This is a genomic window from Pinibacter aurantiacus, assembly GCF_019130065.1.
GTDB lineage: Bacteria > Bacteroidota > Bacteroidia > Chitinophagales > Chitinophagaceae > Pinibacter > Pinibacter aurantiacus.
The window spans coordinates 115,343-173,013 of record NZ_JAHSPG010000018.1 but is presented as its reverse complement, the minus strand read 5'-3'; the positions used below and the strand labels follow the sequence as shown (position 1 = coordinate 173,013).

The 57,671-nt window shown below is 41.5% G+C and carries 45 protein-coding genes and 1 tRNA gene (2 of these 46 running past the window's edge); 16 read left to right on the top strand and 30 right to left on the bottom strand.

The window, feature by feature from the left end; translation table 11 throughout:
* The 5 genes from KTO63_RS24490 to KTO63_RS24470 all read right to left on the bottom strand — a co-directional run.
* Positions 1-285 carry the 5' portion of an SMI1/KNR4 family protein gene (locus tag KTO63_RS24490; protein WP_217794636.1) on the bottom strand. The gene continues 156 nt to the left of window position 1, outside the view, so 285 of the gene's 441 nt are visible here — the first part of the coding sequence; it begins with the start codon at positions 283-285; its stop codon lies beyond the left edge, outside the window.
* Between the two features lie 160 nt (positions 286-445).
* Positions 446-667, bottom strand: coding sequence for a hypothetical protein (locus tag KTO63_RS24485; RefSeq protein WP_217794634.1), 222 nt, complete (start codon positions 665-667; stop codon positions 446-448).
* Positions 668-879: 212 nt separating this feature from the next.
* Positions 880-1,494 carry a hypothetical protein gene (locus tag KTO63_RS24480; RefSeq protein WP_217794632.1) on the bottom strand — a complete coding sequence of 205 codons (615 nt, stop codon included), beginning with the start codon at positions 1,492-1,494 and terminating at the stop codon, positions 880-882.
* A gap of 720 nt (positions 1,495-2,214) precedes the next feature.
* Positions 2,215-2,583: a hypothetical protein gene (locus KTO63_RS24475; protein ID WP_217794630.1), complete on the bottom strand. Its 369-nt coding sequence runs from the start codon at positions 2,581-2,583 to the stop codon at positions 2,215-2,217.
* Between the two features lie 172 nt (positions 2,584-2,755).
* A tRNA-Pro gene (locus tag KTO63_RS24470) sits at positions 2,756-2,829 on the bottom strand.
* Positions 2,830-2,936: 107 nt separating this feature from the next.
* Between KTO63_RS24470 and KTO63_RS24465 the strand changes: the two genes are divergently transcribed.
* On the top strand, positions 2,937-3,593 hold the full coding sequence (locus tag KTO63_RS24465) for a DUF4136 domain-containing protein (RefSeq protein WP_217794628.1): 657 nt from the start codon (positions 2,937-2,939) through the stop codon (positions 3,591-3,593).
* A 146-nt stretch (positions 3,594-3,739) separates the two neighbouring features.
* On the opposite strand, the gene KTO63_RS24460 is transcribed toward KTO63_RS24465, so the two are convergent.
* The 5 genes from KTO63_RS24460 to KTO63_RS24440 all read right to left on the bottom strand — a co-directional run bounded on the left by KTO63_RS24460 (position 3,740) and on the right by KTO63_RS24440 (position 9,068).
* Positions 3,740-4,387, bottom strand: coding sequence for a class I SAM-dependent methyltransferase (locus KTO63_RS24460; protein ID WP_217794626.1), 648 nt, complete (start codon positions 4,385-4,387; stop codon positions 3,740-3,742).
* Between the two features lie 259 nt (positions 4,388-4,646).
* Positions 4,647-6,434: a translation elongation factor 4 gene (gene lepA / locus KTO63_RS24455; protein WP_217794624.1), complete on the bottom strand. Its 1,788-nt coding sequence runs from the start codon at positions 6,432-6,434 to the stop codon at positions 4,647-4,649.
* 323 nt (positions 6,435-6,757) lie between these two features.
* Entirely contained in the window at positions 6,758-7,837 is a 1,080-nt protein-coding gene (locus KTO63_RS24450) for a DNA topoisomerase IB (protein WP_217794622.1), read from the bottom strand.
* A gap of 111 nt (positions 7,838-7,948) precedes the next feature.
* Entirely contained in the window at positions 7,949-8,533 is a 585-nt protein-coding gene (locus tag KTO63_RS24445; protein WP_217794620.1) for a YciE/YciF ferroxidase family protein, read from the bottom strand.
* A gap of 112 nt (positions 8,534-8,645) precedes the next feature.
* Positions 8,646-9,068, bottom strand: a complete 423-nt coding sequence (locus tag KTO63_RS24440; RefSeq protein ID WP_217794618.1) for a hypothetical protein — start codon at positions 9,066-9,068, stop codon at positions 8,646-8,648.
* Positions 9,069-9,191: 123 nt separating this feature from the next.
* Between KTO63_RS24440 and KTO63_RS24435 the strand changes: the two genes are divergently transcribed.
* From KTO63_RS24435 to KTO63_RS24425, 3 genes are all read left to right on the top strand, one after another.
* Positions 9,192-9,515 (top strand): DUF6496 domain-containing protein, encoded by a 324-nt coding sequence (locus KTO63_RS24435; protein ID WP_217794616.1) that lies wholly within the window; start codon positions 9,192-9,194, stop codon positions 9,513-9,515.
* 211 nt (positions 9,516-9,726) lie between these two features.
* On the top strand, positions 9,727-10,284 hold the full coding sequence (locus tag KTO63_RS24430; RefSeq protein WP_217794614.1) for a hypothetical protein: 558 nt from the start codon (positions 9,727-9,729) through the stop codon (positions 10,282-10,284).
* A 92-nt stretch (positions 10,285-10,376) separates the two neighbouring features.
* Entirely contained in the window at positions 10,377-12,077 is a 1,701-nt protein-coding gene (locus KTO63_RS24425; RefSeq protein WP_217794612.1) for a hypothetical protein, read from the top strand.
* Between the two features lie 152 nt (positions 12,078-12,229).
* On the opposite strand, the gene KTO63_RS24420 is transcribed toward KTO63_RS24425, so the two are convergent.
* Positions 12,230-12,814, bottom strand: a complete 585-nt coding sequence (locus KTO63_RS24420; protein WP_217794610.1) for a hypothetical protein — start codon at positions 12,812-12,814, stop codon at positions 12,230-12,232.
* A 311-nt stretch (positions 12,815-13,125) separates the two neighbouring features.
* A complete protein-coding gene (locus KTO63_RS24415) occupies positions 13,126-14,391 on the bottom strand; it encodes an MFS transporter (protein WP_217794608.1) in 1,266 nt (421 codons plus the stop codon).
* 141 nt (positions 14,392-14,532) lie between these two features.
* Here KTO63_RS24415 and KTO63_RS24410 point away from each other — a divergent pair, with 141 nt between their 5' ends.
* A complete protein-coding gene (locus KTO63_RS24410) occupies positions 14,533-15,405 on the top strand; it encodes a LysR substrate-binding domain-containing protein (protein ID WP_217794606.1) in 873 nt (290 codons plus the stop codon).
* A 152-nt stretch (positions 15,406-15,557) separates the two neighbouring features.
* Here the strand turns inward: KTO63_RS24410 and KTO63_RS24405 are convergent, their stop codons facing one another.
* The 3 genes from KTO63_RS24405 to KTO63_RS24395 all read right to left on the bottom strand — a co-directional run bounded on the left by KTO63_RS24405 (position 15,558) and on the right by KTO63_RS24395 (position 19,887).
* Positions 15,558-16,670, bottom strand: coding sequence for a glycoside hydrolase family 18 protein (locus KTO63_RS24405; protein WP_217794604.1), 1,113 nt, complete (start codon positions 16,668-16,670; stop codon positions 15,558-15,560).
* A 138-nt stretch (positions 16,671-16,808) separates the two neighbouring features.
* A complete protein-coding gene (locus KTO63_RS24400) occupies positions 16,809-18,587 on the bottom strand; it encodes a glycoside hydrolase family 9 protein (protein ID WP_217794602.1) in 1,779 nt (592 codons plus the stop codon).
* 127 nt (positions 18,588-18,714) lie between these two features.
* Complete coding sequence (locus KTO63_RS24395) at positions 18,715-19,887, bottom strand: heparan-alpha-glucosaminide N-acetyltransferase domain-containing protein (protein ID WP_217794600.1); 1,173 nt, start codon at positions 19,885-19,887, stop codon at positions 18,715-18,717.
* A 436-nt stretch (positions 19,888-20,323) separates the two neighbouring features.
* On the opposite strand from KTO63_RS24395, the gene KTO63_RS24390 reads away from it, so the two are divergent.
* From KTO63_RS24390 to KTO63_RS24380, 3 genes are all read left to right on the top strand, one after another.
* Complete coding sequence (locus KTO63_RS24390; protein ID WP_217794597.1) at positions 20,324-21,775, top strand: glycoside hydrolase family 30 protein; 1,452 nt, start codon at positions 20,324-20,326, stop codon at positions 21,773-21,775.
* A gap of 207 nt (positions 21,776-21,982) precedes the next feature.
* The gene (locus KTO63_RS24385) at positions 21,983-22,342 is read left to right on the top strand and encodes a DUF1304 domain-containing protein (protein ID WP_217794595.1); all 360 of its coding nucleotides are present in this window, start codon (positions 21,983-21,985) and stop codon (positions 22,340-22,342) included.
* Positions 22,343-22,427: 85 nt separating this feature from the next.
* Entirely contained in the window at positions 22,428-23,291 is an 864-nt protein-coding gene (locus KTO63_RS24380; RefSeq protein WP_232373328.1) for an SMP-30/gluconolactonase/LRE family protein, read from the top strand.
* A 250-nt stretch (positions 23,292-23,541) separates the two neighbouring features.
* Here KTO63_RS24380 and KTO63_RS24375 read toward each other — a convergent pair whose 3' ends face one another.
* Positions 23,542-26,232, bottom strand: a complete 2,691-nt coding sequence (locus KTO63_RS24375) for a 4-alpha-glucanotransferase (protein ID WP_217794591.1) — start codon at positions 26,230-26,232, stop codon at positions 23,542-23,544.
* Positions 26,233-26,567: 335 nt separating this feature from the next.
* Here KTO63_RS24375 and KTO63_RS24370 point away from each other — a divergent pair, with 335 nt between their 5' ends.
* A complete protein-coding gene (locus KTO63_RS24370) occupies positions 26,568-26,717 on the top strand; it encodes a hypothetical protein (RefSeq protein WP_217794589.1) in 150 nt (49 codons plus the stop codon).
* Between the two features lie 168 nt (positions 26,718-26,885).
* On the top strand, positions 26,886-27,203 hold the full coding sequence (locus KTO63_RS24365; protein WP_217794587.1) for a GIY-YIG nuclease family protein: 318 nt from the start codon (positions 26,886-26,888) through the stop codon (positions 27,201-27,203).
* Between the two features lie 202 nt (positions 27,204-27,405).
* On the opposite strand, the gene KTO63_RS24360 is transcribed toward KTO63_RS24365, so the two are convergent.
* The 8 genes from KTO63_RS24360 to KTO63_RS24325 form a co-directional block, all read right to left on the bottom strand.
* Entirely contained in the window at positions 27,406-29,634 is a 2,229-nt protein-coding gene (locus KTO63_RS24360) for a hypothetical protein (protein ID WP_217794585.1), read from the bottom strand.
* 192 nt (positions 29,635-29,826) lie between these two features.
* Positions 29,827-30,900, bottom strand: a complete 1,074-nt coding sequence (locus KTO63_RS24355; protein WP_217794583.1) for an endo-1,4-beta-xylanase — start codon at positions 30,898-30,900, stop codon at positions 29,827-29,829.
* A gap of 145 nt (positions 30,901-31,045) precedes the next feature.
* Positions 31,046-33,526 (bottom strand): glycosyl hydrolase 115 family protein, encoded by a 2,481-nt coding sequence (locus tag KTO63_RS24350; protein ID WP_217794581.1) that lies wholly within the window; start codon positions 33,524-33,526, stop codon positions 31,046-31,048.
* 142 nt (positions 33,527-33,668) lie between these two features.
* Positions 33,669-34,421: an SDR family NAD(P)-dependent oxidoreductase gene (locus tag KTO63_RS24345; RefSeq protein WP_217794580.1), complete on the bottom strand. Its 753-nt coding sequence runs from the start codon at positions 34,419-34,421 to the stop codon at positions 33,669-33,671.
* A 153-nt stretch (positions 34,422-34,574) separates the two neighbouring features.
* Complete coding sequence (locus KTO63_RS24340; protein WP_217794579.1) at positions 34,575-36,176, bottom strand: endo-1,4-beta-xylanase; 1,602 nt, start codon at positions 36,174-36,176, stop codon at positions 34,575-34,577.
* Positions 36,177-36,199: 23 nt separating this feature from the next.
* Positions 36,200-38,074 carry a RagB/SusD family nutrient uptake outer membrane protein gene (locus KTO63_RS24335; protein ID WP_217794578.1) on the bottom strand — a complete coding sequence of 625 codons (1,875 nt, stop codon included), beginning with the start codon at positions 38,072-38,074 and terminating at the stop codon, positions 36,200-36,202.
* Positions 38,075-38,094: 20 nt separating this feature from the next.
* Entirely contained in the window at positions 38,095-41,328 is a 3,234-nt protein-coding gene (locus KTO63_RS24330; RefSeq protein ID WP_217794577.1) for a SusC/RagA family TonB-linked outer membrane protein, read from the bottom strand.
* A 205-nt stretch (positions 41,329-41,533) separates the two neighbouring features.
* Positions 41,534-43,726: a glycoside hydrolase family 3 C-terminal domain-containing protein gene (locus tag KTO63_RS24325; RefSeq protein ID WP_217794576.1), complete on the bottom strand. Its 2,193-nt coding sequence runs from the start codon at positions 43,724-43,726 to the stop codon at positions 41,534-41,536.
* A gap of 258 nt (positions 43,727-43,984) precedes the next feature.
* Here KTO63_RS24325 and KTO63_RS24320 point away from each other — a divergent pair, with 258 nt between their 5' ends.
* Both KTO63_RS24320 and uxuA read left to right on the top strand, forming a co-directional pair.
* Positions 43,985-45,019, top strand: a complete 1,035-nt coding sequence (locus tag KTO63_RS24320; protein WP_217794575.1) for a LacI family DNA-binding transcriptional regulator — start codon at positions 43,985-43,987, stop codon at positions 45,017-45,019.
* Between the two features lie 443 nt (positions 45,020-45,462).
* On the top strand, positions 45,463-46,629 hold the full coding sequence (gene uxuA, locus KTO63_RS24315) for a mannonate dehydratase (RefSeq protein WP_232373327.1): 1,167 nt from the start codon (positions 45,463-45,465) through the stop codon (positions 46,627-46,629).
* Between the two features lie 400 nt (positions 46,630-47,029).
* Here uxuA and KTO63_RS24310 read toward each other — a convergent pair whose 3' ends face one another.
* The 4 genes from KTO63_RS24310 to KTO63_RS24295 form a co-directional block, all read right to left on the bottom strand.
* The gene (locus tag KTO63_RS24310; protein WP_217794574.1) at positions 47,030-48,817 is read right to left on the bottom strand and encodes a chloride channel protein; all 1,788 of its coding nucleotides are present in this window, start codon (positions 48,815-48,817) and stop codon (positions 47,030-47,032) included.
* 143 nt (positions 48,818-48,960) lie between these two features.
* The gene (locus KTO63_RS24305; protein WP_217794573.1) at positions 48,961-49,641 is read right to left on the bottom strand and encodes an SDR family NAD(P)-dependent oxidoreductase; all 681 of its coding nucleotides are present in this window, start codon (positions 49,639-49,641) and stop codon (positions 48,961-48,963) included.
* A gap of 321 nt (positions 49,642-49,962) precedes the next feature.
* The gene (locus KTO63_RS24300; protein ID WP_217794572.1) at positions 49,963-50,211 is read right to left on the bottom strand and encodes a type B 50S ribosomal protein L31; all 249 of its coding nucleotides are present in this window, start codon (positions 50,209-50,211) and stop codon (positions 49,963-49,965) included.
* Positions 50,212-50,468: 257 nt separating this feature from the next.
* Positions 50,469-52,193 carry a phospho-sugar mutase gene (locus KTO63_RS24295; protein WP_217794571.1) on the bottom strand — a complete coding sequence of 575 codons (1,725 nt, stop codon included), beginning with the start codon at positions 52,191-52,193 and terminating at the stop codon, positions 50,469-50,471.
* Positions 52,194-52,376: 183 nt separating this feature from the next.
* On the opposite strand from KTO63_RS24295, the gene KTO63_RS24290 reads away from it, so the two are divergent.
* Complete coding sequence (locus KTO63_RS24290; protein ID WP_217794570.1) at positions 52,377-53,333, top strand: DUF2279 domain-containing protein; 957 nt, start codon at positions 52,377-52,379, stop codon at positions 53,331-53,333.
* A gap of 219 nt (positions 53,334-53,552) precedes the next feature.
* Here the strand turns inward: KTO63_RS24290 and KTO63_RS24285 are convergent, their stop codons facing one another.
* Together KTO63_RS24285 and KTO63_RS24280 are read right to left on the bottom strand one after the other, a co-directional pair.
* A complete protein-coding gene (locus KTO63_RS24285) occupies positions 53,553-54,230 on the bottom strand; it encodes an NUMOD4 domain-containing protein (RefSeq protein ID WP_217794569.1) in 678 nt (225 codons plus the stop codon).
* Positions 54,231-54,478: 248 nt separating this feature from the next.
* Entirely contained in the window at positions 54,479-55,507 is a 1,029-nt protein-coding gene (locus tag KTO63_RS24280; RefSeq protein ID WP_217794568.1) for a DUF481 domain-containing protein, read from the bottom strand.
* A gap of 566 nt (positions 55,508-56,073) precedes the next feature.
* On the opposite strand from KTO63_RS24280, the gene KTO63_RS24275 reads away from it, so the two are divergent.
* The 3 genes from KTO63_RS24275 to KTO63_RS24265 form a co-directional block, all read left to right on the top strand.
* Positions 56,074-56,649: a DUF4136 domain-containing protein gene (locus tag KTO63_RS24275; RefSeq protein WP_232373326.1), complete on the top strand. Its 576-nt coding sequence runs from the start codon at positions 56,074-56,076 to the stop codon at positions 56,647-56,649.
* A 154-nt stretch (positions 56,650-56,803) separates the two neighbouring features.
* Positions 56,804-57,106 (top strand): transposase, encoded by a 303-nt coding sequence (locus tag KTO63_RS24270; RefSeq protein ID WP_217794567.1) that lies wholly within the window; start codon positions 56,804-56,806, stop codon positions 57,104-57,106.
* A gap of 135 nt (positions 57,107-57,241) precedes the next feature.
* Positions 57,242-57,671, top strand: the start of a protein-coding gene (locus KTO63_RS24265) for an HAD family hydrolase (RefSeq protein WP_217794566.1). It continues 545 nt past the right edge of the window; 430 of the gene's 975 nt are visible here — the first part of the coding sequence; the start codon lies at positions 57,242-57,244; the stop codon falls past the right edge of the window.

The following is a 57,671-nucleotide window of genomic DNA, read 5'->3' as shown; positions in this document are numbered from 1 at the left end:
AAAAGAGTCTGTTGCAATCGGGAAAGTGCTCAAAGGTAACCGATGCTTAAACATATCAATATGCTTATACAAGCTCGTGTAATATTCACCATTGTGCATCCCCAAAACATAAGTAACGACCGTCTCAGGATTTTGATTCCTATTAGGACTAGGACTGCCTCCATTAAACTCTAACAAAAAAACTTTGTAATCTTTAGGCAATGAAATACTATTCTTTGCCTCAAAATCATTCAATTCATTTTGCTGAAGTCTACCAAATCCATTTCCATTTTTAAATGTAATCATAGTAATTTAAAAATACACTTTCGTTTGTTTTGCCTTCTTAAAGCTAGATAATTCCAGACTGAACCGAACTTTCCTCAGTCGACCTCACTGGACAGTTTTCGAACCGGTTTGTGGATGACTTGGAAAGGATCGCGAGGATCCACGTATAAACACTTCATCATTAAAGAAGTTTATTCGGATCAAGATCTCTAATAGATAGGTCACTAAATGACACATCAAAAATTCGACAACATTCAACAATATAGTCCGCGACTTCATGGTATGCCATTGACTTGCCAGCTTCAAAATCATTTGGTGCACTAGAGATTGGCGTTAATTCATCCGTCCTTTCTTTAATTAGCTGAACGAAGTGTTGCAAAAACAACTTCATCTTTTCATTCATATCTTATCTTTTTTGTTTCAAGAAAATCTGCTCACCGAACGTCCCAGCCGACCTCACTGGACAGTTTTCGAACCGGTTTATTGATGATTTGGGAAGAATAGCGAGAATATTAATAGCTTAATATTTAGTCATTTACAAACCCTATAAATGTACTTGCTAATACGAAAATTCAAATTAAATCGATTCCATTTAGCAGGTTGATTCGCAATTGGCTAAATGGAGCCTGACATTTGAGGAATCTTCACTTTGAAAAAGAACTCCGATAAAATTAATATGCTGTTGCTATATTCAACCACTATAGACTCTCCATTTATATATACATCAATGTATTTATAATCCTGTCGATAAGGAATTAAATAGAAATTGTCTTTGATTCTTAAATTTAAATCACCGCTTTTCAATTTGGAACATGGTATTCTAGTGGAGCCTGCAAAAGCAATAGACAGATCTGAATTAAGAGTAAGAGCATCATAAAACTCTTGACCAAAATAAATCTCCACTCTGGTTTTAGAAAACCCTCCTAGGAATCTTAAGCCAATGCTGTCAATAAGAAGATTTGATTTGTCCAATAATTTGACATTATTGCCTTCGTTATCATTACTAGTTTGTTGACGTTCGGTAGAGTACAAGTATTTAATATTATTAGAATATTTTTTCTGCTTGCATGAGATAAGCGCTATCAACATTAGCAGCCAAATACAATTCTTAGACATTTTTTGTAAATTTCGAATAATTTCTATTTTAACCACGCTATTTGACATGGTCCGAAAAGCAATATCGACTAGAAGGTAACCATGGTTTTTTAAATACTTAAATAAATCGCTCATCTGTGCAAAACACTATTGACAACCTAATTTAAGAAAACTCCTAAAGATTTTTGCAAAATCAAAAAGTCCGGTGACAATTACTTGCCAGACTTCCCCAGTCGACCTCACTGGACAGTTTTCGAACCTGTTTATTGATGATTTGGAAAGGATAGTGAAAATAATGTAGTCAGCCGCAATTGCGAAAAGGTAAAATCCTTGCCGACTATGGATAACCAGGTTTTCTTTCAATAATAAGAGGTTCAGAAAAAAAATCTCAAGCTTGTTTTTGATTTCTAAAATTTGACTTTCGGTCACCGAATGAAATAGAATAAAATCGGAGTTTTTAATCTTCAAAAACAAGTTCCCACTTGCATTTACTAAAGGATCGCCTAAATACTCATATAACAAAATCCGTTTATTCTCATTAGCATCAAAAACAGAATTATCATTAAAGTACAAAGAGGTTCCCTTCCGATAAATTCTAATGGTAACAACCTTTAATCTTTTTTGATTCAATAAAAACTGTATCAGGAAGTAAATTGCACTTACTAACACATAATATTTCCCTTCAAATTTTATATCTCCGAAATAATAAAACAATGGAATTGGTGAATATAAAGTCAATGAAAAACATATGAATAAAGCCCAATTTCCAATTGTAAGGAATTTATCTTTTTTAATACAAAAAAAGGAAGGCTCCGATATTATGGTTATATGGTTACTCATTGAAGTGATTCATTTTTACTTTCTGTTCAGTTTGGCTAATGTGATAATTGCAACAGTCCACAATACGTAACCAAGCGATACATAAAGCCAAAAGTCCTTCCATTTCTTTCGTTCATTATTAGCTAAGTATCTCCCAGCAATTAATACTTGAATTGTGAAAAATGCCGGAACAAAAATTAGAAAAGCTTTATTATAAGAACTAAGTCCTTCGTCGTTATCCGGTTTAAAGAGAAGATCATGTTGTTTCACTATCTCTTTGATTTGATCTACCGTAAGTTTTCTATTTTCAAATTCAGTATTGGCAGGCTCTCTAATGGATGCATCCAGCTTATTGTTTTGGATAAGCGAATAGAGTTGATAGTTCGATAATTCTGTCAGCTTCATAGATTAGGGGTAATGCCTCTCAAATTAAGTAAAATAGAACGATGATTGCTTGTTTATCCAATGAAACTTCACCGGATTCGAATCTCTACGACTTTGAATACTAATACATTAAAATGAGGTTGCTTTTTTAAAAAATGCAAAACCCGCTATGGTAGCGGGTTTCAAAACCAAGTCGGGATGACTGGATTCGAACCAGCGACTTCCACGTCCCGAACGTGATGCGCTACCGGGCTGCGCTACATCCCGAAATTATTACCAAATTAAGTTTTTGAAATAACTGATCAAAATTATTGATCGAACAAAGGGGGAGGTTTTCTTGTTTCTATTATTAATCAGAAACAGAAAACACTCTTATGCGCAAACTTTTCCTTTTTACCCTTGTAGCAAGCGTTATTATTTGCTCATGCTCATCGAAGCAGGCCATTCAGTTTTCCAACGAGAAAATGCAAAATGTAGATTTCAAGAAATACAAGACCTATGCTTTTCTGCCTACTACCGATACCCAATATGCGAAACTGGTTAATCGCACCGTACTTGTTCCTTTAATGGTAACAGAGGTTAAGGAGCAATTGGACGCAAAAGGCTTGAAGCTGGACACGCTAAATCCGGATTGCCTTTTTACCTATGAGCTGGTAATGAAGTACGATTACCAGGTATCGCAGGACAAAGTGGTCGACTACAGCCCGCAAACGCTCACACGTGCAGACATGCCTTCATATAACAGCTATAGTGGACTTTCCGGCGGCAGCTATGTTCGCGCTAACACGGATCCTTTTTCCAATGTCTACTATTACAGCAGCGACAACAGGCCCGTTACCTATCACGGCAAAATGCAGATCGATACATTGCGGGAAGGCTCGCTGGTGATTGACATGATCGATGCAAAATCAAAAGAAATCGTCTGGAGGAGTATGGTTAAGGGACAACGCGCCGAGGCCGTTAAAATGACGCCTGAAGATGCGACCAAATACTACATCCCAAAAATGCTGAAAAAACTCCCCCGGAAATAGCACTTCGTGCTTTGTTTCACGCAAAGGCGCAAAGAAGCAAAGTACGCAAAGGGAAGTTTTACAGTCTATGCCCAAGAAGAACGCAAAGAGTTCACTACTTAGCAACCCTTTGCGTTCTTTGTTTTACTTTGCGCCTTTGCGTGAAACTAATCGTGAAGGGATAACCTACCTGTTTTTTTGAAAACGATGCTCAAAATTCTTGGCAATGTTTGCACATCATTATCATCGAAATATTCATTCAGTGACAGAACTGAAAACCCATGCCTGGCAGCAGTTTGCGTAAACTCTGAAACATTGTGATTGAAACATTCTACTGTCTGTGTACCGTTCTCTGTTTCAAATCTTGCCTTAGAACCGCTGTATTGTTTAAATGGATGCAGCTCTCCCACATAGACATAGCCACCGTTTTTTAAAACTTTCGCAGCTTCACTAAAAATGTGATCAAGGTTTTGAATGTGTTCCAGCACAAGACTAAAACTTACCAGGTCATAATACCCATCTGCAAAATTCCACGGAGCAGTAATATCGGCTTGCCTGAAATTAACTTTAGCAGATCGAATCTTGTCCTTCGCCTTTGCAAGCATCTCTTCGGAAATATCAACGGACGTTACCTGATCGGCCTTTTCCACAAACCAGGTTGTATTCTTTCCTGTTCCGCAACCAATTTCAAGACATCTTTCAAATGCAATACCGGCGAGCATTTCCCGCAAAGCAACAGCCTCCAGATCGCGGGTCTTATTCTCATTGCTATCATATTGTTCCGACCAAAATTTGTAAGCTTCGATTGGTTTCATTTGAATTTATTTTTATTGTTTCTCGCAAACGCATTTTTCTCGCAGCGAACACAGCGGAGCAGCGAGGCAGCGGCTGTATGATGGGTCTACTTTGTTTGCGTTTGCAATAACAGCTGATAGGACTGTATAAATCCTAGAACTAACTGAAACCTTCAACCGTCCGCTGCTCCGCTGCGCTCGCCGCGTGAACCCTTTCCGTTCTTTGCGTGAAACAAAAAAGTCCGGCAATGCCGGACTTCAATTATAGAGAAATATATTTTTAATCATCCAGTTTCAACACTGCGAGGAACGCTTCCTGCGGAACCTCTACACTACCAATCTGGCGCATACGTTTTTTACCTTCTTTTTGTTTCTCCAACAGTTTACGTTTACGGCTAATGTCACCACCATAACATTTTGCAGTTACGTCTTTACGCATTGCGCTGATGGTCTCGCGTGCAACGATCTTCGCACCGATGGCCGCCTGAATCGCAATCATGAACTGTTGGCGAGGCAACAACTCTTTCAATTTTTCGCAAAGCTTGCGTCCGAAATCATGTGAACGGCTACGGTGAATCAACGCGCTCAGGGCATCCACTTTTTCAGCATTCAGCAGGATATCCATTCTCACGATATCGCTATCACGGTATCCGATTGGATGGTAATCGAAAGAAGCATAACCTCTCGTCTGGCTCTTCAATTTATCGTAGAAGTCAAACACGATCTCCGTCAATGGCATTTCAAATTGCAACTCAACACGTGTTTGTGTAAGATAGCTTTGACTTAAAAGAATACCACGTTTGCCAAGGCAAAGCGTCATGATATTACCAATATACTCGGGCTTGGTGATAATCTGCGCTTTGATGAAAGGCTCTTCAATCCTGTCAATGCGGGTAGGATCAGGCATTTCGGCAGGGTTGTTTACAATCACTTTTTCACCTTTCCCCGTGTAAGCAATAAAGCTTACGTTCGGTACAGTGGTAATTACTGTTTGGTTGAACTCTCTTTCCAAACGCTCCTGGATAATTTCCATGTGCAGCATTCCAAGGAATCCGCATCGGAAACCGAAACCAAGCGCTTGCGAAGTTTCAAGTTCGTATGTAAGAGACGCATCGTTCAGCTGCAGTTTGTCCATGCACTCACGAAGCTCTTCAAAATCGTCTGTTTCTACAGGGAAGATACCGGCAAATACCATCGGTTTTACGTCCTCAAATCCCTTGATGCCTTCGCCCGGATTTGCAGTCAAAGTAAGCGTATCGCCCACTTTCACCTCTTTAGCGTTTTTAATACCGGTGATAATATAGCCTACCGTACCACATTCCACTTCTTTGCGTTCTTCCATTTTTAGCTTAAGCACGCCCACTTCATCCGCTTCATATTCACTATCGTTAGACGTAAATCTAACTTTGTCGCCTTTTTTCAGCGTACCATTCATGATACGGTAGTACACGATGATACCGCGGAAACTGTTGAAAACGCTGTCAAAAACCAAAGCTTGCAAAGGAGCATTTGGGTCGCCCTTTGGAGCCGGAATCTTTTCAACGATCGCTTCCAATATTTTATCAACACCTAAACCGGTTCTTCCACTCGCCAAAAGAATATCTTCCGGTTTGCAGCCGATCAGGTCAATAATTTGATCTTTTACCTCGTCAATCATTGCACCGTCCATATCAATTTTATTGATTACGGGAATGATTTCCAGGTCGTTATCTATTGCTAAGTAAAGATTGGAGATAGTTTGCGCCTGGATACCCTGAGTGGCATCCACCAATAGCAAAGCGCCTTCGCAGGCTGCCAATGCACGGCTCACTTCGTAGCTAAAGTCAACGTGGCCGGGAGTATCGATAAGATTAAGTGTATATTTTTCGCCTTTGAATGGGTAGTTGATCTGAATTGCATGGCTCTTAATAGTAATACCTTTTTCTCTTTCCAGATCCATGTCATCCAATACCTGATCCATCATTTCTCTGTCGCTGATGGTACCTGTACTTTGTAGTAAACGGTCTGCCAGGGTGCTTTTTCCGTGGTCAATATGGGCTATAATACAAAAATTTCGAATATTCTTCATTCTCTGAAACGCACTTTTATGCGGTGCAAAAGTAAGGTAAACAATTGGATAATTTGGAAATTTGACGATTTGAAAATGGCTTTAGCTGTGGTTTTCGGAATTGATTATTAATTATTTATGTTTTTGGGGACAATTTGTTAACCGGCAGTGGAATAAACATGGACTTTAGTTGCGTCGCATTACGTTCGTCGGCGGGAATTCTGGTGGGCATTGGGTTTGTGTGCAACAGTCTTTTATATGGGGAAATTCTTCGTGTGCGCGAGGGCGAATGCGATTCGCCCCTACCGCAACCACAATTTTCAAATCTTCAAATCCTCAAATTTTCAAATTGTCTCTGCCAGCACTTTCATCAACACCTTCTCCTCTCCCGTCAAATCCGTCTTACTATCCGGCTCTTCGATTTTATCAAGGGCGGTTATGTATTTTTTCAGATTGTTTTCTTCGTACATTTTTATCAGGCCGGGATGGACATAATATTTCTTGCAAACGGCTCGCGTGTTACCCAACTTTTGGCTGACTTCATCCAATACTGTCACCACATTTTTCTTTCCTTCTGCTGAAGTCGCAGCTTCTCCAATCGACTTAAAAGCACGCAACGCATTCAAAGTGCCCGCCCAGGTTCGAAAATCCTTTGCGGTAAAGTCCGCTCCGGTGGCTTCTTTTATATAATTGTTCACCGCCCCTGAATCTATCGACTTGCAATTGTTTTCAGTATCATAAAATTGAAAAAGTTCCTTGCCGGGAATGTCGCGACACGCCTCAACAATTTTCGCAAGCCTTTTATTTTTGAGAGAGACATTATGATAAACGCCTTTTTTTCCTTTGAATGAAAAAGAAATCTTGTCTCCTTGTATCGAAACGTGTTTGTCTTTTAACGTAGTGAGGCCATAAGATCCGTACAACTTTTCATAACCTTCATTGCCGATGCGTATGTAAGTACGTTCCATCAGCGAGATAACAGTGGCTATAACTTTATCCGCATTCAACTCTTTGGAAACAATGTCCTGTTCAATCTTTGCACGTAGTGACGGAATCGTTTTCCCAAACTCCAGCATTCGATGGAATTTTGTTTCATTGCGCAACACATTCCAAAGAGGATGATAACGATACTGCTTGCGTCCGCGTGCATCAAGGCCCGCAGCCTGAATGTGACCTTCTGGCAAGGTGCATATCCATACACTTTTCCATGCCGGAGGGATGACCAATTTCTTAAATCGAAGCAAGTCATCTTTGCTCTTCACAAGTTTATCTTCAAGATAGTAACTAAATCCCTTTCCTTTCTTTACACGCACAATTCCCGGATCGCTCACCGACACATAAACCAAATGCGCCACTTTCGCAGACTCCTTGTAATCTGCCGCTATACGTAGAAATTGCGGGTGCGATAATTTGAGTGCTTCCATGTTTTTATACTTAAAGTTGAACGCCTGATGCTTAACGCTAATAGCAGAAACGCATAACACGCAACGCGGAGACTTCCTGCGTTAGGCGTTATGCGTTAAGCGTGAAGCATACTATTCTTCCTCATCCTCAGCAGCATTGTTAATATGCGCCTCGGCGATTTTTGTTAATAACTTATCTGTATTTTTTTCTTCCTGCAAAGTTTGTGCAAGCAAATCAGCTACATCATTCTTGCCCATTGTAGTAGCTAGTTGATGCAAACTGCCGTACGTGGTAATCTCATAGTGTTCTACTTTTTGCGCAGCCAGAATTAAACCAACATCGCGGGTGCTGGTACCTTCTTCAGTTTCTTCAATGATGCTTTCGCCTTCCTTAAGAATACCCTCCATAGCATCGCATTTTTTTGCTTTGGGAGATTCACCTAACAATTCAAAAACGCGTTCAAGACGAGTTACATGTCCTTCTGTTTGTTTAAGGTGTTCAGAAAACGCATTGGCAAGCTCATCTGAATTAGCTGCCTTTTGCATTTTTGGCAACGCTTTTACTATGTGCTTTTCAGCCCAATAAATGTCCTTTATCTCTTCCACAAAAAAATCAGCCAGCATTGATTTGACTGTTTTGTTTTTTGAAGAAGATGTTTTTCTTGTTGCGGTGGAAGTCGCCGCTTTTCCATTGGCACTTTTAGTTGTCTTTTCCATAAATGAAAATTTAATGATTGATTAAAATGTGTGGTATTTGAAAGTCAAAATTCAAAAGTTAAAATTCAAAAAGAGAAGTAGTCTCTAAGGACTTTTTACTTTTTACTTTACTCTATGCCATTGCAGACTTTTTATGAATGTCTTCAACTTGTTTTAAGAAACGTCCAATCATCATGTCTGCATAAACGCCGTAAGCATCTACCAGTGTTCCTTTCGAACCGTTTCCGGTTTCTATCACATACAATATTGCATTGTCATCCGGATCTGATGCACCTTCAAACCTGTAGAAATCTACTACTCTAACATCATCCGGTTTATACACCTGTTCTGTCTGAAGAGAAAGCAGGCCCTTTTCGTTCACTTTAAAATCCTGCGTGTAACCATTGTTTACCGCCTTGTTGATGCAGTAACGCATGTCACGCATTTCTTGTAAATGATATTCAGGTCGCATAAAAGTATTTTCAGGATGTGCAGTAAATACCTTGCCGTTTGCCATCCTTGTAAAGGCTTGAAAAATGTAGCCGGAAATCCCCATTTCCCGGCTTTTTGCTTTCAGACAGGAACGGTAGGGTTTTTAATGGATACACTATAGCTATGTGGCAAATAGTTCACGCTTGTGTTAACATAGCCTTATTTATTAATCGTTAAATTTCATGTTATGCCAAAATATTCAAAAGCAACCCAAAACATGGTTGAAGAAGATATGCACAGATTTAAAAAAGGCACATTGAAAAGCGGACCTGGCGGCAAAGGCGGCACTGTTAAAAATCCTAAACAGGCAATTGCCATTGCACTAAGTGAAGCAAGAGAAAAAGGAATGAAAGCGCCGAAAAATCCGGAGGAAAAAACAAAAACAACAAGTAAGAGAGCAACCGCAAAACGTGCTGCTCCAAGACGTGCAACAGCGAAGAAAGCTGCGCCGAAAAAAGCCGCTGCTAAGCGAGCTGCACCAAAGAAGGCTGTGCGCAGAATGGCGAAATAATTTGAAAATATGAAAATATGGGAATTTGAAAATGCATCTGGTCTATCATTCGTTCTTTATAATCATTATTCATTTAAGAGAGATTGATTAAGTAAAGGTTTAAGAGAGATTGATTAAGTAAAGGCCGACGCATTAAATGAATTTTCAAATTCCTATATTTTCAAATCTTCAAATTTTGCAAAACACTCTCTATCACACAAAACCCATCACTATGCAACTCAATCTGGTAAAGGAACTTCAAAAATACATGGGGACAAATATTAACAAGATTGACCCCAACACGCAGGATCTTAAAGAAGAAGATTTTGCACACAGATATGATAAACTGGCACAGGCAAGTGTTCCAACTGTTTTAACGGTATTGTACAAATACACACACACTCGTGATGGTGGCGCAAGACTGTTAAAGCGAGAACCAGCCGGCAATGTGCTGGCAGATATGCTTGGTTCAAACTATACGGAAGTGGTGAATAAGGTAGCAGACTATTCTGGTTTTTCAGAAGTCTATACAGCCGGTGTGCTGGATAACCTGGCACTACAGGCAGTGAAACTACTCCACGAGCAAGCGGGCAATGATCCTGCGAAAGCCCAGTCACTACTGGCAGATCAGCGTCATGAAATTCTCGCGCATTTGCCCGCCTCGATAGAATTAGGAAAGGCACTTGATGACACAACCATTGATGACAGAACAAATAAAATGGAAGGCCCTGTTTCAAATCTGTTACATACTATTGAAAACTTTTTTGCTTCATCACCTGTTAAAAAGTGATGTACTAACAATAAGAAAGTAAATGAATGTGAGCAGTTAAGTGGTGAAAATGAATTGCAGATCACAACTTTCTGCTCACCTTTTTTATACCTATGCGAAAGAATATATTACTCTACATCCTGATCGGAATATTGATACTGGGGCTAGGTACATACCTATTCCTTAAAAGCTATTTTAAATCCAGCAATGTTGAAAGGAGGCTTTCGCAGCGCATAGAGAAGACCGTACATGAGGCGACTGGCGGCCTTTACAAAATACATATCAGTAAAACAGACGTTGATATTGACAATTTAAGCATCACCCTCCACGACATACATTTTACAATCGATTCATCGATACTTAAGACGCTTCGGGCTGCTGACATCCCTGCCAATACAGTTGATATCCTCCTAAAAAAACTGGAGATAAAAAATGTAGATGCTTACAAACTTCTAACAGAGAAGGGCGTCGATCTCCGCAAGATATTGCTGGATGATGCCACAATCAAAATGTATCACTTTGACTCCGTAAAAAAGAAAACAGAAACTGATACTACGATAAAGATTACCACGCTGTATGACAAGATCAACAAGGACATTAGCTCTATAAGAATCGATACGCTTTCGCTTCACAATGCGTCCTTTGCGTACTATGGAACGAATCAACATTATAAGGAAACCGATGTAAATCGTATAAGTGCAGATCTTTTCAATGTGCTGATAGACTCTACTACGCGAGGCAATACCGATAGATTTCTATATTCCAATGATGCGAGAATTTATGTTGATAGTTTTTCAATGCCGCTGAGTAAGGATATGTACAAACTTTCATTGGCAAAGCTTTATGTTCAGATAAAAGGAAACACTATCACGACCATTAATGATCTTAAACTGCAGCCACTTTACAATGAAGATGGATTTGCCAAACATTTGGGTCATCAAATTGACAGGTTTGACATAAGGGCTCCGGAATTCGTTATGGGCAATTTTGACTACAGTGAATTTCTTAACAACCGCTCTATACTTGCAGATAAAATTCTTTTATCGGGTGCACACATTGAGGTATACCAGGACAGAACGGCGCCATCGAATAGCAAATCGAAAGTTGGAGGGTACCCGCACCAGCTGTTAAGCAAACTGGACTTACCTGTGCGTGTGCCATATATCAAAGTACAAAACGCGACAGTTGCCTATAAAGAAAAAAGTGCTGACACAAAGAAAGTAGGTGTAATAAGCTTTACAAAAGTCAATGGCGATATAAACAACCTGAGTAACATTGAAGGAAGCGGCGTAATGAATATTGCTATCACTGCAAAATTTATGGGCGAAGCGCCTCTTGATGCACACTTTGTTTTTCCTAACAATCCCGCTAACGGAGAATTTAAAGTGAGCGGAAAATTCGGCGCCTTTGATGGCAAAATTCTTAACCAGGTTACCATTCCTCTTGGCGAGGTTAAGATCAACAGTGCGAACATTAAACAGCTTTCATTCAACATGACTGCAAACAACTTACATTCAAATGGGAAGATTTCATTCTACTACGATGATGTTGACATTGAAATGTTGAAGCGCGACACGTCAAGTCCTACCGGTTTCAAAAAACGAGGATTCATCACATTTCTGGCGAACAAGATCTTATTGAAAAAGAAAAACAAAGCAAACGATAATCGCCCCGATGTTGTGAACGTTCAATACGAAAGAGACATTACAAAGTCAATGTTCAACCTCATCTGGAAAACCATATTCTACGGCATTAAAGAACAGGTTGGTGCAGGAGGAATGGGAAAGGATAAAGAAAGAGCGAAGGTGAAGTAATTAATAATTAATAATTAATAATTAAAAATTAATAGGGCGGCTTGCGAAACGGAATACAATATTCCTTTAAGCAAGAGTACCACATTCAACGATTTTAATCTCGTCTGGTTGCAGCACCTATTAATTCTTAATTATTAATTATTAATTGCTCTCTAAATCCCTGCTTTCACTTCCACCCCCGCCTCCTTCGCCACAGCGGCACGATGCAAAATGATTCTTTCGTTTTGGATGTCGAAGGATAATTCTATCCAGCCATAATAAGTTTTGTCGCCTTTAAGAATGCTTACCGGTTGATAGGCATGCGCAACTTGTTTCCAATTGCCCGACCATGATGTGCCATTCATTTCTATGATCTTTTGCGCAATCACTACATGTGAAGCATTATACCAATGGAAGCCTTCAAGTGGCGCAGATGCGATCTTATCACCCCTTTGCAATACAGGCGTTTCTTCGTTTTCATTTACCTGGCAGTTGGTGTAAAATTTCGAGCTGATGTAGTACTGTCTGTAATCCCTTTTTAAAATTGGATCACCAACAAGAAGAGTGGAGAAAGAAAAATCACTCTCGCCATCCTTGTCAAGATCGATCGAATAGCTTGAGTTAAACCCGACTGTCCTGTCTTTCAATTCTGTATACTCCATCTTAGGATCAGTGGGTTCGGGTAAAGTTTTGCAGGTGGTCTTTTTGCAACCTGTCGTAAGTAATAGAGCGGTCACCGCACACAAATACCATTGCATGGGAAAATGTTTAAGGTTAATGGGATCAATGCCAGACACAAAGCCGGCATCGAAACTTCTTTAAAAATGTTGTCGCTATTCTGACAACCATTCAATGGAAAACGTTACAGGAAATTGGGTCGATAAGAAAATTTTAACATTTTTTGTTCAATTAAGAATTAGGAATTAAGAATTAAGAATTGCTCATGTACAACAGCAAAAAATGAAAGCAAGCTCTCCTCTCCCATTTCGGGAGCGTTCCAAAAACGTAGGTACTCTTACCTTGTGAAGAATTCTTAATTCTTAATTCTTAATTCCTAATTCTTAATTGCCTAAGCAGCATTCTTAAAATACGCTTTCAGCCTCTCCACAGGCACCAACGACTTGATAGTAAATACTTTGCCAGCAACCTTATTTCTATAGACTACATAAACGATCGTTGCGATCAAACCAATGGCGCCTTCAATGAAAACGGTTCGCCTGGGGCCAATCGCACCCGCAAGAAGTCCCGCGAGCAAACTACCCACTGGCACCATTCCCTGGTAAGCCATTACATAGTAACTGATCGCTCTTGCGCGCATCGCGGGTACTGCGTGCGTTTGAATGTAGGTGTTGATCACAGAAGTTTGCGCCATCATTCCAACGCCAGTAAGTGTCATGAAAAGCAAAGCAACGGGTAAATGTTTTGAGTACGCGAGAAACATAACGCTGGCACCAAAAACAATTCCTGCAGCGATCATTATTTTGATCAGATTCTTGCCTTTTTTCAAATTCGCAAGGTAGATGGCACTAATGACAGAGCCCGCGCCAGCAGCGCTTTCAAACCAACTGAAAGTTTTTGCGGTTCCGCTAAAAAGATCTTTTGCGAAGATGGGCATCAATGTATTAAACGGAATTACAAACAAGCTGCTGATCGTAAGCATGATGATAAGGCTACTCAAATTTCTATTACCTGAAACATAGTGGAACCCTTCTTTTAATTCCGTCCAGATATCATTGGAAGATGGCTTAGCCGGTGTGTGCAGACGCATCATTGACAAACACATCAACACAGGAAGATAGCTGAAGAAATTGATGAAGAAACAAATGTCTTCACCCAGTGTGCTTAAGATGATTCCGGCAACTGCCGGTCCTGCGATACGGGCAAAATTGGTCATGGTGGAGTTCAGTGCAATGGCGTTTGGCAAATCATCTTTGTTGTCCACCATTTCTACCATCAGCGATTGGCGGCATGTAACGTCAAATGCGTTGATAATTCCCTGTACCAGACTTAAAAGTATAATGAGTGGAATATTATAATAACCAAAGAAAACCAATGCAGCCAATGCTCCCGCCTGGACCATTGAAATAACCTGCGTGACAACCAACAATCTAAACCGATTGTGCCTGTCGATGAAACTTCCCGCATAGGGAGAAAGAATAAGCGAAGGGATGAGACTTACAAACCCAACGACACCCAATAGCACCGCAGAACCTGTTAGTCTGTACACCAGCCAGCTAACGGCTGTTTTTTGCATCCATGTCCCTATTAATGAAACTGATTGCCCGTAAAAGAATAATTTAAAATTGCGGTATCGCAATGACCGAAAGATATTCATACCCGTATTGGTTATTAAGAATCAGGGTGTTCCCGGCAAGAAGGTCTTCTGAAATCGTTTTTACAAGTGCAAATGTCGCCAATAAAGATATATTTGTAAAATAGATTGTTCTTATGATATTGATTAGTAAAAACGATTAATATGGAATTCAGGCAACTCACCTATTTTGTTAAAGCAGCAGAAACCTTACACTTCACAGAAGCAGCGTCAGCGCTGTTTGTAACGCAATCTACGTTATCGCAACAGATCAAACAATTGGAGAATGAACTTGGCATGTTGCTATTTGACAGAATTGGAAAAACTGTTCGGCTTACGGAAGCAGGTAGTGTTTTTCTTGACCACGCAAGAAAGATTCTATTTGAAGTTGAAAAAGGCAGACAGTCCATCACAGACCTGAACACTTCTGTTACCGGCGAATTGAAAATTGGCATCACCTATGCATTCTCTTCCCTCATCCTGCCAGCGCTTTCTCCATTTTTAAAAAAATATCCAGGTATAAAAATCCAGATAGAATATGATGACCCTGAAGAATTAGAAAAACGTTTAAAATTGTCGGAGCTCGACTTCATGCTCTCATTTAAAAATGACGAGCCTGATGAAGACCTGGACATGCAGCCATTGTTTACTTCCAGCATTGTAATGGTGGTTGCTAAAAAACATCCGTTGGCTTCCTTAAAAAAAATTACACTTAAAGAGATCAATAACCTCGATCTTGTTTTGCCGGGCAAAGGCTTTATTTCCCGCAACTTTCTCGACAACCTTTTCAAAACAAACAATATTGCGCCGAACGTAAAGATTGAACTGAACGATGTGCATTCGCTCCTAACGATGGTGGAATCCGGAAACTGGATCACCATTCTAAATGAAAAAGCTCTGATCGGATGGAAGAGCCTTGTAGCCATTCCCATTGCCGGCCGCGATCTGTCCCGCAAAGCTTTTATCCTCTGGCAGAAAAATGCGTACAGGAAGAAGTCGGCGGGGTTGTTTGCGGAGGAAATATTTCGAGTGAAATAATTCAATTCAATTAAGAATTAGAAATTAAGAATTAAGAATTCACGGAGCACAGATGTAATAAGTAACAGCTATCACACCTCTGCGCCAGCGTGGAGTTTGCTGTAATTTATTCTGCAGCACAGAAAGCATTCTTAATTCCTAATTCTTAATTCTTAATTGCCAAAAGTGCTTGTAATCACGGCCAACAAATACCCTTTCCTATCATCCGCATATTCCCAAAACATCACTCCTGCAAGCTTGTGACGGAGAACGTATTTGCATTTATATTTTACAGAGCGTTCATCGTCGTAGGAGATGAACTTTTTGTCACTGGCATTGAACATATACGGAGCCTTTGCCTTTTTGTCCCAATAGCTGCGATAACCTTTTTGTGTAAGCAGGCTATCTTTTATGTAAGTATAGCCACCAACATGACTGTGAGAAGCGATCTTGCTATCAATGCCATTTTTCGTATCACCCTCTACAATCGAGCCTCTGCCATAAAATGCAATGCCCATGACGAGTTTGCTTACTGGCACACCGGCTTCCATAAATGCTGCAACAGCTTTGTCTGCCGAGTTTGCCGACGAATCTTTGGTTGCATTGTACAAATTGGTGTGGTGCGATGCTTTGCTCCAACTGTAATCATAGGTCATCAAATTCACATAGTCCAAGTATTGTTGCGCTTTGCCCATTTCAGTATGATGCAAAAAAGAGGAAAATCCACCAACTGCAGTTGTGAGCAAATATTTTTTTCCCGTTGCTTGTTGTAGTGTGTCCAGTTCAGCACGCAGCTCTTTAAACATCAATGTGTAGTTCTCTTTGTCTTCCGGACGAAAAACATTGGAATCTCCTCTCATGCCCGGATATTCCCAATCAATATCTACTCCATCCAAATCATATTTTGCCATAATCGCAACAGCACTTTCAGCAAAAGCCTTGCGCGATGTATCAGTAAGCACCGCATCAGAAAAATTCTTGCTCCATGTCCAGCCACCAATCGAAATAAGAATTTTAAGTAAAGGATTTTTCAATTTCAGTCCATTCAGGTTTCTAAAATTGATCGTGTCTGTTTTTTCGTTGTGCAGATAGGCCCGATTATTTTTCACATCTACAAATGCATAGTTGACGTGTGTAAGCTTGTTGGCTTCAATGATCGAAGTATCTGCAACTCCTCTGTAACCACCAACATATCCGATCACTACAGGCTTGTTCTTGCTCACTTTCTGGGCGAGAAGACAAGTCGCCAACGTACAAAAAAGAATTGCTAAAGTGTATTGTTTCATCGTGCTGTTTTTTAGGAATTAGAAATTAGGAGTTAGGAATTAGAAGGTAGGGATTAGTTTATGACGTAACACATAATGACTTAGGTTTAGTAGAAGTTACTTTCTTTCCGCTTGCAACACAGAAAGAATTCCTAACTCCTAATTCCTAATTTCTAACTCCTGCCCTTCGGCGGTCATTGCCTGTAAAAACCACGCAGCATGAGGCAGCCATTGTTCTGTCCATCGCCATTCATTGCCTTCCGCTTTTTCTTTAAACAGTATTCCGCTGCCATCAGGATTTTCGCCGCCGGTTACACCGTTTGATATGCCTCCCCACTCCGATCCATGACCAAACATAGATGCCATGTGTGGTACATTGTTTTTTCCAAAACCATACATGAAGCACATGTCATAAGGGTTGCAACCCAATATCCATGACAACTGGCGTGCTGCATATGTTTGCAAAGAATCGGTTTTTGCGTTCTTACTTTTCCCATAAACAATCTTGCCTCCTACCAATGCAGCCGTTGCAAGCGAGGCCAGTCTTGCGTTTTCGCCTTGCCACCACCAGCCGGATTCATTTTCATGCGGAATAAAAAATCCGCTTTTGATTTTACCCTGCACTGCAAATGTTTGACGTGCATAACCAAAAGGATTGCTCTCCTCATTGGCGACATGCAGATTATAATCAAGTGCTTTCTCTATTGTCTCCAAAGCAATGCTTCTTAAAGAAGCATCTGATTCTTTTGCCAGGTATCTTGATAACGCCACAACAGGCATACCCGCATCTGATGCATGCCAGAAGGGCCTCTTGCTATCATCGGCAATGAAATAGCCTTTCGGCGTTAATCGACTGGAAATGTTTTTTGCACGTTTTCGCGCTTCTTTTTTATAGAGGTCTTCATTGGTGGTGATCCACAATTCTGTTGCCGCCATCAATGCGCAATAATCATCCAGTATATTTTCCTTGCCATCGTCACAATATCTTAAGTTGTTTGCCAACAAATGTGCAAATGCCTTTTTCGCTCCCGCCAAATATTGCTGTGATGTAGAATCACCATGCTTCCTCCATCTCGCTGCACGGGCCAGTGCCGCGATTCCCATTCCTCCGCCTTCACGAAAAGCACTTTGATAGTCGGAAGTCGTAACGCTGTTTGCAAGCAAGCCAACAATCCTTCTTTCATTAGGATCGGGTTTGAAATAGCTGAATACAGTTGTATAAAAATATCCGTCCGGCGAAAGTGAACGCAACACATAATCCGCACCATACAAGGCTTCCTGTTCAAGCGAGTCCTTTATTTTTAAGGATGTCAACAGTGCAGGAATTGATTCCACAGCGTTTTCCATCGACCATGTGACCAATGGTATTTGTTGCGGCGACATGAAATTGGTATAACACAGATGCGAAAAATATTTACTGATGTCGCCGGATGCATCGCACCAGCCACCTTGCACATTTGCTGTTTTACTGCTGCCATATAGTATCACATGTTTATCGGCTTCCAGCTCCTGTTGCGTATTTGCTCGTTGCTTGTGATAGTAATTAAGAATTGCAGGCAACGTTGCTTTTGTCAACGCTTTCTCACCAATAAAAAATGGTGATGATGAATAAATTGAATCAAATACAACCACTCGCAAAATGTATTTCCCTTCTGTTCTAATTGCAGAAAAATCTGCCTTGTAAAAATACTTTCCCGGAAACCATTCGTTCACGTGCAACGGCGAACTTAAGACAGCTTTAAAATCTCTCTTGTGAACGATGTCTTCAACGGTAAACAAAGTGTTCGCCGGCAGCGGCTGATCTGAACTAATGACTGCTATTTTTGCGTCGCTGCTATTAAAGCCAACCTGATTTATGTGTATTGATATCTGACTAAACCCAACATCGGGTAAAACAGAAATTATAAAGAACAATATACCGGTAAGAATTCTTTTCATGCTTTTTTAAAACTTCTTTCGTTACAACTATCGTTGATACGTATACGACACCAATAAGAACGATTTATACTCTCTCACCATTAAAGATGAAATACATTCAGTGTTAAAGGGCGAATGCGATTCGCCCCTACACCTTTAACCTTATACGTCGTTTTTCCATCAAACCCACAATCCATATCAACACAAATGAAATCGCAAACGAGCGGATAATGCCACCAACGCCTTCTCTCAAAAACTCAGGATATACAAAGCCTGTCATTCTGTAAATAGAAAACAGAAGATAAGGCATGAGGTAACAGGTAAGTGTACTTCTGCCCGCAGGCGCAATAATGGAGAACCAGTTTTCTTTTCCTTCAATGTCAATGAGCCAGATAAAAAATTCAAATGCCAGGATGCTAATGCCTGTACAAATAAAAACCCACGCAGGAGTAGAATGTATTTTTGAAATACCACCAGCATAAGGACGAACAAAAAAGCCAAGGGCTATCATTCCAACACCACATATGGCCAGCAACCACCAAAGGCAGCTATCATTTTTTGTGCCTGCTATTCGTGTATACAAGCTGCTTATCAATGTGCCCGCCATAACGAGCGAAGCAGATGATCCATCATTTACCACCCAAAGTCTCTTATGGAAAACCCCGGTATGTGCGCAAATATTGAGTGCCGCAAAAGCAATAAATGCAATGAGCAAAACATTGAAGTTGCCTTTTGACAAAAGAAAAATGACGGCGCATAAAAGATAGGCCCAGCCAATAATTCCCAGAATTCCCCACCATGAAGCATGCATCCAGCCGGGATTTGCGGGATCACCACTTCTGTACAAAATCGCCATTAACGCCAGCAGTGCAATGCCGGAGCCAACGTAAATATTCTTTTTCGTCTTTGGCATCTCTTCTGGATAGTCCAGCCAAATAAGGAAGAAACTTATCGTGATTAAGCCCATCCATAAACCTTTTGACAAAACGGAAGCTTTGCTGTAATCGTCGAGGTTCACATGAAACAATCCCATTATCAACAATGCCAGTGAACGTGTAAGAATGTACAATGCAATTTGCGGTACAGAATACCCTTTGTTCATTCTGTTGCGAATAGCAAATGGCAATGAGAGGCCTACGATGAAAAGAAAGGCTGGAAAAATAACATCCGCAAATCCCATCCCATCAGTGTGCGAATCCACATGTTTTATCCATTCGGGTATTTTCTGAACGCCGTCAACATCATTTACAAAGATCATCAGGAACATGGTAACGGCCCGAAAAACGTCTATCGATTTCAATCGCTTTGGTAACAGATTCATGAGTTGTTATAATTTGGTCTCCAGGTATTTGTTTGTTGCTAATGTGTAAGGCAGGGATATTATGTAACGTATATCGATCAAATAGTAATTGAGGCCCCGTAGTGAAAATCTATACGCCGGTACGAATTTGCGCAGATACGGTTAATTATCAAAGTCTTGCGCTACGTCATTAACTCTACAGGCAAACTTCTCTAAAAAATGCAATGCCCTGATTATCACCTGCAAATCATCGTCACCCCTCCTTCACGTCTTCCATGCACTACTTTTCATTGGCTCAAACAAGGTCTTTTAATTTTTTTGCCCGCCTAAACGAGTATATTTTTAACTTTTCAATCTCTTTAGTTAATGAACGCAAACTATTTGTTGGAGACAAGGCGGTGCCTTGTCTCTACGCGGTTCTATTTTCATTTAAAATTTGTACTTAAAGTAGAATAACATGAAAAAACTCTTCCTGGTTTTCATTGCCTCCTCTTCTTTTTATTTAATGAACGCTCAAACGGCAGCAAAAAAATACAGTGCGGCCAACAAAACAGTTACGGTCTACACAACTGCTGAAAATACCGATCTGCGTCTTTCACAAAATGGCACGTTGAGTTTTTCTCCTCTTGCACAGCCTTTGGAAACACAGCCCTGCATATTTGTAGACCCGGCGAGAAAGTTCCAGACATTCATGGGTGTGGGCGGTGCGTTGACGGATGCTTCTGCGGAAACATTTGCCAAACTGCCAAAAGATAAACAGCAGGAACTGTTGAAGGCGTACTACAACACTAACTCTGGTATCGGATATACCATCGGCAGAACGACTATTCACAGTTGCGACTTTTCAAGCGACAGCTATACTTATGTCACTAACGAAGATGCTTCACTCAGCACTTTCAATGTGGCGCATGATGAAAAATATCGTATTCCTTTAATTAAGCAGGCTATAGCTGCTGCGGGTGGCAAACTCACTTTGTATGCTACGCCATGGAGCCCGCTTGCGTGGATGAAGGATAATAACGACTTGCTGCACGGTGGCAAATTGAAACCGGAAGCAAGACAAACATGGGCAAACTATTATGTAAAGTTTATTAAAACTTATGAAGCGAAGGGCATTCCTATCTGGGGATTGAGTGCGCAGAACGAACCAATGGCTAAGCAAACATGGGAGTCCTGCATTTACACAGCGGAGGAAGAAAGAGATTTCATCAAGAGTTACCTTGGGCCAACTTTACAGAAGAACGGTTTAGGCGGCAAAAAACTGATTGCATGGGATCACAACAGGGACCTTGCGTATCAACGTGCCAGCACAATCCTTAGCGATCCTGAAGCTGCAAAATACGTGTGGGGAATTGGCTTCCACTGGTATGAAACATGGACTGGTAGCGCAATGCAGTTTGACAACATCAAAATGGTCAACGACGCATTTCCCGGTAAAAATCTGATCTTCACTGAAGGTTGCAAAGAGAAATTTAACATGGATAGCATTCACAACTGGTCGCTTGGTGAAAAATATGGCAACTCCATGATCAATGATTTCAATTGCGGCACTGTTGCATGGACAGATTGGAACATCCTGCTTGATGAACATGGCGGCCCTAACCACGTTGGTAATTTCTGCTTTGCACCTGTGCACGCGAATACACAAACGGGTGAGTTGATCTACACCAATGCATTCTACTACATCGGTCAGTTTTCAAAATTCATTCGTCCGGGGGCAAAACGCATCAGCACGGCATCCAGCAGAGATTTTTTGGAAACAACTGCATTTCAAAACAATGACGGCAGTATTGTTGTTGTAGTGATGAATCGTACAGATAAAAAACTTGATTACAACCTTTGGATCAATGGTGCCGCGGCGAAAGCAACCAGCCTACCGCACTCCATTTCTTCTTTAGTGATCAAATAAAATTGTACAAATCGCTCCTGTGCCGCGAGGCTTCGACAAGCTCAGCCTGACAGCCGGCGCGGAGTGTCACCCTGAGCTTGTCGAAGGGTTTAGCTTGTCGAAGAATGTTCGTGATATATTTCCTGAGAAGCACTGAGTCCTGAAAAACTCAGTGCTTCTGCTTTTCAGGCCGTTTTTATATTTTGTGCCACGCAAAACACATTCATCATGAAGATAGTCGCCAATATTTTTATTGCCATTGTAGCTATTGAGCACCTGTATATTTTATGGATTGAGATGTTTGCCTGGACAACAGTTGGCAAAAAAACATTCCGGGGTTTTCCTCCGGATCTGTTTGAAAAAACAAAAACTCTTGCTGCCAACCAGGGACTGTACAACGGCTTTCTCGCAGCGGGGCTGATATGGTCGCTATGCATAGAAGATCCAATGTGGCATTTGTATGTGGCCGTATTCTTTTTGACCTGTGTAATTGTAGCAGGAATTTACGGAGGATTAACCGCCTCTCGATCGATCATTTATAAGCAGGCATTGCCCGCATTTATTGCGCTAGTATCGTTGCATTTGTAACAATGATTTTTTGAACAAACACATTTCCAGTTTTATGAAACATCTCAAGCTATATTGCTTACTCTCACTTTTCATTTTTATGTGTATGAGTACTTCAGCAAATACAGGTGGAGACAGCACTTCACCCATTATCGCAGACGGAGCAAAACTCGAATTGATCGCCAATAACTTTGCCTTTACAGAAGGTCCTGCTGTTGATAAAGCAGGAAATATTTTCTTCACCGATCAGCCAAATGATAAAATATGGAAGTATGATGTCAATGGCAAACTCTCCGTTTTCCTTGATAGAACAGGGCGTTCGAACGGTTTGTATTTTGATAAGAAAGGAAACATCATTGCTTGCGCAGATAATCAGAATGAGTTGTGGTCCATCGATCCCTCTGGTAAAGTAACCGTTATAATGAGCGATTATAAAGGACAAAAATTGAACGGTCCGAATGACCTGTGGATCGATGCTCACGGTGGCATTTATTTTACAGACCCTTATTATCAGCGTGATTACTGGACAAGAAAGAAACCAGAGATCGAAGGTCAAAAAGTGTATTATCTTAAAAAGGGAAGCAAAGAACCAGTGATCGTTGCAGCTGATATCGTAAAACCGAATGGCATCGTAGGAGCGCCTGACGGAAAATCTATTTTCGTTGCCGATATTGATGGCGGAAAAATTTATAAGTACACGATTGACAAAGACGGAGCGTTGAGCAATCAGCAATTCTTTGCAAACTCAAGAGCAGACGGAATTACATTGGACAATCAGGGCAATTTATATTGCTGCGGCAATGGTGTTACGGTGTTCAATTCCAAAGGCGAAAAGATTGCTCATATTGATGTTCCCGCGAAATGGACGGCGAATGTATGTATTGGAGGAAAAGATAATGATGAGCTGTTTTTGACGGCTTCTGAAGGAGTTTATAAGGTGAAGTTGAAGGTGAAAGGTGTTGAGAAATAGTTAGGATTTGGTTTCTGTGCGATACGCTGTTGTAACAGCAAAGAATACGCAAAGGTGGCGCAAAGAAAGCAAAGAAGAGTTTTATTTCGACATTCGTGTTTGAAGAAATAAATCATGAATGCTCAAATACAAAGCCTTCGTTTCCTTTGCGCCACCTTTGCGATCTTTGAGGTTAATAAAAAACTTACACCTCAAAAAGCCCTCAATACTTTCTTGCAGCTCCACATCTCTAACTCCTAATTTCTAATTCCTAACTCCTTCCACTCGCCTTTACATTCTCTTTCAACTCATGATTAAAAGCTTTTTCTTTCATCAATTGCTCAAGTGTAACATGCATTCTATAACGCCAATAATTTTTAGGATTGGCAGGGTCGTTGATGCGTTCTGCAGCAACATCTTCGCTGCGCAGATCGCCATCAATACCAAACAGATCCTGTATCTGAAAGATGCTCCACATTGCCGGTGAATGCAAGTGTTGCAGAATTATGGCTTTGTTTATCCATGGTTCACAGAACAAAGGCGCATCGCCCCATTGCTGTAGTTGATAATTAAAGAACCGTTGCGTACGGGCCCTGTCTTCTTCCCACCAGCCGCGGATAGTGCTCATGTCATGTGTGGAAGGCATGCACACACTCAAGTATGGCGCGCTTGCAGGATGGAAAAATTCCTGGCTGAGCGATTTTGGCATCCGTTGTATTTCGAGGCTCAGAATGCCGAGCTGTCGCATTACATCAGGTACACATGCTGGCACCATGCCGAGATCTTCTCCGCAGATCAACATGCCGGTGGAGGCTTTCAGCGCAGGCAATCTTTTCAAGGCTTCCTTTCTCCAAAATTCCTCCTGCCTGTAGTAGAAATAGTTTACCGCAAGATCTTTCAATTGTTGCTGCGTATGCCATTCCAGTTGTTGGTAGGAAGTAATGCCTTCCATCGCTATGCGGAAATGAAATTGAGAGCCATTGGAGCCCGGCACTTCAAACAAGATTACGTTTGAAATAAGGTCAAACAAACCTTGCTTCAAAGCATCGTTGTGATCATTACTTTCCAGCTTGGCAAAATGTTCGGCCACCTTTCGTTGTGTATTGAATGCTTCTTTTAATTCAAAAGTATCAATGCCCGTTGATTGAAGAAATGTATCCTTGACATACTGTGCATTGTTTCCAAACTCAATGCCCAGGACATAATCATTAACAAATGGTTTCGTGTAACGATTGTAATCGAACCAGATGTTGCGCTCGGTAAACTCATTGATATAAACCGGAATTGCCGGAACAAAATGCCCCATAATTCCTTCTACAGATTCTACAGGTATACTCCATATCCTAAAAAATCCGAGGATGTGATCTATGCGAAAAGCATCATAGTAATTGGTCATCTGATCGAAACGCCTGTGCCACCATGCGTAATGGTCCTCCGCCATTTTGCTCCAGTTGTATGTTGGCAGTGCCCAGTTTTGGCCGGACACAGCGAATGGATCAGGAGGAGCTCCTGCCTGCATGTCAAGGTTGTACAATGCAGGCTCTACCCACGCATCGCAACTATAACGGTACACACCAATCGGAATGTCGCCTTTCATGATGATGCCATGTTTGTGTGCATATTCCGCAGCTTCTTTCAGTTGCAGGTGAAGGTGATATTGAATAAAATACCATGTCGCTATTTCATCGTAATGCTTATTTCGTGGCGAAACAAATTTGTCTATTGCAGCTTTGTCATACACCGCATGTTTTTTCCATGAGGCAAAATTTGCCGTACCATTCACATCTCTGAGATAACTGAAGGCAGCGTATGGAACGAGCCATTCTTTATTTTCGTCGAAAAACTTTTTAAAATCTTCGTCCTTTAAAAAAGCTTCTTTCTCTGCGAAATACAAGACTTTCATGATAGAGAGCTTGTATTTCATCACCTGTTCATAGTCAACTGCATTGAGATCATTCAACACGCCCTGCACCTTTTTCAGAGGCTTCAAAATGTGACCGTGTTTGTGATTGGCCACCTGCTCAAGATGTATGTAAATCGGATGAAGCGCAAACGCTGAAATGGCGGCGTACGGATAAGAATCCAGCCATGTATTTGTAGCAATAGTATCATTAACCGGCAAAAGTTGTATCAGCTTGAGTCCGATAGATTTTGCCCAATCTACCAACAATTTAATGTCAGCAAATTCGCCCACTCCAAAGCTTTTTTTGCTACGCAAACTAAATACCGGTATGGCCACACCTGCTCCGCGCCATGTGTTGTTGGGCAGATTTATGAATCCATCATGAATAATAGTCAACTTGTCCGTCGCGTCCCCATGCAATGATCTGTTAACCCCATTTTCAAATTGTGTGATCTTTTTTTCTTTGGTATCGTAGATCGCATATTTGTAAGTAATTGGCAAGTCCTCTTTTGGCAGATCGACCTTTGCTTCCCACCAGTTACCATGCATCTTGAATACAGTCACTTTCGATTGATCCCAATCTCCGAGTGCAGAACCGCTTCCTGAAATGCAAACGGCCTGATGTTTATGAAGAAGCGGGGCCTTTATGCGAAATACATGGCTGAACTTTTTAGGCGCACCTGCTTTGGCCGGGGATGGGTGCGAAGGCAAAAGCGTTTCCCGGAACGGAATGGTGTAAAATGCATTTTCAAATTCTCCTGCGAAATTCCAGGTGTCGATGACTTCGACTAGGTCATTGGTAATTTTCGACAACTCGATCACCCTGTCATCACCGCCTTCGTCTACAAAAGTTCCGTCAACATTTTTCAATGCGTATTTATAGTGAATCTCTTTCAGGTTCTCAGGGTCAATATCAATACTTGCATGCCAGAAGTCACGATTAAAATAGCTGAGTGGCAAACCCTCTGTTTCGAATTTTCCGAGTTTGTCAATATTGCCCTTCAGGAAAATGGCCTGCCCAAAATGCGTAAAAAACCTTACGTAAAAATCAATTCGCATGTCAGATATTTTGAAATTTCAGAATTGGCTTATATTCTATGGCAAGATCGTTGGTAATCGAAAATACAATAAGCTTACAATATTTTGCAAAAAACACACCTGCATAAGTAATTATGTATAAAGAAATAGTGTGAGCGACGTTGTGCGATGTACGGAGTACGATGTACGAAAGTCTTTAGAATGTTGCTCTCAGATGATTATCGTACACCGTACCTCGTAAATCCTACACCTGAAATAAATGTATGCCGACAATAATAAGAATAGAGCCAATTTTTTTTGAGATAATTTCATGTTTTTAAATTTGTTACCTTATTTTCGCACAAACTTTTTTTGACATGGCAAAAAAATCTACAGGACTTTATTGGTTGTTATTCTTTGTTGCAACTATAGCATTGATTTTGGCGATTACTTTCCGCTTTGAATATTTAACGTTGATCATTCCTTTCGTTTGCCTTTACTTTGTTAAGGCGATGGACATCATCTAGAGCATTCATTCCTTTATAAGGATCAAAATAATTGAACCCTCCTTTTGGAGGGTTTTTTAGTTTGCCATTACTTTGAGTAATCGACCCGTCAGGCTGAGCTTGTCGAAGCCCCCACCGTTAGTACCTACCCAATACTGCTTGAATTTAAAACAGTATCAATCAAGCAAGATGAAACTAACACACAATTATCATGTCTACATTCTCAAGTGCAGAGATGATAGCTATTACGTGGGCGTAACCAATAATCTAGAAAGAAGACTTTACGAACACAACGAAGGCTTTAACGACCATTGTTATACTAACGACAAAAGGCCCGTGGTTTTAGTATATAGCGAATTATACAGTGATATAAAGCGGGCAATTCTTCGGGAAAAGCAATTAAAAGGCTGGTCCAGGAAGAAAAAAGAAGCATTATTCAACTCTGACTGGGAGCAAATAAAACAGCTTTCAAAAAGTAAAAACAACCCTTCGACAAGCTCAGGGTGACAGTGCGGTCAACACTCTTGAATGCTGGCAACACTTAAGGTTAGCACTCAACCAGCGTGTCAGGCTGAGCTTGTCGAAGCCTTTTGCACAGTCGACTCGCTTTGATTTTGCGGTCTCTCGGGATGCGCACCTACCCTTCGACAAGCTCAGGGTGACAATACAGTCAACCTCATCGAATAAGATAATCCCATTAAGAATTTCGTCAATGCCTTCTCGCAGGCATCGTTGATGGCCTGCTTTGAGGCATCGGCCTACTTGATGGCTGACTTGGCCTATAACTTGGCGAAGTGGCAGGTCTTGACGGCTGTGTTGATGGTGTCGGTCTGGTAGACGGCATAGGTCGCGACGGACTCGGCATTGGAGCTGGTCGCGTAGGTGCTGGCCTTGATGGATTAGGTGTTGGAGCCGGTCTTGTTGTATGGGTTGGAGGCCGATTATTTGACGGCGGCAATCGATTGTTATTACCCGGATTTGTGCCCGGTCTTGCAGTCTCGCCCGGCAAGCGGTTGTTATTTCCTGGTAACCGGTTGTTATTTCCCGGCCTGTAATTGTTTCCGGGAGCAGGTCTTGTACCTCCAACCGGACGGGTTGAGGCGGCCGGCCTCCTGTTTACATCTCTTGTCGTTACGCCGTTTGACCCTCTGTAAACATTATTGTTGCGGGCATAACGGTTGTCATTCACGTACCTGTGAGGGTTCACGTATGCGGGACGATTCACTGTCACGTGCGGCCGGTAACCATAATAAGGGCCTCCGGGCCTGTAATAACCACCGCTCCATCCCCATGGCCGGTATGGCGGCCTGAATGCGGGCGGACCGAACCAGCCTCCGTACCAACCGCCTCCCCAGGCGTACCGGTAGCTGAACCATCCCGCACTAAAACCAAAACTCATACTCCAACCCATCCACGGATTGTAATGCATACCAAATCCCCATGTGCATGGGCGTGGATAGTAGTAATAGCCATACCAGGGGCGATAATACCAACCCGTGCCCCAAACAATTGTATTCATGTAATAGTAACTTCCCAGATATCCCGGCGTGTACCCCATGTAAACATAAGTCGGCGTATTATCGTAGATGTAGACATACTTCGTATTGTAAGCAGAACTGCTCGGCGGTATTTTCTCAACATCCTGGGGCCGCTCATTGGCAACTTCCCAGGGGCCATTCGCGTTGTTACTAATGAACCATACGCCATTTTCCAATGCATAGTATTTGCCATTGGCGGCCTGCATCACAGTAATATTGCTATTTTCAGCTACTTTAAGACTGGTGTTTTCAATCTCAGCAAATCTTGGCGATCCATCGTATGTCACCTCGCACTTCGCGGTTTTCTTATCCACTTTTGCGGTTTGCGGAACCTGCGCATCGTATATCGCCTCCTGCGCCTCCTCTGTGCCGGCTACGCTCGATAGCACACCGTCTTTTTCAGAGCCCGGGGGAATTTTGGCAAAATCAGCGGGCAACTTATCAGCATTTACGTAAGCCCATGGGCCATTTAGCGAGGGCGCACTGTACCACCTTCCGGAAATCAGTATAAAGGTCAACTGTGAGTTGACGTCTTTAAAGATCTCATCGAGTGAATTGTCGACAAACAGTAACGATGTACCTTGGATTGGCTTGTACGTGGGCTCTCCTTCCGTTTGAATCAACTCTGCCGGTTCTGTACTGATAATTATGGCCGTTGGTGATGAAGCGCTTTCCTCTTGTTTTGATTTATCTTTTTTCTCCTGTTCCTTTATTTGTTTGTCCATTTCTTTTATGGTCCTGGGCAAACTTTTCACATAAGCGTACTCACCGAGTGGTGAAGATGCAACATACCAAAACCCACCGCCGTAGAGGTAATATTTTTTGTCATCAGGGTTTTGTACAATGAGAAAAGGCGTGTTCATTACACGCAGCATGTTGTTGATGTTTTTATCCTTTTCAATTTTAGGATCGCCGTCTATCAGCACCAACGTAGAGGCTTTGTTGGCATAGATTATCTTTGGCGCATCGGTTTTAAAATCAGGCGCCATGTTTTGCTGTTCCTGCTGGACGGCAGCAGTTACATCACTTTTATTAAGCTTTAGGTTCCATTTCGGTATTTGAGCTTCTACCTTTTGCTCAATATTGCTCACGTCATTAATGGTGCTGTCGGGAAATTGTACGTGGGTAATTTTAGCAGATTGCAGATCGAGTGTTTGCCCATTGTCGGACACGGCTGCATCTGACCAAAAGACGCCAAACACGGGCTCTGCATTAGACTTTTGTCTTACAGATAGCGCAGCTCTAAAGGATAATGTGCTGCCGGAAAGCCTTTCGGGCTGAGGCTGGTAGACAACAATCTTGCCGCCGTTTTCAATTAATATTTCTTTCGGCCACGGATCGTTTTGCCCATACGAACACAACGCAACACATAGCAAATACATCAAAAACCATGGTTTCATCGAGTTTTTGACTTCCTAAACAAGAGACGCGATCCAAAGTTCGCGTCAATTTGAAGATTTGAAAATTTGAAAATTCTTTAAGTGCTACGTTCAAAACGGATCATTAAATCTCTGGTAAACAAACGGGACTTAAACAAATCTAGCTGACGCACAGAATGCATTTTCAAATTACCATATTTTCAAATTTTCAAATTAGAAATTAACGACACTCCAAAATGCGGGTTTCGGCTGCCAATTCACATCGAATAGCAATGGATAATTTTTGCGGCCGGGAACAGGATAGTGATCGAGCCATGTGGTGCGATCGGAAGTGTTCCAGAAAGTAACACCTGTGATTACGTTTTTATAGTCGCGGAAAATGCTGAACATTTTCTTGTATTGCTCGGTTTGCTTTTGTTCCAGTTCCGACGTGTATTTATCTATATCGTTCGCAGTTTTTGCACGAACATTTTTCTCCCACGGGTAAATGGACATGTCCAATTCCGTGATCTGTATTTGCAAACCAAGCGATGCAAACTTTTCAATGGCATCCCGTAGTTCTTTTTCTGTTGGTTCATAAATTGACCAATGGCCCTGTAATCCCACTGCGTTGACAGGCACATGCGCATCAACAAGCTTCTTTAGCAACTTGTAAACCCGGTCACGTTTTTCAGGTCTCTCAGTATTATAATCGTTGTAAAACAGCTGTGCATTTGGATCTGCTTCGTGTGCATATTCAAATGCCTTTACAATGAAGTCTTCTCCACATATCTGGTACCACAATGAATTGCGATAAAGCCTGGAGCTGTCATCATCAACCGCTTCGTTTACGACATCCCATGCATAGATCTTTCCTTTGTAGCGCGATACAACCGCTGTAATATGATCCTTCAAACGTTTTAGTAAAACTTCTTTAGACACCAGTTTCCCATTGGCATCGGTGAACAACCATTTTGGCGTATGCTCGTGCCAGCAAAGGTTGTGGCCACGAACGCGCAATCCATTTGCTTGTGCAAATGCAACTATAGAGTCTGCGTCATTCCAGTTGTAACGATTTTCCTCGGGATGTATCGCTCCCATCTTCATCGAATTTTCCGGGGTGATGCTGTTGAATTGTTGCAATATCAGCTTAGCCTCATCTCCTTTTAACGATTGTGGCATAACTGCAACGCCAATCGGAAAATAATCTTTGTATGCATCTTTCAGTGTTTTCTGTTGAGCATTGGCTGTTGCCAGGCTGGCAGATAAACACAGGATTGATGCAAGTTTTATAAGTTGCTTTTGCATAATTATAATGTTTTACAAACTATTTGAAAACGAATTCTTCATATTTCAACAATAAGTATAGTGCTCTTCTCGAAAACACAAGATTGTCTGGAAAGTTCCAAAGAAAGAATTTTCAAATTTTCAAATCTTCAAATTTTCAAATTAGCTAGTTTTCAGGAGGTCCTAAGTAACTTTGTTTAACGCCACCAAAATCTACGACTACTTTCTGCAGCACGAGTCCGGCATCAACCATCCAATATTTCACCACATGCTTTCCTCCATTCTTCAACGGATGTTTTGAATTGCTGATGATGATATTATTTGCCACCCAATTCCCCCACTTTTTGTTATTCATCCCTTCATGAATATTGATCACTTGCGGCGTTGCATCATCGATAGAAACAGCATAGCGCAAACCATCGTTATGAAAATTAAGTGTTGGAGAAAAGTATAACGAGACCGTGATGCTGTCTGTTGCTGCGTTCGTCGTTATTTCATATTCAAGGTGCGGCGCATTATTTTTTGGTGTTTGAACCGATGCTGTAACAGGAAAAGGCGTAATACCGTCACCGGTTCGTCCAATATTTGGAATCACTTGCCATTTGATTTTGCTGTTGCCAATTGCTTTGGTAAACCTGTTGGCTTCAAAAGCTGCATATTCATTTTTTTCTGTTCCAACAGGCAATGTGTATTTTGCAAAAGACACATTTTTGTTTGCAACGTCAAACCTTACAACCTGTGGCATTTTGTTGGAATCGGGTTGTTGCCAGTAGGTATAGCCTATATGGGTTTGGTCCATCATATGCTGCCACTTTCCACCAGCTAATGTATCGTTATAGTATTTTGAAATGCGGGCATCGTTTGCATAATAAAAAGCAACACTGTCTGCCATCACATTTGCGAGCGTATATTCTTTTTGTTCCGCGAAATATTTGTTTTTAGCCACCGCCAAATACATGGAATATAGATTGGCACAAGCTTTCACCGGATGAAGCACCAATTGAAAATAAGCGTCACTGTATTGTGAAGGTAATTTTCTATTGATCGCTTCTGCTTCTTTTAGCAACTTATTGTAATCGTTTGTTACACTTTGAAACTCGTTATAATTTAAAAGACTAAACGTGGAGTCGTTTAATAGTTCAGGCTTGCGGCGAGCATTGTATTGTGTATACTTTGTAAGAATATTTGCAATCGAAGCAGCATACTCTTTTCCGAATTGTTGTTGTGCCCAATTGCGGGTGTAAGCTGGCAAATCTTCTGCTTTAATTTTTTCGGGTTTCCATGCATAGTCGAGGAAAAATGAAATCGGGAATTCCATTGGCTTCAGGTCGCCTACGTTTACGATCCACACTTGCTTTGCTCCGTATTCGTAAGCAAGATGCATTTGCTCCCATGTACGTTCGATCTGGTTTGTATTTAACCATTTGTAGTTGCGTGGATCTCCAACGTAATCGAAATGATAGTAAATGCCATAGCCACCTTTGCGGGGTTTATCTGTAAGTTTGGGAAGCTTGCGAATGTTTCCCCAATTGTCGTCACAGAGCAGCAGTGTAACATCATCCGGTACACGCATTCCTTTGTCGTAGTACTCTTGCACTTCTTTGTACAGGGCCCACATTTGCGGCACGTCTTCTGCCCTTTTACCTGTTACTTCTTCAATGATCGCCCGCTGACGTGCTACTATTTTTTCGAGCAAAGCAATGTTGCTTTGTTCGCTCATTGGCTCATCGCCATCGCCACGCATGCCAACAGCCACGATGCTTTCGTTGTTGCCATTGCGTTGGATGCCTTTTTTCCAAAACTCATCCAGCTTTGTAGAGTTCACATCATAGTTCCATTTTCCGGAACCGTATCTTCTCCATTCATCATGTGCACGCATCATGGGTTCATGATGTGATGTGCCCATTACGATGCCATACTTATTTGCCAAAATCGGGTTAATGGAATCATCATCATTAAAAGCATTTCCCCACATGGCGGGCCATAAATAATTTCCCTTTAAACGAAGCAGCAATTCAAAAACATGTTCATAAAAAAGGTGATTAAAGCCTCCGAATTTTTCCTTTGTCCAACCGGAAAGTGCAGGCGCTTCATCATTCAAAAAAATGCCCCTGTACTTTACGGATGGATAAGAAAAGAGAAAAGCATTTTTCTGTATGCTTATGTTTTTGTTTTGCGTCACAGGAACATCTGCCCACCAGTTCCAGGGTGATACTCCTAGTTGTTTGGATAACTCAAATACACCGTAAGCAACGCCACGCTTGTCTGACCCTGTAATAACAAGGATTTGAGCATTGACCAATTGCACCTGGTAAGCATCCCACCTGCCCTGCAAACTATCAATGGAAATCTTTTTGCCTTTAACCAGTTCATTGATAGCGGCAGACTTGTTTGCCATACCAACCACAATTATGTTTCCGTTGCTGATTGTGTGTACGATAGAAGGCTTGTTGCCTGTTACCTTTTCAATATCCTGCTGCAAGAGGCTTGCAGCTTTCTGAATCAACCAGTCATCATGTTCATCTGTGTAAATAGATACCTTTTGCAATGAAAAATTTCCGGGAACATTTTTCGTTGCAATGATATTTTGTGCTTTAGCAAAAAGCGAAATGATTAGTACAAATAAGATAAGAACCGATTTCTTCATGGTATAACTTTATTGGCACACTGATGACACGGATGAGACTGACTTACACGGATTTGATTGGGAATCAAAACGAATATCATGCACTCAACCCTGGCTGCAAGCTTCTGGCAACCGGCAACAAGAAGATCACAATTTGTTTTATTTAGAAACCAACAGAGTTGCCTCCATCTACCGGAAGCACCACGCCTGTTATATATTTAGAACTGTCGGATGCGAGAAACAAAGCAGCATCGCCGATATCAGCAGGTTTGCCGAGTGTACCCATTGGCGTTCTTGACATTACTTTTTGTTTTCTTTCGGGGTCGTTATTTAGGGCAGCGGCTGACATATCGGTCGCGATGAAACCGGGTGCAATACAGTTGATTCGAATGCCTTTTGGAGAAAGTTCAACTGCCATTGCTTTTGTCATGCCTTCTATTGCAGATTTAGAGGCTGTGTATGCAATAACTTTTGGAATACCATATTGAGAAGCCATTGAACTGATATTGATGATGCTTCCGGAACTCTTCTCGACCATGCATCTTACCACTTCTCTCGACAACGCAAAAACGGCGCTCACATTGGTCTGTAGTATTTTGTGGAAGTCTTCATCAGTTACGTCTAAAAATTCCTTTTTCATATTGATGCCTGCATTGTTTACCAGCACATCAATTTTTCCATATTGATCAACGATCTTTTTCACCATCACCGGGATGGCTTTTAAATCGGTAAGATCGCAGGAAATAAATTCACACAATTCCCCCAGCTTCTCTTTTGCCTGACATAGTTTTTTCTCATCCCTCCCTACAATAATTGTAAAAATGCCCTCATGCACAAATTTTTGTGCAATTGCCAATCCAATACCAGAGCCACCTCCAGTCACTAATGCAATTTTGTTGTCTTTTGCTGTTTTCATAATTTCTTTCTCATTTATTTCTTATCACAGGCACGCACAATCAATTTGAGATTTGAAATTTGACATTTGAAATCAAAGTGCAAAAGTATAATGTATTCTCTCACACAATCATCTCAAATATCAAATTTCAAATAACAAATTTCTTACTTAATACTATTTAGTTCCTTTCAATGCTTGCATTACTGCTGAATAAGCAGGCTTTTTGGCAAAACTGTTATCCCACAACAATGGCAATGATTTCGCTCTCCAGCTATCAGGATCATCAACTCCCCAAACTGTAACACCATAGCGTTGCGCTGCAGGTACATATTTCAAATAAGAGTTTATGATATAGCTGTACATGGATGCCTGGTAGCCCAATGTTTGAGCATCACCAACAGCAGCATTTAAAGCAGAAGGCCTTGTTGCAACATCAAGCTCTGATATCCTTACCTGCAAGCCTGTTGATGCCAAACGCTGGAACATGTAGTCTATCCCGGTATAAGATGTAGTAAGCGCGTCAACGTGCATTTGAGTACCGATGCCATCTATTTTGGCTCCTTTGCCTTTCAGGTACGCAACATAAGCCACCATTGAATCTGTTTTTGCTTTGCTCGATTCCAAATTATAATCGTTGATGAACAACAATGCAGAAGGATCGGCAGCAGCAGCATATTGGAATGCGCGCAATGCATAGTCTTTAGTCACTCCGTTGAAAGGATAATCTGACCAGAAGAACACATCTGATGATACTGTAATACCACCAAGGTTTGTGCTTGTGCGTATGGTACCTGCATCTGTCAATGGTTCGTTCACAACATCCCATGCCTTCACTTTTCCTTTGTAATGTGTTGCCATACCGGTAATGAAGTTATTCATTGCTGTGTCTACTTTAAGCGCTACCTGTGCACCTGAAGGCACTTGAACAGATTCTTTTACGCTGGCATCATCGATATAATAAGTGTTGGCAACTTGTCCCATATCGAACAGGAATGTTGTAGAAGAAAGTGTTGCCGTGATCGTCCAGCTAACTTGTTGCCAAGCCGTTCCTATTGTCTGATCGCCTTGATATTGTGCGGCAGAAGGACCTGTAGAAAGCCTGATGGAACCGCCGGCTGAGATTGCCTTTACCCAATAAGAAATAATATATTGTTTTCCCGGAGTCGTTGCAAAAGCTGCGCTAGACACCTGCACCTTCCATTGGCTACCTGTTTGAGCAGTAGGGTTCACTACCTGCATGAAACCAGTACCTGCGTGTGCGTTTGAACCTGTTGTAAAAGTAATGGTAGCGCCGTTTGTGTTAAAGATGCTCCATCCGGTGTTACCAGATTCAAAACCAGGGTTACCTAACAATTCTGTTGCAGCAGGAGCAGTGATCCCCGCATAACTTTTCAGGTAGGTAGCGTTTTGTTGTGAATGCCAGAGTAGCGTGTGGCCGAATACACTCAGGCCCGCTGAAGTTGCCTGGTTTACGATAGCGTCTGCATTGGTGAACTTCAATGAACCATCACTCTGAACAATCGAACCATGTTTCATTTCGTTGCCTGGTGTCAGGAAGTTCGCTTCTCTCGCAATGATCGGAAAATATTTTGCATAGTTCGCATCACCCTGGTAGGCCGCAAAACCAATGTTCATACCGTTTGCAACACTCTTTAGTGTTCCTGAAGTGTCGCCGTAATTGCCAGTATTAAGAATACCAATGTCTTTCATTTTGGTACAGGAAGTCAATGCGCCCGCAGCCAATAATGAAAACATGAAATATTTTTTATAATTCATAATTCACAATTTTTAATTTTTGATTAATTAGTCCATCCCGGATTTTGGTAATCAGATGGATTTGGCACTGTTACTGAATTCAACTGAGACTGCGGAATTGGTCTCAACATCATGAAGTCCTGTATTTTAGGCAATGCAGGCGGATTATACAGTTTTACGCGGTTCACCAATTGCTTGCGTACTGCAAGATCTACCCAGCGATTCGCTTCACCTGCCAACTCACGGCCATGCTCATCCAAAATAAAGTCAAGTGTAATGGTTGCAGGCGTTGCAGCTACCATAGCAGCTTGTCTTGTTGCCACATCTGCGGCAGACAAATTGGTTCTGGACGCAGCACGTGATCTCAACACATTGACCTGGTTTATGGCTTCTGCATTATTACCCAGTTTCATGGCTGCTTCTGCTGCCAACAAATATACTTCTGACAGTTTAAGCACCGGATAAGGTCTTCCACCACCTTCATTTGCATTAGGTCGTGCAGGATCCCAATATTTCTTCATAGATGGAGCTAAAACAGGTTGAGCAGCACCACCCGAACCAGGGTAAGTACCATTGATACCAGGCATTTCAGCAGGGCTGATTACACGGTAAGGTTTTGCGGATTTTAATTGTGCCGCGGCTAACGTGCTATACTCAGCAAGACTATGTGCTACTACTATGGCTGTATCGCCTATGTTGTAGGTGAAATTTCCTGAAAAGCTGCTTCCTGACTGATAGTTTGAAGTAGTTTGTACAGTACACAAATAAACGCTGTTAAATGTACCATCGTAACGGCTGTCGTTTGTCTTATCGGCAAACAACGTATTATATAAAAAATCTGTAGGCAAAATCACACGGAGAGGGCGGCCGTACAATGCTGTACGTGTAGCACAAGGTTTACCACTGCTGCTTGCAACAGGAGCAGGAGTCGCATCATAGCTCATGTTATAGTCGTTCGATGAATTCACGTCTTTACCGCCGGAGGTGGCAGCCAAGCCGTTAAATACAGACTCTTCATTAGAAGGCAAATCACCAGGGATACGCTCTATCGCAAACAATATTTCCGGATTATAATCACCGCCCTGCTGACTTACAGTATTTTTTGCAGGGGCTGTCACATCTGCATAATTATTCAACAAGCTGCAGCCATAAGTTGCTTTGTTGTTGATAACCTGCATAGCGGCATTGTATGCGTTCTGCCAGTCAGAAGCTTCTGCATTAGCAGAATATCCTTTGAAGATATACGCCTTTGCCAACAAACCATAAGCAGCAGCTTTTGATAGATTAAAAGCAGCGGCAGGACGCTGAGTTGGCAGGTTTTGTGCAGCGTAATTAAGGTCGCTGATGATCAGGTTCCAGTCTTTGGTCAAAACATCTGCCATAGGCAAACGGTTAAATCCAGTGAAAGGCAACATATTAAAAGCATAATCACCGCTGCCCAGATCCACCGGTATTGCGCCAAAATGTGATACCAGCGTCAAATAAGTCAACGCTCTTAAAAAGTGTGCTTGTCCCAAAATATTCGCGGTATCTATTCCGGAAATACCTGGCGCCCACGTAATGATTCCATTGCACATATTGATATTACTAAACGTTCTGTTCCACAGTGTTAAAATGGAACCGTCTGAATAGTCAAAAGTATAGGCACTCATTTGATAGGCGCCGGCAGAACCACCCGCGTTGCCCCACCACATGTCAGTACCCGCATCACCAGCAATATTGGCACCTTCAGGACCATATATATAGCGCAGGCCGGAAAAAACAGAATTTAGGCCCAACTGTATCCCTTGTGCATTTTGAAACATCGCTACTGTATTTACAGTATAAGGATGCTCGTTTAATTTTTTACTGCAGCTGTTCTCTGTCAGTAGAACCGAACCCGCCAGCAGTAAGTATAGATATATTTTTATTCGTTTCATTACCTGTCTGTTTTAGTAATTTAAAAATTCACATTTACGCCCACCATATAGTTTCTTGTAAGTGGTGTAGCTGCACTGATGGTGGTCATAGCGTTACCATATGTATTGGCACGTAAGTTATCCGGATTGCTCACACCTGTTGAACCCTGAGCGGTTGCTATTGGTGCTATACCTGTCTGTTTCATGTATGGAGAGAACAGGAAGCCAACATTATCTATTGTACCGTAAAGGCGAATAGAACGAACGCCAAGATTCTTGATTAAATCATGCTTAAACGTATAGCCTACATTGATAGCTTTAACCTGAAGGAAAGAGGCATCGTAGTAACCTAAGGTTTGCCATGCTGTTGTAGCGCTGCTCCATCCGTTGGTACCATTAGCAATGGTAGGGAACCAGTTGGTAGGATTGTTAGGTGTCCAGTAGTCTACTTTTATTGAGTTTCTACCAAGATTGGCCCCGGAACCCATTGTTGTAAGGTAAGAAGACTGCCATTGATGTATTTGGCTTATCAATGTACCACCGAAACGTCCATACATAGTAAAGGACAAATCAAATCCTTTATAAGCGAAAGTATTGGTCATACCACCTTGTAATTTAGGGTCGCCATTGCCAATGATATATCGGTCCGCAGTGGTAATTTTTCCATCACCGTCATGATCTTCTATTTTAATCTGGCCCGGCGTTGCACCGTATTTAGCAGCTTCTGCAGCCTCATTGATCTGCCAGATACCTTGCTTTTTATAATCGTAAATGGAAGTCATGGAATAACCGGTGAACAACTGGTTACCTATATTTTGCGTGGTGTTACCTACTTGTTTGGTCAATTTATTCTTGTTGAAGAATAAATTCAAATCGGTCGTCCAGCTGAATCCGTCTGCATTAGAAGGTTTAATATTTAAAGAAGAGATGGCGAATTCCATACCCCAGTTCTTCATTTGCCCTACGTTTAAGTAATAAGGATCGCCACCGCCACCAGAGCTTTGAGGCAAAGACAATGCGAACAACAATTTATTGGTAACTGCATTGTAATAATCAATAGACCCAGTAATACGATTGTTTAAGAACCCATAATCCAATCCTATATTGACAGTATTGGTATATTCCCAATCCAGGCCAGGATTCGGCAATCCGGCTAAATAATAACCCACTTGAACGCCTTGGCCATAATTATATTTTACGATGGTGCTCTTGCTCATATCACCGCCTAAGTTGGCAAGACCATTGTTATTGGTAACCCTGCCCAGGGAAGAATAAGCGCCTACTGACTGCGAAGCTGTTTGACCATAACCGGCTCTTAATTTCAACTGGCTTATCCATCCAAGCTTATCGTTATTTTTTATAAAATTTTCGTTCATAATATTCCAACCCAGAGACCCTGCAGCAAACTGGTGCCAGTTATGCCCTGCAGCCAATACAGAAGATCCATCTCTTCTGTAGGTACCCGTAACCATGTATTTGTTGTCATAAACATAGTTGACACGGCCCATGTAAGAAAGGATAGTTGAAGAGACTTCCGCGCCGGAAACTACAGCTGCCGGTGTTGGTGAAGCCTGCGACATATCAAAGTATTGTGTTTGGTCAGAATACATTGAATCTTTGCTCGCGAACGTATTATGCATTGATTGTTGCTGTATGCTATACAAACCTGTAGCACTGATATGGCTCTTTCCAAAATCCTTATCGTAGGTCAACAAGTTTTCTGCTGTGTAGGACCAGGAAGATATATTGTTTACTGAAGCGTGATTACCGTTTTGCGGTCTGAAGAAACTTGGATTAGGATTTGTCGCAGGATTGGTAGTGCCATTGTAGTGGTCAGCTGCCTGGAACTGATCTTGTTCTTCCTGAGAATAATCCAAACCTAAATTGAAGCGGTATTTAATACCATTCCAGATATTCGCTTCGGCAAACAAACTGTTGAACGTATGTAAAATTCTTTTTTTATCCACCCACATGCCATTATTGTTTTTTAACAACAATGGGCTGTAGTTACCGGCAACATCATTTGTATTACCATGTCCCATAGCATTGAACACAATATTACCTGCACTGTCGTAAGGGCTTACCCACGGACTGGTTGCAAGTGTAGGGAACATAACACTACCTCCAACGAATTGCGCACCGTTTTGAATGCTCAGGCTGGTCATTGTATTCAGGCCTACTCTCAACCATTTGCCCACTTTGGTATCAACGGATAATCTTAAAGATGCACGCTGATAATCCTGGCCGGGCAATACAGCAGTTTCTTTGTAATAACCGCCACCTAAGGAATAGGTAGTGCCTTCATTACCGCCCGAAACAGTGAGATAATGGTTTGTCTTATAAGAGTTTTGATATATCATATCCTGCCAGTCATAAGATTTGCCGGCTGCAATATTTTTCATTTCATCTGGCTGAAAACCTGTACCTGCAGGAGCCGCAATATTGTGCATGGCAATATATTCCGGGCCGTTAAATACCGGATACTTTTTAGCGACTGTACCAACACCGTAGTAACCATTGTAATCTACTTTTGAGACGCCTGCAGCGCCGCGTTTGGTAGTAATCAAAATAACTCCGTTTGAACCACGGCTACCGTAAATAGCCGTAGCAGATGCATCTTTCAAAATACTTAATGCAGCAATATCATCGGGATTGATATCATTGAGGTTACCACCATAAGGAATACCATCTACCACTACTAGAGGAGCATTGGTCCCAAATACGGAACGTACACCGCGGATGCGAATAACAGCTCCTGAACCAGGCGCCGTACCTACAGTTTGGATATCCACACCTGGCGCATGTCCCTGTAAGGCATTCTGAAAGTTAGCAGATGGCACTTCTTTCAAGGCTTTTGCGCTCACTAAAGTCACAGAACCAGTAACGTCTTTCTTTTTCTGTGTACCATAACCAACTACTACAACCTGTTCCATCTCCTTGGTTTTGCTTTCCATTTTGATGTTCAGGATTTCGTCCTTAGCTCCCACTTTGCGGGTAATACTAAGAAAGCCAACATAAGTAAAAGTCAATGTGCTGTTCGCAGGAACAGTAATTGAATAAGCACCGTCGTTGTTAGTTGAAGTCGCATTGGCGCCCACACTAATAGTTACGCCGGGCAATGTCTTGCCGGCATCGTCGGTAACAACACCGGTAATTTTGACATTAGACTGCGCATACAGCATATTACTGCATACGGTTAGCAATAGCAAGAGAATACCGAATAAATTTAGTCTTCTCTGCCTTACTACTGATTTTTTTTTGATAGTAGTACTCATAAAAACAAGCAGTTCATTTGTGAATTAATATTTGGAAAAAATGGTGCGAAGATTTGTTGCGCGTACGCTAGCGCATTTAAGATGTGTTCATGGCAATTTCGTTTTGGCTAAGCATTTGGTTTTGGTTTATTAATGGGGTGAATGGTCAATCGTGAATCGTGAATATGAGCGACCCGATTCACGATTGACCATTCTCGTTTCACGATTATTCAACGATAGCAACATTCCCTACTGCCGGTTTAGCAATTCCCAACGTCTCACTTCTTTGCATTGGCGAAGAACCTCCTACATAGAACGTTACTTTACCAGTCGTTTCAAGGGTTTCGCCATTGTCGTTTACAAGGGATAGCATATCTGGTGTTACAGTAAACTTCACCACTTTTGATGCGCCCGCAGCCAGGTTGATTCTTGTGAAACCTTTCAGGCTGTACAGCGGCTCGTTTTCACCGGCACCCGGATGAGATACATACAATTGGATCACTTCGTCAGAGGCAGTCTTGCCTTTGTTTGTAACAGTTGTTTCAACTGTCATCGGCTGACCTTTCTTTACGTTTTGTGTAGATGTTTTCAAGGTACCGTAATCAAATTTTGAGTACGTCAAACCATAGCCAAAAGGATACATTGGCTCTTCGGTCATGTAGCGATAGGTCCTGCCCTTCATACTGTAATCTTCGTATGATGGTAACTGTTGCAAAGATTTTGGAAAAGTAACGGGCAGTTTTCCGGAAGGGGAAACTTTGCCGAAAATGATGTCTGCCACTGCATTTCCACCTTCCTCGCCAGGATACCATGCGAGTAATACAGCATCGGCCAAATCATGAATTTCAGAAAGGTTCATAGGAGATCCTCCTGTAATTACCGCTATTACAGGTTTTGGATTATCTTTTTTCATTTTTCTCAAAAACTCAACCTGGTTTTGAGGAATGTTGTAATCAAGTCTGTCACCAAAAGACGGAGAAGCAATAGACTCGCCTTCTTCACCTTCCATCAATCCGTTGATACCTAAGACAACGATTGTCGCTTCTGTATTTCTTGCTTCGTCAGTTGTCCAGTCGATTGGATTAATGTTGTGCCTGTCGAGCAAACAACCAGGCCTGTACTGCATTTGGCTTTCAGGAGAAATATGAGAAGCAATACCTTCCATGTAAGTAACCATCTGTGGATTCACTCCATAATAGTTACCGATCAGCGACATTACGTCTGCTGCGTTTGGCCCAGTCACGAAATATTTTTTAAGATCACTCCTTAAAGGAAGCGCACCGTTGTTTTTCAACAACACGATTGATTTCAATGCCACTTCTTTTGACAGAGCTCTGTGTTCCGCGCTATTGATAACGTTTGCAGAAATCTTGCTATAAGGATTTGAAGAAGCAGGATCAAAAATACCCAGCTTCATTTTTGTACGAAGCAAAATGGCCAGTGCGCTATCGACCTCTTTTTCTGTAATTAAATTTTGTTTTACCGCCTCGATCAGTGAAGCATACTCACCACCACAATCAAGACTCACCCCACGTTTAACCGCGAGGGCAGCGGCTTCTACGCTATTTGCAACAACTTTATGTCCTTTGTAAAAATCTTCAATCGCGCCGCAATCAGAAACTACGTGACCTTTGAATTTCCACTCATCTCTCAACACATCCTGCAATAAGAATGTATTACCACAGCACACTTCTCTATTGGTTCTGTTATAAGCACACATCACAGCTTCTACATTCGCTTCTGTCACCAATGCTTTGAAAGCAGGCAGATAAGTTTCACGCATATCTTTCATAGAAGCCTTCGCATCAAATTCATGACGCAGTCTTTCTGGTCCGCTATGTACAGCGTAGTGTTTGGCGCAAGCCGCAACTTTTAAATAATTAGGATCATTGCCCTGCAAACCTTTTACAAAAGCAACACCAATTCTTGAAGTAAGGAACGGATCTTCTCCGTAAGTTTCCTGGCCACGTCCCCATCTTGGGTCGCGGAATATATTAATATTGGGTGTCCAGAAAGTGAGACCTGCGTATTTCTGACGGTAGCCTTTTGCTATCGACACATTATATATAGCACGGGCCTCGTCCGAAATGGCGGTAGATACTTTTAAAGCCAGTTTTTCGTCAAACGTTGCACTCAGGCCAATTGCCTGCGGAAAAACGGTTGCAACGCCTGAACGGGCCACACCATGTAAACTTTCGTTCCACCAGTTGTATTCGGGAATTTGAAGGCGAGGGATTGCGGAATTACTATTCATCATCTGGCTCACTTTTTCTGCCAGTGTCATTCTCTTTAACAGATCCTGAACGCGGGCCTCACGAGCCTTTGTAATGTCCAAATAAACAGGCTTGCTGGTCTGAGCCTGGAGCATCGAAACAGCAGTAAAAATTCCGATCGCAGTTATGCAGAATCTTCTTTTCATATGGCTTATAAATAGTCTTATAGCAGAAAAAGCAATCTCTGGTTTAGTGTCTTTTTTCGTTTTGGCGAGACACGTTTGGCATTAACACAATGCTAATATCATAATTTTTTTTGTATTTGCAACCGATTGCATAAAAAATTTCAAAAAAAAGTTAATTTAGTACCCAGAATCAATACGCAAACGATTGTATGAAATGAGTCCCGCCTGCCGTTGGCGCGGGACGAATTCCATCTGACCATAATAAAATGAAAATTCCAGATGAAAGAAGACAAAGAGATCACGATATATGACCTTGCCAAGCATTTGAAGATATCCGCAGCCACTGTTAGCCGTAGTTTGAAGGATCATCCCGGCATTAGTAAGTCTACCAAGAAAAAGGTACAGGAAGCCGCTAAAGAAATGGGCTACCGTTCGAACAATTTTGCCAGGAATCTGAGAAAGCAAAAAACAAACACCATCGGTGTAATTGTCCCCAAACTTAACAGTTATTTCGTTTCTTCCGCTATCGCAGGTATGGAAAAAATTGCCAACGAGAATGGCTATAATCTTATCATAAGCCAGTCGCTGGAATCGGTAAAAAAAGAGATCGCAAATACCATCACAATGTTTAACAGCCGCGTGGATGGTCTGTTGGTTTCGCTTGCTTACGACACGGAGAACATGGAACACTTTGATGTATTTTTTGATAAAAATATTCCTGTCGTTTTCTTTGACCGTGTGTACGAAGACAGCCGCAGCCTGAATGTTATTATTGATAACTACCGCAACGCCTACGACATTACCAAACATTTGATTGATGAGGGTTGTAAGCGCATCATGCACATTGCGGGTAATCTTACCCGAAATGTATATGCGGAAAGATGCCGTGGCTACAAAGATGCGTTGCGCGATGCAGGCTTTGAGTTCCAGGACGAACTTTTAATCGTTAACGAACTTAGTGAAGAAGCTGGTAAAGAACTCGGCAAAAAAATATTGCAGATGCCCAACAAACCCGATGCTGTATTCGTAGCCAACGACGTGTGTGCGGCGAATTGCATGCAAATCATTAAAACTGCGGGCTATTCCATTCCCGGCGACATCGCATTCGCCGGATTCAACAATGATCCTATTTCGAAGATTGTGGAACCGCATCTTACTACTGTTAATTATCCATGTTATGAAATGGGCGAAATGGCGATGCGCAACCTGATTGACCACCTTACCGGCGATGGCAATATCAGCACTACAAACAAGATTATCCTGCGTTCGGAGATTGTGGTGAGAGCGTCGAGCTTGAAAGGAAAAGGGCAGTGAGAAATTAAGAATTAGGAATTAGGAATTAAGAATTCATTCCCGGCTAGTTAACGATTTTTGTACCGATAGGTTTTTTGTTTATCAGGGCTTCGACAAGCTCAGCCTGACAGCACAAGTAGCGTGTCGGGCTGAGCTTGTCGAAGCCTTGTCAAATTTATAGGCGAGTCACATCAGCCCAGTGCCATGGTTCGTGTCCTCACGAACCATTTGTTTGCACTATAGCAGGTTCGTGAAGACACGAACCGCGGCAGCAAGTACTATGGAACAATGACGCACCACTTTTTTACTTCTTGCTTTTTACTTTGACTTACCCTCCCGGGAACGTTTCCAACGATAAACAATAAATTTCCTTTGCTATTTAATATTGCAATCCTTTAGTTTTGCTGCCCGGAACTCAGACCCAAAACTTATAACTCATAACTTAGAACTCAAAACTTCTTCTCATGAAATTAATGGAACAAACGATGCGTTGGTACGGTCCAAATGATCCTGTGAGCCTTTGGGACATCAGGCAGTCTGGTTGTACTGGCGTGGTTACGGCATTGCACCACGTACCTGTCGGCGATATCTGGACAGTGGAAGAAATCAATAAAAGGAAACAACAAGTGGAAAGTGCAGGTCTTACCTGGACAGTGATTGAGAGCTTGCCTGTACATGAAGACATTAAAAAACAAATCGGCAATTACAAACAATATATCGAGAACTACAAAGTGAGTCTGCGCAACGTAGCAGCTTGTGGCTTAAAGGTGGTTACATACAACTTTATGCCTATTCTCGACTGGATGCGCACGGAGATCAACTACGTAATGCCCGATGGCAGTAAGGCGCTTTATTTTGAAAAATCAGCATTCATTGCATTTGATCTCTTTATTTTAAAACGTCCAAACGCAGAGGCTGATTATACTGCAGAAGAAATCAGCAAAGCGAAAACAAGATTTGCAACAATGACTCCCGAAGAAAAAGAGACATTGTACAAAAATGCATTGCTCGGTTTACCAGGCAGTGAAGAAAGATTTACAGAAGAGCAAATATTAAAAGCATTAAAAACATACGAAGGCATTGATGCGCAAAAACTGAAACAACATTTGTTTTATTTCTTGCAACAGGTGGTTCCGGTTGCTGAAGAAGCAGGTTTGAAAATGGCCATTCATCCAGACGATCCTCCCTATCCTATCCTCGGCTTGCCGCGTATTGTAAGCACCGAAAAAGATGCAATGGAATTGATCAATGCGGCACCTTCGCCTGCAAATGGCTTGTGCTATTGCACAGGTTCCTATGGTGTGCGTAGTGACAATGATTTGGCGGGTATGGTAAAACGTCTCGGAGATCATATTCACTTCATTCACCTTCGCAGCACCAAACGTGATGCGGAAGGCAATTTCTTTGAAGCGGATCACCTCGACGGCGACGTTGATATGTTTGCCGTAGTTAAAGAAATTGTTTTGCTAATGCAAAAAAGAAATCACTCTATTCCGATGCGTCCCGATCATGGTCACCAGATGCTGGATGACTTGAAGAAAACAACCTACCCGGGCTACTCTGCAATCGGCAGGTTGAGAGGCATAGCGGAGTTGAGGGGGTTGGAGTTGGGGATAGCGAGATCGTTGTGAACTAGTTGAGAGTTGAGAATGGAGAGTGGAGAGTTGAGAGTGAGGGTATGTTACCTGCGAAATTAATTCTTCATTGTTGAGTGTTTGAATTTTCAATTTAAAACAACTGAATATAAAGCTCCGGCAGTTTTCATCTGCCGGGGCTTTTTTTGGGTATAAATATTAGTCGCGAAAGTCAAAGACCTGACAGGTTTTTAAAAACCTGTCAGGTCTTGCAATCCGTAGTGTTATTCCCGCAGCCTCAATTCGTGTCTTCACGAACCGGTGTGCTCGTTTTTCTGCGGAGACGCGTTCAACGCGTCTCTACAGGGTAATCCCCTGTGCCACCCAACTTTCAAAAAACTTATAAGGCGACACATGCACTCTCAACTCTCCACTCTCAATTCTCAATTCTCAACTCTCAACTATCATAAAGGTCGCTTTGCGCAGAAATAATCTGCCTGTATTGCTCGAATATTTTTGTTTTGGAAATGAAGCCGACGAATTTTCTATCTTCAGATAATACCGGCAAATACCAGCTATGTGTGAGATCGAACTTTTCCATTACGCGTGTCATGCTTTCACCTGCGTAGATAACATCCGGCGATTTTTTCATGATCTGCCGAATGCCCACTTTGTCAAACAACTCCGGATTGAACATCTGTTTTTTTACATCATTCAACTCTACAATGCCAATGAAATTTCCTTTTCTGTCTGCTACTGCAAATATGTTTTTATCGCTTAGCTTAATCATTTCCACCAGTTCGCGCAGTGAACTATCAATGGAAATGCTTTGATAGTTATTCCTGATAATATCGCTTAGCTGAATCGATGTCAAAATATTCTGTTCACGTTTGTGTGTAAATATTTGGCCTTCTACTGCAAGCTTTCGCGTTTCCATTGAATATGGCTGATAGTGCTTCACAATGAAAAATGACATAGAGGAAACGATCATCAATGGAATGATGAGTTCGTAGCCACTTGTAATTTCAGCGATAAGAAATATCGCTGTAAGTGGACAATACATTACACCACTCAATACACCCGCCATGCCTACAAGACTGAAGTTTCCAACGGGTGTATCAAACCATTTTGTCGCATTCAGCAATTTGGAAAAGAAGAATCCAAGGTATGCACCTACAAACAGTGATGGCGCGAAGTTTCCGCCGTTTCCGCCGCTACCAATGGTTATACCGGCAGCGATTGGTTTTAACAGCATTACGGCTCCCACAAAAATAATTACCGCCCACTCGTGGCTCATCAATGCGAACAGTCTTGTATTGTCGTGAATAATGTTACTGTCGCCATTTGCCACCAATTTCACACTATCATATCCTTCGCCAAAAAGTGTCGGAAATAAAATATAAATGATCAACAAAAACAATCCACCTATCAACGCTTTTACATATGGATTTAAATGCCAGTCGTGCATTTTATGTTCTACCCTCTTGAACACATTTGCATAGTATAAAGAAATGAAACCACACAACGCGCCAAGCAATATATAAAACGGAACATTGTAATAATTAAAAGTTTGCTTTAAAACGAAGTTGAAAAGAATATCCTCTTTCAGAATGATCTTTGAACACAGCGCTCCGATTACAGCCGATATTATCAACGGGATAAAATAGCTGATGATCGTTTCTGCCAGCAACACCTCAATGGCGAATATTACACCCGCTATCGGCGCATTGAACACAGCAGCAATGCCTGCCGCGGCGCCACATGCTATCAGCAATGTTCTTTCCTGGTAATTGAGTTGATGAATGCGTGCAAGATTGGAACCAACAGCAGAACCTGTCGCAACGATGGGCGCCTCCAGCCCAACAGACCCTCCGAGCCCGACGGTGACAGAGCTCGTTACTACATGCATGTAAGTATGACTGAAGGGAATAAAAGACGATCTTCTTGCGATGGACCGAAGCACCATCGCTATTCCTTTTTCTATATGACCGCCATAAAATTTGTAGATGATAATTACTGTAATCAGCAATCCCAAACCGGGAAACAGGAGATAAGAAAAACGCGACAATGGAATTTCACTGATCCATTTTTCAATGTAGTGAACTGTTGTTTTTAAAAGAACTGCTATCAACCCCGAACACAACCCAACCAAACTCGCTACAATCATTATATACTGCACACGATTCACCTTTTCCCGCAAATAGGCGAAGAGTGAACTGTATGCTGTTTTTAATTTTTGTTTCATACAGCAAGATTAGTAATTAATAATTAATAAAGAATAATTAATAGGGCAGTTTGCGATATGATTTGTGACACTCAAATAAGAGCAATGAGCTCACATGTTTGCTGCTACACTATTAATTCTTAATTATTAATTATTAATTTGATTTAATACAACTTGTACACCGCTTGCTTTACCACATTCGACTTTTCATTAAAAATGAATGAGAAAACTTCTGCGATGTCTTCTGGTTTTGACCATTTGCTGAAATCAGCATCTGGCATATCTTTCCTATTCTGTGGAGTGTCGATGGTTTGTGGAATGACTACAGATGTATTTACATTTTTGCCTTCGGCAGACGCGTTTAAAATTTCTGCGAAGGAGAGCAACAATGACTTGCTTAATGAATAAGCGATCATGTTTTTTGCCATGTGCGGCTCAAGCGCTGGCTTTGCTCCAACAAAGACTATTTTACCACTATTATTTGCAAGCATGTGATTGAACAATGGCTTGGCCACATTGAATGCAGTAGCGAAGTTCAGGCGAATCATTTTTTCCACCTCTTCAAACTGCAAATCTTTTATATTGCTCATAGCAAAACCACCTACAAGCAATGCAGCTCCATCAATTTGTCCGTATTTTTCGATAACAGTTTCACTGAATGTCCACGCATCTTCGTGCTTGGTGAGATCTATATCGTGAAGTTCGAAATTGCTGTTGTCTCTTGCAAAGCCTAGGGTATTTCCTGATGATCCCACGGCAATTACTCTGTTGCCTTCAGCTAATATTTTTTTTACCACAGCAACGCCAAGGTTGCCATTTGCTCCCGTTACAATGATGTTCTTCATGTTTAATGCTTGGGCAACTAAAATACTGATTTTTTCTTTAGCACACCGATGGCACGGACTGGACGGATTGACACTGATTTTGTTTTGCTTATTGCTGATTAGCATTACTTCTGTTGAACGGAGCGTCGCAACGGACATCGATCAAGGCTCAAATGTTGACATCAACGTTATTGAACCGCGGCGTCGCTGCTCCGATGCGTTCGCCGCGTGAAATATATCTGCGTAAATCAGTTCAATCAGTGTCATCTGTGTGCCAATGGTCCTAAAACAAAAATCCCGGAGTGTGCACTCCGGGATAATATTTTGTAGAAACTGCTGAAACTATTTTTTCGCGTATTTCTTTTTGAATTTGTCGATACGACCTGCTGTATCAACCAACACGTTCTTACCAGTAAAGAAAGGGTGAGAAGTGTTAGAAATCTCCAATTTAATAACCGGATATTCTTTGCCGTCTTCCCAGGTAATAGTTTCTTTAGAATGGGCAGTTGATTTACCTAAAAATGTCTCGCCGTTACTCATGTCTTTAAATACAACAAATTTGTACGCGGCTGGATGGATACCTTGTTTCATAATTCTTTGATTTTAAGGTGCATACGGATTTTGCCGTATACTTATAAAAATTTGGATTGCAAAGATACGAAGAGAAGGCAAAAGTAAAAAATCAAAAGTAAAAAACTTTAAGTCCGGTATTGATTATCAAACAATTACACCTAAACATTTCTAAGTCAAAATTAAAATTCAAAAGTCAAAAACTCCAGGTGCATCATTGTTAATAACAAAGCAGCACCTAAAAATTTTTGACTTTTTATTTTTGACTTTTTACTTTCTTACAGCTTCATATCCTTAATGATCCCGTCTATTTTCGCGTCCAAAGTCTTTTCAGTCGCTTCAAAATCAGCAGCATTTGCCAGTTTCGTGTTCACGCTGAAATAGAATTTGATCTTAGGCTCGGTACCACTTGGTCTTGCAGAAATTTTGCTGCCATCTGCCAGGATAAATTGCAACACATTGCTTTTTGGCAAAGTGATTTTCCAGGTTTCGCCTGTTTGCAGGTTCTTGCCTTCCAATTTCTCGTAATCCAGCAATTGAGCAACAGCCACGCCGTTGATCTCTTTTGGAGGATTGCTTCTGTAAGTCTCCATCATAGCCGCAATTTGCTGTTGGCCGTCCATTCCTTTTTTTGTTATAGAAATCAGGCGCTCTTTGTAGAAGCCGTATTGCACATACAGATCAATCAATTTGTCGTACAGCGTTCTGCCTTTGTTCTTTTCGTAAGCCACCATTTCGCAAAGCAATGCAACGGCGCTTACCGCATCTTTATCGCGTACTTTGTCGCCAATCATCAGGCCATAGCTCTCTTCACCGCCGACGATATAATTTTCCTTGGCTTCTTTTTCTTTGATCAATTCTGCGATCCATTTGAAACCTGTCAGCACATCATAGCAGTTGATATTACTCTGACGGGCGATTTCATTGATCATATCCGTGGTAACGATGGTTTTCACCACCATATCATTTGGCTGAGCCAAACCTTTTACTTTACGTGCTTCGATCATGTAGTTGAACGCCAATACAGCCGTTTGGTTACCGTTCATAAGCACCCAATTGCCTTGTCTGTCTTTCATACCAATGCCTACGCGGTCAGCATCGGGATCGGTGCCCAATAATATATCGGCATCCAGTTCTTTTGCTTTTTTCAAACCGATGCTCATTGCTTCGGCTTCTTCAGGGTTTGGATAAACAACCGTCGGGAAATTGCCGTTAGGCTCCGCTTGTTCCATCACGATATTGACGTTGTCAAAACCAAACTCTTTCAATACATCCGGCACCAGTTTAATACCTGAACCGTGGATGGAAGTATAAACGATTTTAAGGTCGTGCTGTTGTTTGATTACTTCTGGGTAAACGCTCAGGCCTTTTACCATGTTGATGTACTGAGCATCTATTTCGCTACCAACAATTGTGATGTTTGCTTCTCCACCACTCCATTTCACTTCGTCTACAGAAGCGATTTTCTCCACCTCTTTGATCACATTTTTATCGTGCGGTGGCACCAGCTGGCCGCCATCGTTCCAATAAGCTTTGTAACCGTTATACTCTTTAGGATTGTGTGACGCTGTACAAACCACACCACCCTGGCATTTTTTTAATCTTATGGTAAATGAAAGTTCCGGCGTTGGGCGAAGGCTTTCGAACAAGAATACCTTGATGCCATTTGCAGCAAACACGTTCGCTGTTGTTTCAGCAAAAAAGCGGCTGTTGTTGCGGCAGTCGTGTGCAATTGCCACACGGATCTCTTCATTTGGGAATTGTTGCTTAAGATAGTTCGCGTAACCCTGCGTTGCCATGCCAACCGTGTACTTATTCATGCGGTTGGTACCAACGCCCATGATACCACGAAGTCCACCCGTTCCGAATTCGAGGCTGCGGTAAAATGATTCTGCTAATTCCTGCGGATTTTCTGATGCAATTTTTTTGATTTCGTTTTTTGTAGCTTCATCATAGTTACCATTTAACCATGAGTTGACTTTTTCATTGATCGCGGCATCCATATGTTATATTTTACTTTTACTTATTTAAAAATATTACATTATCAAATTAGTCCGAAGACGACAAAAATAGGTGATATTCAAACACAATGCCATGAACAAAAAATGAATCTTTGCAAAAAAAGTGCTAATCGCTGCGTCAAATAAGAGATGTGATTCGTTTATTTTTTATTTTTCCGCCTCCTAATGAAGAAGATTAAACAACTATTGACGGCTTTGTTGCTGCTGGGGATAACATCATTGTGTAGCTTTCAGAGCTTCGCACAGACTCAATCTGAAGATTCCATTCCACATTCTACATTTAATAAAACAAAATTTTGGATCACCACAGGAGCACATGTGGGCCTGTGGGTGGGAACATATGTAGCTTTGAACAAAGCATGGTATGCAGATTACCCGAAAGAGCATTTTCATTTTTTTAACGATAACGGCGAATGGAACCAAATGGACAAGGCTGGCCACACATGGACAGCTTACCAGATAGCGCGCCTTTCAACAGAAGCGTGGCGATGGTCCGGACTAAAAGATAAAACGAGCGTTTGGCTGGGCGGCGCGAGTGCCCTGGCATATCAAAGTGTGATTGAAATTCAGGATGGGTTCTCTTCAGAATGGGGATTTAGCTGGGGTGACATGGCCGCTAATACACTCGGCGCAGGTTCATTTGTAGCACAGGAACTAGGCTGGCACGAACAGCGGTTGCAAATAAAATTCAGCTACTACCCTTATAAATATCCTGCAGATCTCATTGCTCGCCGTAACGATCTTTTTGGCAGCGGGCCAGGCGAAAGAATTTTGAAAGATTATAATTCACAAACATATTGGTTGAGTGCAAACTTACATTCCTTTTGGAAAGAGAGCCGCATTCCGAAATGGTTGAACGTTTCGTTTGGTTACAGCTCCGATCTTATGTTGGGTGCTTATGAAAATAAATGGACGGACGACAATGGCCATGCGTATGACTATACAAGTTATCCCCGTGTAAGACGTTTCTATATCGCTCCTGACATTGATTTTACCAAAATAAGAACGAAGAGTAAGTTGCTTCGTAGTGTTTTCTTTGCGTTGAACGCGGTAAAATTTCCTGCACCGACGTTGGAGTTAAATTCCCAGGGAAAGCTTAGGGGGCACTGGCTGTATTTTTAGGAATTAGAAATTAGGAGTTAGGAAATTAGGAATTCTAGTGCAGTATCATATGGATAATCGAATTACGTTTTTGAGCAGTAGCGATTAGATTTCACTTCTTGTTTGAAAATTAAAAAGGGGATTTGCTCAAACGAACAAGTCCCCTTTTTAATTTATTGAATGCCGACAAATAGTTTGTATGCGGCACAGAACTAGTTCCTAATTCCTAATTTCTAGTTCCTACTTGCTGTATTTCCACTTAAACCCTCCACACTGATGATGCACATTCTTGGCAGTTAAAATGATTCCCTTTTCGTCGCAGCCGGTTTGTCTTGCAGCTTCGCTAACGCTTTCGTAACGGGCTATGAGCCTACCTTTGAGGTATTGCTTAACTGGTTTGCGACGAGTATACCCGCCGTAATTTTTGGGCCATTTAGAGCGGTCAGCAGTTTTTAAATAGGTGTCGTGGCGTCCCCTTTCAAACACGCGCTTTTGTTTTTCACTTCTTGTTACAGCTTTTAAATTGCTAAGACGGTTGTTGTAACCATCACCATCTTTATTGATGATGTACAATTCATCTTTACTGTAATCAAGATTGGGATCAACAAAAGTTATGTAGATAATGCGCCTCGTGTTATAGTAGTATTGCGCGCCTTCGCTGCTCAGGCTTACACGCAGGTCAACCATGGGAACACCGGTTTTGATGTTGCGATTCTCAGCAATCGACTGGCTTAATATTTTCCCCTCAACAAATTGCTCTTTTAATCGCGGGTGCGAAATGATACGGTCTAGAGATTTAACTCTCCCCATACTTGAAGCCTGGTAAATGCCTTCAAATCCGGGAATATCCTTCCATTTCTCATTGCGAATATTAGTTAGCGACTTGTTTTGAAACGGATAGTTCTTTGTGCTACTCAAGTCTAATCAGGCTTTAATACAAGGCTAAGTTATCAAACTATTTGCTTCGTTTTTGCGAACGCGCTAAAATCCATGTTTCTAGGTAGTTTCATGTAGGGGATGACTGAATAACTGAGTAACTGAAGGTTTGAAGGTCAGGTTTGCAAAAGTGGTTTCAACCATCAATCATTCCATAATTCAATGATTCAGCTAATCTGCCATTCAGTTACTCAGTTATTCAGTTATTCAGTTATTCAGTTACTCAGTCATTAGAACTTATAGGAAATCCCCACTGTAATACCATAGTCAAAATTGCTGGAACCCGCGGGGGGCTTGCTATCGTAGTTGGTATATGGATTGATCTTCAGATAAAAATAACGAATGAGCTGCCATGAGAAGCTTGTGTTCCCATCAAAACGAACGCGGCCTTTGTCAGTCAAACTGAAATACAGCGCCTGGCTTGTAGTAATCTGGATGTTTGGGTGCCTGAACTTATATAGATTGAAGCGCACCATAACCGGTATTTCAAGTGTCACAACAGACGATGCACCCTCATCAGTACTTTTCTCCTGGTTTATAGCAAGCCCAGTAAGTCCTTGCAATTGCCAGTTTTCCCTTACAAAGAATTTCATGCCTCCTCCCAGCATTTCCTGGTAACGACGGGCTATGGCCAACTCGAGATTGCGCTGATACTGCAACATCCCCGCCGCAAATATGGTCGAATTAATATTATAGCCCGAATAAAGTGCAATATTTCCCTGGTCACGGGAAAAATGGGAGGTATCAATAGAAGAAATGGATGACATGGATAACATGTTTTCAAATGCCGGTGTTGAGTATTGAACCTGCGCACTGATGGATGCCTGTCCCACCCCACTCGACTTCGCATAGCTAAAGCCCAATGAAAAATCGCCCGACAGTCGTTGAAAAAAATTCCGCTCGAGGGTTATCAGCTGGTTTATCTCCGTCAAATGAACAGTAATGGTGGTGCTGTCATCTAATAATATTTCGGCATGGTTCAATTTTAAGGAAGGCTTTAGTACGCCATAAAGAATACGTTTGTCAACCATCTCTATTTTAACACGGGTAAAAGTTACGATCCGTTTGATTTTGTACAGCTTCACATTTTGCATTTTCAGATCAATATCGTCAATGCTTACTTCGCCCAGGCTGGCGTTTTCAATTTTACCGATAAGAATCTGACCGTTGTTCAGAAAAATGGAATCCTTTTGCTGAGCCGATGAAGGCAGATAAATAATAGCAGCCAGTAAAAAAAGCAAAGCATTGCGGATGAACATTCAGTCGGTTATTTAAATCAGATAATATGGACGAAACAGCGCATTTTCATTTTCGGTACGCAAAAATTATTTCCGGTAAAAACTATCTTAAAGTAAACCATTTCTAAAACCTATTGTTGTAAGATATCTATCTCTAAGCGCAAAAAATTCACGCTTCATATTCTTCAACCCTTGCTAAAAACTAATCAACAATTCTAAATCATAATGGTTTAGGCGTTTATACATGCATGAACATCCGAAACCACGGCAGAAAACAACGTAGCCCCTGATATTGACAATTTTATATTAATTGAAAAAAAGTTTGAACATATTGAAGAGTTGCTTGTTGATTAGGTCATTGTGTACGGGCAACACTGATTTACGTAAAATAGTGTGTCCTCCAGATCGCAATACGAGTCGATAAGATAGCTTTCATAAAGTCCCTTTAGTGCTTACGCCGTACCCTATTCGTTAACAAAAACAGTCTGTGCAATCACTACCCTATTTAATACACACACTAGTTTAAATCTAAACAATACAACTACTTTATAAATTCCATCTTTTCTTTTTTCACAAAACAAAAAAATATGAAAAAGATCCTCCTTGTGTTTCTAACTGCTTCTGTTGCAGGATTTGTTATGACGTCATGCGGCCCTACAATAAAGGTGACAAGCGACTATGACAAGAGCGCAAATTTCTCCCAGTACAAAACATTTGCGTTGGTAAAACCAGACCCAAGCAAACAATCCATTAGCCAGCTTAACCAAAACCGCATCGACAATGCCATCATTGCTGAGATGACTAAAAAAGGTTTTACACAAGCCGCTGATGCTGATCTGCTGGTAAATTCGGTGACCATTTTGAAAGACAAACAATCTGTTAGTTCTAACACAAACTACTATGGTTATGGTGGCTACTACAGACCATATGGCTGGGGCGGAGGAATGGGCGCAACAGGTTATACAACTTATAACGTGCAGGAATACAAAGATGGTTCTGTGATCATTGAAGTAGTTGATGCAAAAACCAAAAACCTTCTGTGGGAAGGTATTGGTAACAAAGAGATCGACAAACCAATCAAAGACCCTGATACAAAAATTCCATTGGCAGTACAAAAAATCATGGAAAGCTTCCCTCCGGGCTTGGCACCAGCAAAGAAATAGCAATTGGCGAGCGAAAACATCCTTTAATGTAAGTGGTAACGCATAACGCCAAATGCCTAACGCCTAATGTATCATAACTGCATTAAGCGTTGAGCGTTGAGCATTTGGCATTGCTCACTTCTCATAAATTTTTCACAGGATAAAAGCCCAGCCTATGCCTGCCAAAAGAAGAAAATTTACTGAAGAGGAAAAACAGCAAATTCTGAACGAGGCAGAACTTTCGGGCATTTCGCAGGCGCTGCATAAGTATAAGCTGTCATACAGCGTTTTTCACCGGTGGAAAGAAAAACATCAACAGGAAAGTGACGATAAAAATCCTTCTGATGTTCAATCGCAGAGCACGATAAAAAAATTGCTCGAGGAAAATGCTACCTTAAAAAAGATCATTGCGAACCAGGCATTAAAAATAGAACTACAGGAAGAAAAAATCAGCAAGCAAAACAAAAATAACAAATAGCATCTCCAACCATTTCAAAAGAACTACCGGGCTTGTAATCAAACAATCCCGGTGGTTCTTAAAATTTTCACCGCAAAACAGTACCTATAAAGCCCCCTGCCTGGATCTGTTGTCAATTCCTTCAATTGAATAATTATGAAAAAGAATATCATTACTCTTTTCCTTATCCTTACTTGTATTGTATCCTCCAGGATTTCATTCGCACAGGACGATCCTTTGCCGTCATGGAATGATGATACTTTAAAGGCCAGTATCATAGCTTTTGTAAAAAGTGTTACAATGGATGGCACTTCTACATTTGTTCCTGTAGAAGATCGCGTGGCAACATTTGACAACGATGGCACGCTATGGTGCGAAAAGCCATTAATACAAGGGCTTTTTGCCATGTATCGTGCAAAGCAAATGGTCGAAAAAAATCCTTCGCTAAAACAAAAGCAACCATACAAGGCAATTGCATCCAATGACATGGCCTATATCCAAAAAATGTCTGAACAAGATCTTATAAAACTGGTAGTGGCCACTCATACCGGCCTGACAGAGGATGAATACGAAAAACAGGTAGCAG

Excerpts from the sequence above, each read along its gene's own strand:
- KTO63_RS24485 (WP_217794634.1), bottom strand. The coding sequence starts at position 667 with ATGAATGAAAAGATGAAGTTGTTTTTGCAACACTTCGTTCAGCTAATT.
- KTO63_RS24480 (WP_217794632.1), bottom strand. The coding sequence starts at position 1,494 with ATGAGCGATTTATTTAAGTATTTAAAAAACCATGGTTACCTTCTAGTC.
- KTO63_RS24475 (WP_217794630.1), bottom strand. The coding sequence starts at position 2,583 with ATGAAGCTGACAGAATTATCGAACTATCAACTCTATTCGCTTATCCAA.
- KTO63_RS24465 (WP_217794628.1), top strand. The coding sequence starts at position 2,937 with ATGCGCAAACTTTTCCTTTTTACCCTTGTAGCAAGCGTTATTATTTGC.
- KTO63_RS24460 (WP_217794626.1), bottom strand. The coding sequence starts at position 4,387 with ATGAAACCAATCGAAGCTTACAAATTTTGGTCGGAACAATATGATAGC.
- lepA (WP_217794624.1), bottom strand. The coding sequence starts at position 6,434 with ATGAAGAATATTCGAAATTTTTGTATTATAGCCCATATTGACCACGGA.
- KTO63_RS24450 (WP_217794622.1), bottom strand. The coding sequence starts at position 7,837 with ATGGAAGCACTCAAATTATCGCACCCGCAATTTCTACGTATAGCGGCA.
- KTO63_RS24445 (WP_217794620.1), bottom strand. The coding sequence starts at position 8,533 with ATGGAAAAGACAACTAAAAGTGCCAATGGAAAAGCGGCGACTTCCACC.
- KTO63_RS24440 (WP_217794618.1), bottom strand. The coding sequence starts at position 9,068 with ATGGGGATTTCCGGCTACATTTTTCAAGCCTTTACAAGGATGGCAAAC.
- KTO63_RS24435 (WP_217794616.1), top strand. The coding sequence starts at position 9,192 with ATGCCAAAATATTCAAAAGCAACCCAAAACATGGTTGAAGAAGATATG.
- KTO63_RS24430 (WP_217794614.1), top strand. The coding sequence starts at position 9,727 with ATGCAACTCAATCTGGTAAAGGAACTTCAAAAATACATGGGGACAAAT.
- KTO63_RS24425 (WP_217794612.1), top strand. The coding sequence starts at position 10,377 with ATGCGAAAGAATATATTACTCTACATCCTGATCGGAATATTGATACTG.
- KTO63_RS24420 (WP_217794610.1), bottom strand. The coding sequence starts at position 12,814 with ATGCAATGGTATTTGTGTGCGGTGACCGCTCTATTACTTACGACAGGT.
- KTO63_RS24415 (WP_217794608.1), bottom strand. The coding sequence starts at position 14,391 with ATGAATATCTTTCGGTCATTGCGATACCGCAATTTTAAATTATTCTTT.
- KTO63_RS24410 (WP_217794606.1), top strand. The coding sequence starts at position 14,533 with ATGGAATTCAGGCAACTCACCTATTTTGTTAAAGCAGCAGAAACCTTA.
- KTO63_RS24405 (WP_217794604.1), bottom strand. The coding sequence starts at position 16,670 with ATGAAACAATACACTTTAGCAATTCTTTTTTGTACGTTGGCGACTTGT.
- KTO63_RS24400 (WP_217794602.1), bottom strand. The coding sequence starts at position 18,587 with ATGAAAAGAATTCTTACCGGTATATTGTTCTTTATAATTTCTGTTTTA.
- KTO63_RS24395 (WP_217794600.1), bottom strand. The coding sequence starts at position 19,887 with ATGAATCTGTTACCAAAGCGATTGAAATCGATAGACGTTTTTCGGGCC.
- KTO63_RS24390 (WP_217794597.1), top strand. The coding sequence starts at position 20,324 with ATGAAAAAACTCTTCCTGGTTTTCATTGCCTCCTCTTCTTTTTATTTA.
- KTO63_RS24385 (WP_217794595.1), top strand. The coding sequence starts at position 21,983 with ATGAAGATAGTCGCCAATATTTTTATTGCCATTGTAGCTATTGAGCAC.
- KTO63_RS24380 (WP_232373328.1), top strand. The coding sequence starts at position 22,428 with ATGAGTACTTCAGCAAATACAGGTGGAGACAGCACTTCACCCATTATC.
- KTO63_RS24375 (WP_217794591.1), bottom strand. The coding sequence starts at position 26,232 with ATGCGAATTGATTTTTACGTAAGGTTTTTTACGCATTTTGGGCAGGCC.
- KTO63_RS24370 (WP_217794589.1), top strand. The coding sequence starts at position 26,568 with ATGGCAAAAAAATCTACAGGACTTTATTGGTTGTTATTCTTTGTTGCA.
- KTO63_RS24365 (WP_217794587.1), top strand. The coding sequence starts at position 26,886 with ATGAAACTAACACACAATTATCATGTCTACATTCTCAAGTGCAGAGAT.
- KTO63_RS24360 (WP_217794585.1), bottom strand. The coding sequence starts at position 29,634 with ATGAAACCATGGTTTTTGATGTATTTGCTATGTGTTGCGTTGTGTTCG.
- KTO63_RS24355 (WP_217794583.1), bottom strand. The coding sequence starts at position 30,900 with ATGCAAAAGCAACTTATAAAACTTGCATCAATCCTGTGTTTATCTGCC.
- KTO63_RS24350 (WP_217794581.1), bottom strand. The coding sequence starts at position 33,526 with ATGAAGAAATCGGTTCTTATCTTATTTGTACTAATCATTTCGCTTTTT.
- KTO63_RS24345 (WP_217794580.1), bottom strand. The coding sequence starts at position 34,421 with ATGAAAACAGCAAAAGACAACAAAATTGCATTAGTGACTGGAGGTGGC.
- KTO63_RS24340 (WP_217794579.1), bottom strand. The coding sequence starts at position 36,176 with ATGAATTATAAAAAATATTTCATGTTTTCATTATTGGCTGCGGGCGCA.
- KTO63_RS24335 (WP_217794578.1), bottom strand. The coding sequence starts at position 38,074 with ATGAAACGAATAAAAATATATCTATACTTACTGCTGGCGGGTTCGGTT.
- KTO63_RS24330 (WP_217794577.1), bottom strand. The coding sequence starts at position 41,328 with ATGAGTACTACTATCAAAAAAAAATCAGTAGTAAGGCAGAGAAGACTA.
- KTO63_RS24325 (WP_217794576.1), bottom strand. The coding sequence starts at position 43,726 with ATGAAAAGAAGATTCTGCATAACTGCGATCGGAATTTTTACTGCTGTT.
- KTO63_RS24320 (WP_217794575.1), top strand. The coding sequence starts at position 43,985 with ATGAAAGAAGACAAAGAGATCACGATATATGACCTTGCCAAGCATTTG.
- uxuA (WP_232373327.1), top strand. The coding sequence starts at position 45,463 with ATGAAATTAATGGAACAAACGATGCGTTGGTACGGTCCAAATGATCCT.
- KTO63_RS24310 (WP_217794574.1), bottom strand. The coding sequence starts at position 48,817 with ATGAAACAAAAATTAAAAACAGCATACAGTTCACTCTTCGCCTATTTG.
- KTO63_RS24305 (WP_217794573.1), bottom strand. The coding sequence starts at position 49,641 with ATGAAGAACATCATTGTAACGGGAGCAAATGGCAACCTTGGCGTTGCT.
- KTO63_RS24300 (WP_217794572.1), bottom strand. The coding sequence starts at position 50,211 with ATGAAACAAGGTATCCATCCAGCCGCGTACAAATTTGTTGTATTTAAA.
- KTO63_RS24295 (WP_217794571.1), bottom strand. The coding sequence starts at position 52,193 with ATGGATGCCGCGATCAATGAAAAAGTCAACTCATGGTTAAATGGTAAC.
- KTO63_RS24290 (WP_217794570.1), top strand. The coding sequence starts at position 52,377 with ATGAAGAAGATTAAACAACTATTGACGGCTTTGTTGCTGCTGGGGATA.
- KTO63_RS24280 (WP_217794568.1), bottom strand. The coding sequence starts at position 55,507 with ATGTTCATCCGCAATGCTTTGCTTTTTTTACTGGCTGCTATTATTTAT.
- KTO63_RS24275 (WP_232373326.1), top strand. The coding sequence starts at position 56,074 with ATGAAAAAGATCCTCCTTGTGTTTCTAACTGCTTCTGTTGCAGGATTT.
- KTO63_RS24270 (WP_217794567.1), top strand. The coding sequence starts at position 56,804 with ATGCCTGCCAAAAGAAGAAAATTTACTGAAGAGGAAAAACAGCAAATT.